The organism is Nocardioides sp. AE5 (assembly GCF_031844485.1).
Taxonomy (GTDB): Bacteria; Actinomycetota; Actinomycetes; order Propionibacteriales; family Nocardioidaceae; genus Nocardioides.
The window spans coordinates 1-53,158 of sequence record NZ_JAUZVI010000009.1 but is presented as its reverse complement, the minus strand read 5'-3'; the positions used below and the strand labels follow the sequence as shown (position 1 = coordinate 53,158).

The following is a 53,158-nucleotide window of genomic DNA, read 5'->3' as shown; positions in this document are numbered from 1 at the left end:
CACGGCCAGCAGGTCCGACGAGGAGCCACTGACCAGGAGGGTGCCGGTGAACTCCTGGACGAAGGCCATGTTGGCCCGGATCACGCCGAGCTCTTCCTCGAGGCGGGCATGCCATTGCTCGACCACCTGGTCCCGGGCGAACTGGATCTCGGCGTAGCTCGTGGAGAGTTCGTCGATCCGTGCACCAGCCCCGTTGTTGATGTAGTCCAGGATCGGCGAGCGGACCTTCTCGCCATCGAGGACCAGGTCCTTGCTGACCGCCTCGGCCCGGATCTCGGCCATCCGGTCCTGGAAACCGGCGAGCGCCGCGCCGAGGGCAGCAACCCGGCCACCCATCTCCAGTGCGAGCTTGCCCAACTGGTCACCGGCCATCGCCAGTTCACCGGCGGCGTCCCGGAAGGCGGCACCGGACTCCCCCTGCCACCCCTCCTCCAGTGTCGCCCGGTGGAGGACAGCTGCGTCGGCCAGGGCCTGGAGCTCCGGGGCGAGCGCATCGGCAAGGAACGTGGCCGCGGAGTCGAAGTGGGCTGGCGTGCCCGCCAGGTGGGTGTCGATCTCGTAGCTCACGTCTCCTCCAGCCGGTAGTAGGAGACCGCCTGTCCCGCGTCGGTGAGTTCAGCGTCGCGTTGGCACAGTCCGATCGCGGCCGCCAGCCAGCCGGCCTCGCCAGCCAGGATCGACCCGGCCTCGAGTTGGGCAGCCATGATCACGCCCACCACTGCCTCCGCGGCGCCGAAGTCACCACCGGTAGGCGCCCCGGTGGCCACCGCATCAAGTGCATCCCCGGCGGTGTAGAGCCCGACCCGGGCCCGGTTCATCAGTTCGTAGTCGATCACCGTCACGCTCATGGCGGGTTCCTTCCGGCTCGGCATCGGTCACCCGATCGTTCCCCGCCACCGACCCCGCCACAACCGGCCCTGCGCCGACCTGTGGATAACTCCGCCAGGACCGTGGTCGGTCACCGCCTCAGCGGAGCATCTGCTCCAGCAGCGGCCCGGCGGTGCGCGACCCGGACTCCCCGGTCTCCACGAAGACGGCCACGGCCAGGTCGTCGGTGGTGCCGATCATCCACGCGTGGGTGGGCAGTGATCCGTCCTCGGCGGTGCCGTACTCGGCGGTGCCGGTCTTGGCCTCCACCTCGCCCGGCACGTCGCCCAGGAAGGAGCCCGGTCCCTCGGTGACCACGGCGCGCATCAGCGTTCGCAACTGGCGCGCCTCGTCGGTGGTCAGCGGTTGGTTCGGTGCGACCTGCTCCACGTCGTACCCGCGGATCAGCTTCGGCACCACCGTGTGCCCCGAACGCACCGAGGCCGCCACTGCTGCCATTGCCATCGGCGAGGCGAGCACCTTGCCCTGGCCGATCTGGTCGGCAGCCTTCTCGGTCTCGCCGGCCGCCGGCGGCACCTGCCCGAAGTACGCCGGGAAGCCGAGGTCGTGGTCGACCCCGAGGCCCAGCGCTGCGGCTGCGTCGGCCAGGTCGTCGGTGCCGAGTTCGCCGCGCTCGTTGATGAAGGCGGTGTTGCACGACTGCGCGAACGCCTCACGCAGGGTGACCTCCCCGAGGCTGCCCGACGGATAGTCGTCGTAGTTCTTGAAGGTCTTGCCGTCCACGACGACCGTGGCCGGGCACTCCACCATGGATTCCGGCGTGAGCCCGGAGCGGAGCAGCGCCAGCGCGGTGACCACCTTGAAGGTGGATCCGGGCGCATACCGGGCCGCGGTGGCCGTGGTCTGTCCACCCGATCCGGGGCCGCTGGCGGCGGCCAGGATCTCCCCGGTCTCCGGGTCGAGGACCACGATGGCGCTGGCCGGTTCCACGTCGGCGAGCACGGTCTCGGCCTTGGTCTGCAGTGCGGTGTCCAGGGTCAGCTGCAGCGGCGTGCCGTCGACGGGTTCGGTGGCGAAGAGTTCGCGTTCGCCGTCCTCGCCGCCGACCGCCTCGACCTGGATCCCGCGGGTGCCGGCAAGTTGTACGTCGTACCGGGCCTGCAGGCCACCCAGTCCGGTCTGGTCACCGGCAGCCAGGCGGCCCTCGGAATTGTCGATCAGTTCCTTGGTCGCAGGCCCGACCCGGCCCAGCAACGGAGCGGCAAAGGTGCTGGTGGGAGCGAGCGGCATCTGCGCGCCGATCGAGACCGCGCCGGGGACATCGCCGTACGCCGGGTCGATGGTGCGGGCTTCCTCCTCGCGGAGCACGATCGCCTCGACGAACGCCTTCGGCCCCGACGCCTCGGCCCGCTTCACGTAGGCCTCCACGTCGACGTCGAGGAGTTCGGCGATCGCGGTGGCACTGTCGGTGACCTGGTCGGCCTCGATCTTCGTCTTGTCCAGGCCCAGGCGGCGTACGTCGCGGTTCGTCACGATCGGGTCGCCATTGCGGTCCAGGATGTCGCCGCGGCGCGGGGTGAGCAGGTCCACCTCGAGGCGCTCCCCGGCGACCAGTGACGGCTCGACGATGCCCGGGTCCCACGCCACCTGCCAGGTCTCCTCCACCCGGACCAGGTCGGCCGTTGACTGGTAGGTCCACTGCGCGCCGTGGACGTGCCACGTCCAGGTCAGCGTGGTGGTCGCCTTGTCGCCCTCGGGGTCCGCGGTGGCAGCAGTGACCACGACCTCCGCGTCGGCAAGGTCGGCGACGATCGCGTCGTACGCCGTTGCCGGGGTCTCGTCATCGACCTCGCCCGCAGCGCCGGTGAACGGTACGTCGGCCAGGTCGCGCGCGGTGAGCGCCTCGGCGAGTTGGGTGCCCACCGCCCCGGGGTCGCCGTCGTCGCCAAAGAGGCCGCACGCCCCCAGCGGCGCGAGCAGGGCAAGGACGGCGGGGAGGACCAGTGACCTGCGCATGGTCCCGATCATGTCAGGCGCGGACGACCATCCGCAGTCCCGCGATGATGGTCGCGATGCCCACGGCCAGCAGGACGACTCCCAACCCGACTGCTGCTCCGGGGGTCTCCGGCGAGCGGGCACCGGTGCCGGTCATGGCCCCGGGTGCCACCAGGCAGGCCAGGCCCACCGCAACGAAGGCGAGCCCGACCGCGGTCAGCCCGATGCCACCGGCGCGACGGCTGGGGCTGGCCAGCGCCCAACCGAGCACAGCCATGACCAGGCCCAGCCCGAACAGCACCACCCACTCCACGACCGGGGTCGCGTAACCATTGCGCACCTTGGCGAGTGGCGCGATCCAGACCAGCACGGCCGTCCCGAGGAAGATGCCGCCCATGATCCGGTCGATGAGGGTCACGGGCTGCCGGGTCACCCGCCCAGCCTACGGCGGCCTAATGTCGTGACCATGACCGAGACGCCGACCCGCCTCGCCGACCTGGACATGTGGCCGCTGCGCACCGAGCGCCTGGTGCTGCGCCCCGCCACACACGCGGATCTCCCGGCGCTGTGGCACGTACGGCGTACTCCCGAGGCGGGCGAATGGGGCGGCAGCAGGCCAGCGACGTACGACGAATTCGCGGAGAGCTTCACCGACGACGGGCTGGCCGACCAGTTGCTGATCGAGCGCGACGGCGAGGTGATCGGCGACCTGCTCCTGCAGGTCGGTCCGGGCTGGGCACAGCGCGAGGTCAGCGACGCCGCTGTTGGCACCCTGGGCACGCTGGGGTGGGTGCTGCATCCCGATCACTGGGGCCACGGCCACGCCACCGAGGCGGTGCGGGCACTGATCGACGTCGCCTTTGGCCCGTTGGGGCTGCACCGGGTGATCGCCGAGTGCTTCGCCGACAACGAGCCCTCCTGGCGGTTGATGGAGCGGATCGGGATGCGCCGCGAGGCGCACAACGTCAAGGACTCCCTGCACCGCGACCGCGGCTGGATCAACGGGTATGTCTACGCGCTGCTGGCCGAGGAGTGGCCCACCTGAGTGATCAGTCCACCCGCGGCGCATACATGATCACGGCCACCCCGACCAGGCAGATCAACGCCCCGGCGACGTCGTACCGATCGGGCTTGAACCCGTCCACCACCATCCCCCAGGCCAGCGAACCGGCCACGAAGACCCCGCCGTACGCCGCCAGGATGCGCCCGAAGTTCGCGTCCGGCTGCAGCGTCGCGACGAAGCCGTAGGCGCCCAGCGCCAGCACGCCGGCGCCGATCCACAGCCAGCCCCGGTGCTCGCGCACTCCCTGCCAGATCAGCCAGGCGCCGCCGATCTCGGCAAGCGCGGCCAGGCCGAAGAGGATCAGCGAGCGGGTCAGGGTCACAACGGCATGGTGCCAGAGTGGCGCGCCGCGCCGTGGAGCCGTTCCATCTGCTCATCCAGGCTGGCCGCGGTGTCGGCCGCTTCCTTGAGTTCGCGGAGCAGTTCGGCCGGGACGTCGGTGCGGTACTTGTAATAGATCTTGTGCTCGAGGCTGGCCCAGAAGTCCATCGCGACGGTGCGCAGTTGCAACTCGACGATCACCGGCACCACGCGGTCGGAGAGGTGGACCGGAGTCTCCACCAGGGCGTGCAGGCTGCGGTAGCCGTTCTCCTTCGGCGCCGCGATGTAGTCCTCGACCTGGATCACCTCGATGTCCGGCTGCCCGGAGAGCAGGTCGAAGACCCGGTAGACGTCGGAGGTGAAGCTGCAGGTCACCCGGACGCCGGCGATGTCGGTGATCTCGGCCCGGATCGCCTCGATGTCACTCGCCACGCCCCGGCGCTGCATCTTGTCGAAGATGCTCTCCGGCGACTTGACCCGGCTGAGCACGTGCTCGATCGGGTTGTAGTCGTGCAGGTGGGCGAACTCCTCCTGCAGGATCGAGATCTTGGTGGTGATCTCGTCGATGCCGAACTTGTATTCCATCAGGAACCGGGTCAGCTGGCCGCTCAGCGCATGGAATTCCTCGATGCGCGCGATCTCGCCGAGCGCACTGCTGGGCGGGCTGCTGGTGGTCACTTCTCGATCATAGGCACGGACACCGAACCCTGCCCCGGCTTTGCCGAAGACGCGACTGCGTAGGCTCCCCTGCATGGCTGAGATGAACCGATCGATGCGCCAGCGGATGGTGGCCGGTGACGACTACCTCGCCGACGACCCCGAACTCGTCGAGATGCTGGCGACCAGCTTCGCCTTCATGGACCGCTACAACGCCACTGCGACCTCTGACGTCGAGGGCCAGCGCGAGATCCTCTCCGCGTGGTTGGGCAGTGTCGGTGAGGAGGTGACGATCCGACCGCCGTTCCGGGTCGACTACGGCGTCAACCTCTATGTGGGCGACCGGGTCTTCGCGAACTTCGGGCTCACCGCGCTCGACGTCTGCGAGATCACCATCGGCGACGATGCCCAGATCGGCCCGAACGTCTCGATCCTCACGCCGCTGCACCCGATCGACGCCGAGCGCCGCCGGGAGAAGTGGGAGTACGGCGCCCCGGTCGCCATCGGGTCGAACGTGTGGATCGGTGGCGGCGCGAAGATCCTGCCCGGGGTCAGCATCGGCGACAACACCGTGATCGGTGCCGGCTCGGTGGTCGCCCGCGACATCGGCGACAACGTGGTCGCGGTCGGCAACCCGGCCCGGGTGGTCCGCCACCTGGACGAGGAGTGACCCGGCACCTGCACTGCAGGACGGCACCACTCAGGCTGCCTGGCTGATCGGTCCGAGCCAGGGCTCGAGCCCGTCCCAGGGTTCCACCCAGTCGGTGCCCCGGACGGCCACTTCCTCGTCGGTGAGCAGGCAGCGCCGGAACGCCGCCTCGATCGCTGCCCGGTCGGCAAGCGCATCGTCGATCAAATGGGAACGATTCTCATTCTAGACGCGTGGGGTTCCGTCGGGCAGGATGGGGGCATGCGCGCGTCAACCTGGACCTTCGAGCAGAGCACCGAGGTGCCCGCTCCACCGGACGCGGTGTGGACCCGCGTCGTCACCCCGGAGGGGATCAACCACGAGATGCGCCCATGGATGTCGATGTCGCTGCCACGTGGTGCCGAGGGGCTCACCATCGACACCATCGAGCTCGGCGTCCCGGTGGGACGCGCCTGGATCCGGCTCTTCGGCCTGATCCCCTTCGACTATGACCACCTGTCCGTGGTCGACCTCGAACCGGGACGGCGATTCCGCGAGGAGTCGACCATGCTCAGCATGCGTCGCTGGGTCCACGACCGCACCGTCGAGGCCTCCACCGACGGCGATGCCACTGTGGTCACCGACCGGATCGAGTTCTCACCGCGCTGGTGGACCCGGCTCGCGGCACCGCTGCTGGCGCGGGTGCTCCGGGCGTTCTTCGGGCACCGGCATCGCCGACTGGTCGCGTTCTTCGCCCCCGCCGACACCAACAAGCGCTGACGCGACGCCTTCCCACCGCTGCAACAGCGGGGGTTTTCCACAGGCGGGCGGGAGGCACTTTCGCTACCCCGGCGAGCGCCGTAGTTTCGCTGGCACGGAAAAGTCCCGTCGGGCAGAATGGAGACGTGTACGTGTCGGCCGAAGTGATCGCGATCATCATCGCCACAGCCACCCTGCTGGTGACGCTGGGCGGCGGCGCGCTCGCGGGCTTCGCCTGGATCGTCAACCGGATGGACCGGATCGCTGAGAACGCCAGCGCCGAGACCCGGGCCCTGGCCGCGAAGACCGAGCAAGCCCTCGCCGAAACCCGTGCCCTCGCCCAACGCACCGACGAAGGCTTCGCCCAGGTTCGCGCCGACACCCAGGCCCTCGCAGCGCGGACCGACCAAGGGTTCGCCCAGATGCGCTCCGAACTTCAGGGCGTGCGCAGCAGGCTCGACCTGGTCTACGTGGAACTCAAGGCGGACGTTGTCGAGATGAAGGTTGCGGTGGCCCGCATGGAGGGCCCCAAGCGGACCCTCATCGTCCCGCGCTGACCTGCGGCCCGCCGCCCGGCTCAGATCCGCTCGATGATCGGCGCCAGGTCCAGACCAGTTGGCAGCGTCCCGAACGCCCCGCCCCAGTCGCGGCCCAGCCGGGTGGCGCAGAAGGCATCCGCGACGGCCGTCGGTGAATGGCGCAGCAGCAGCGATCCCTGGAAGACCAGGGCGATCTGCTCCACGATCCGCCGTGCCCGGACCTCGAGGTCGTCGAAGTCGGTGAGTTCCTTCTTGAGCCGGGTCAGGGCGTCGTCGAAGCGGGAGTCCGCCCCAGCGGCCTGCTCGACCTCACCGAAGAACGCATCCAGGGTGTGCGGCTCGCGCCCCATCGCCCGCAACGCGTCGAGGGCAGCCACGTTGCCCGACCCCTCCCAGATGGAGAGCAGCGGCATCTCGCGATAGATCCGCGGCATGTCGGAATCCTCGATGAAGCCGTTGCCACCCAGGCACTCCAGCGCCTCACCGGCGACCAGCGGAGCACGCTTGCAGACGTAGTACTTGGTCACCGCCAGTGCGATCCGGCGCAGCGCGGCCTCGCCCTCGTCGCCGCGGATGGCGCGGTCGTTGGCGCCGGCCAGGCGCAACATGGCGGACGTGGCGGCCTCGGTCTCGACCTGCAGGTCGGCGAGCACGTTGCGCATCAGCGGCTGATCGATCAGGTCCTTGCCGAAGGCGCTGCGGTGCCGCGCATGGTGGGCAGCCCGGACCAGGGCGTTGCGCATGCCGGAGGTCGACCCGATCACGCAGTCCAGGCGGGTCATGTTGACCATCTCCACGATGGTCCGCACCCCGCGCCCCTCCTCGCCGACCAGCCAGCCCAACGCGCCGTCGTACTCGATCTCGGAGGAGGCGTTCGACTTGTTGCCGAGCTTCTCCTTGAGTCGCATCAGGCTCATCGCGTTCCGCTCGCCCCCGGGCAGGACCCGCGGCACCAGGAAGCAGGAGAGCCCGCCCTCGGCCTGGGCCAGGGTCAGGAACATGTCCGACATCGGCGCAGAGGTGAACCACTTGTGCCCGACCAGGCGATAGCTGCCGTCGGACTGCGACGTCGCCGTGGTCGTGTTGGCCCGTACGTCGGATCCGCCCTGCTTCTCGGTCATCGACATGCCGGCGATCAGCCCGGCCTTGGTCTCCGGGTCACGCAGGCCGAAGTCATAGGTGCGGTTGGTGAGCAGCGGCTCGAACTTCGCGGCCAGATCAGGGTTGGCACGCAGCGCCGGGACCACGGCGTACGTCATGGAGATGGGGCAGCCATGGCCGGCGTCGACGTTCCAGACCGCGAACCCGGCGGCGCGGGCGACGTGGGCACCGGGGCGCTCGTCGGCCCACGGTGCGGCGTGGAGGCCGTGCTCGACGGCGATGCGCATCAACTGGTGGTAGGTCGGGGAGTACTCCACCTCGTCGACACGATGCCCGTAGCGGTCATGGGTGTGCAGGACCGGCTGGTGCCGCTCGGCGAGGCGACCCCACTGCTGCGCCTCTGCTGAGCCGGCGAGGCGCCCGAGTTCATGGATCTCCTCCAGCGCCCAGCCGGCGCCCTCGCGCTCAATGCCCTCCAGCAGCGCCGGGTCGGCGGCCGTGTCGTGCCCTTCGAGGGGCGGGACCTGATTGAAGACTTCATGCGTCGCGGTCATGCATCGATGTTACGCATTGATCGACAATTGTGTCCAGAGTTGTAGCGTGCCAGAGTGTGCGCCATGCCCACTCCGCTTCCCGCCCGATCCGTGGCCCTGAGCCTGCTGCTCGGGTCGCACCCGGCACGGATGAGCCCGGCAACCCTGGTCCGCGCCGGCGAGCACTTCGACATCCCGGCCGCCACGATGCGCGTCGCGCTGACCCGGGCAGTGGCCGCCGGTGACCTGCGCCGCGACGGCGCCGACTATGCGCTCGCCGAGCGCCACGCACTGCGCCAGCAGCGCCAGGACGAGGCGGTGGCTGCGTCGGGCAACGGCTGGGACGGGAGTTGGGAGATGGCGATCGTCGTGGTCGCTGGTCGCTCCGGGAAGGAGCGGGCTGCCCTGCGGGAGCGGCTCACCGCGGCCCGGCTGGCCGAACTGCGCGAAGGCGTCTGGACCCGCCCGGCCAACCTGCGCCGGCCCACGTCGTACGCCGGGGACCCGGTGCTCTCGGCCTGGAATGCGCGCCCTGCCGAGGCGTTGGCGGCACAAGCGGAGCTCGCCGCACGCCTGTGGCAACTTGATGACTGGGCGCACGAAGGGCGCCGGCTGATGGCGGAACTGCAGTCGACCAGCGAGCCCGCGCCCCGGCTGGCGGTGGCCGCACACCTGGTCCGCCACCTGACCACCGACCCGCTGCTGCCAGCCGAACTCCTGCCTCCCGACTGGCCCGGGGCGGCGCTACGCGATGCCTACGCCGCCTACCAGTCCGAACTCCGGGACCTGACTGCCGCAGTCGCCTGAGTGGTTCTCCCCAGGGTTGCCTCGGGCACTCCCGGCGGTGACCCGAAAGTCGTACGCTTGACGCATGGTGAATCCCGCACTCCAGTCCGCCATCGAAGCGATGAGCGTCGCTGAGCGCTTGGAGTTGGTCGATTTCATCGAGAGCACCGTCGAGAACGTCGCCATCACGATTGACGAGGACCACAAGTCGATGATCAGGTCGCGAGCGGCCGAACTCGAGGCCGATCCGACTATCGGCCTGACGTGGGCCGAACTCCAATCTCGGCTTGCGCGCCGAGCGTGACGAGTCGGACTGTCCTCTTCCACCCAGCCTGAGGCTCCGGCCACCTGACAGACTGGCCATCATGAAGTTCACCGAGCGCGAGATGACGATCGCCGTCGATGTCGTCGGCAAGACGCTGTTCGCCGCGAAGAAGGCGCCCTGGCGTCGGGCGAATGTGGACGCCGACTGGGAGAAGCTCAAGCCGATCGAGAAGTACCACCACCGCGCTGCCGCCGGCGAGATGATCCTCGGCCCCCTGGTCGCCCTGCCGGAGCGACCCACCATCGGAGCGACGCCGCAGTTCACCGACGAGGAACTCATCGAGGCGGCCACCGAGAGCACCCGCAAGCTGATGGAGCATCGCGACCCCGACGCGTGGGAGAAGCTCGGCGAGAAGAAGCGCAAGCTGCTGGTGAAGAGCACGATGGCCTTCGTGCGGATCGGCATCGACGCGATGCCGATCCGCCAGGACCCGGATGCGCTCGTGGTGCCCGACCACCTGTGACTCAGCGTCCCTGACCACTTGTGATCGGCGGCCCGGGCACCGGGGCCGTTACAGCGGCGCCTCCAGCGTCGCAGTGTCGATCACGAAGCGATAGCGCACGTCACCGGCGACGACCCGCTCGTACGCCGCGTCCACCTCGCTGGCGCTGATCGTCTCGATGCTCGCGCCGACGCCGTTGGCGGCACAGAAGTCCAGCATCTCCTGGGTGGCCGCGATGCCGCCGATGTTGGAGCCGGCCACCACCTTGGAGCCGGAGACCACGAAGCCGGGCCGGATCGAGAAGTTCGACGGCGGGAGGCCGACGTTGGCCAGCACGCCGAGCGGCTTGAGCGCGCCGAGGTAGAGGTTCATGTCCAGGTCCGCGCTGACCGTGTTGAGGATGAAGTCGAACGTGCCACGCAGGGCCTTGACCGCCTTCGGGTCGGCGGTGGCGACGTGTGCGCTGGCGCCGAGGGCGAGCGAGTCCTGCGCCTTCGCGTCCGAGCGGGAGAGCACCGTGACATCGGCACCCAGGGCGGCCGCGAACTTGACCCCCATGTGGCCGAGTCCGCCCAGCCCGATCACGGCCACCTTCGATCCCGGACCGACGCCCCAGCGCCGGATCGGCGACCAGGTGGTGATCCCGGCGCAGAGCAGCGGCGCGGCCACGTCGAGGTCGATGCCCTCGGGGATCGAGCAGACGAACCGCTCGGTGACCGCGATCTGGCGCGCATAGCCACCCCGGGTCGGCTCGCCGTCATAGCCGCGGCCGTTGTAGGTCATCACCGCACCGCCGGCGCAGAACTGCTCCTGCCCGTCCTTGCAGAACTCGCACTCGCCGCACGAGTCGACCATGCAGCCGACCCCGACCCGGTCGCCGACCTTGTGACGGGTGACGCCGGGGCCGACCGCGGCAACCACGCCGGCGATCTCGTGGCCCGGCACCATCGGGAAGATCGCCTTGCCCCACTCCTCGCGGACCTGGTGGATGTCGGAGTGGCAGATGCCGGCGTACTTGATGTCGATCAGCACGTCGTCGTCGCGCAGGTCGCGCAGCGGGACCTGGGTGACCTCGAACGGGGCGCCGGCGGATGCGGCCTGCAGGGCGGTGGTGGTGGTCATGGTCCCGAGGTTAGCCCCCGCACGGTCGGTCAGCCACGCACCAGCAACAGCACGCCCAGCCCCAGCATCACCACGGCGACGAAGCCGTCCAGGATCCGCCACGAGGACGGGCGCGCCATGAACCGCCGCAGCAAGCGGGCGCCGTACCCCAGCGCGGCGAACCAGACCAGGCTGGCCAGGACGGCGCCGAGCGCGAACGGCCAGCGGCCGTCGGTGCCCTGCGCGTTGCCCAGCGAACCGAGCAGCACCACGGTGTCCAGGTAGACGTGCGGGTTGAGCCAGGTCAGCGCCAGGCACGTGGTGATCGCGGCGGAGAGCCGGGCGCCAGCGCCGTTGCCGGCCGCTTCCAGTCCGCCCGTGGGCCGCACGGTACGCCGCAGCGCGAGGAGGCCGTAGCCGATCAGGAAGGCCGCGCCGAACCAGGTCAGCACGCGCAGCATGCCCGGGTGCTGCTGGACCAGGGCGCCGAGACCGGCGATCCCGGCCACGATCAGCACCGCGTCGGAGAGCGCACAAACCGCGACGACCGCACCGACGTGCTCGCGGCGCAGGCCCTGGCGCAGCACGAAGGCGTTCTGCGCACCGATCGCGATGATCAGCGAGAGCCCGGAGGCGAAGCCGAGCGCGGCGGGAGTGATCACAGGGAGGAACCTAGGCGCCGGGCTCGATGAAGACCAGCGCGGATTCCTGAAGGTTCCTTAGAGTTGCTTCATGAATGAGCTCGAGGTCGACACGCTCCACCTGAAGACCCTGGCCGCGATCGTGGACGGCGGATCCCTGGAGCGGGCTGCCTCCGCGCTGGGGATCACGCCCTCTGCGGTGAGCCAGCGGCTCCGGACGATGGAGCAGCGCCTGGGCCGGGTGCTGGTGCAACGCTCCCGGCCCGCGCAAGCGACCGAGGCCGGCCAGGCCCTGCTCCGCCTCGCCCGGCAGGTGCGCCACCTCGAACACGAGGCAGCAACGGCGCTGGGCGTCGGCGCGACCGGCCCGGTCGAGGTCCCGCTGGTGGTCAACGCCGATTCGCTGGCCACCTGGGCCCTGCCCGCACTCGCTCCCCTGGCCGCCAGCGGTTGCATCGTCCTGGACATCCGGCGCGAGGACGAGGCGCATTCGACCGACCTGCTGCGCGCCGGCGCCGTGATGGCGGCGGTCACCTCCACCCCCGAACCGGTGCAGGGGTGCACCGTGGACCGCCTCGGCGCGATGCGCTACCGGGCACTGGCGACGCCCGAGTTCGCGGCGCGGTGGTTCCCCGGGGGCGCCACCGCAGCGACCATCGCCATCGCCCCGACGATGGACTTCGACCGCCTCGACGACCTGCAGGACAGGTTCATCCGCCGCATCACCCGGCGTACGGTCGCCCCGCCGCGCCACCACGTGCCCGGCTCGGACCAGTTCGCCGACGCCGTACGCCGTGGCATGGGGTGGGCGATGCTGCCCGACCTGCAGACCGAAGCGGACCGCGCCGCGGGCAACCTGGTCGAGATCGGCACCCGGCCGGTGATCGACGTGCCGCTCTTCTGGCAGCGGTGGCGCCTGGACTCACCCGCCCTGGCCGAGGTGACCGCGGCGCTCCGGGCCGGGGCGGCAACCGCCCTCAGGTGAGCGGGTCCTCCCCCTGGAGCGGCACGCTGGTGGGGACCGGGGCCGGTTCGGCACCCGGGCCGACCCCGTTCACCTCGGGGGTGATCTGCCGCTCCAACCGGAGCGCGAACACCGCGAGCGCCACGCAACCGGCGAGCAGCACGGCGATGAAACTGGCGTGCAGGTGGTGGCGGAGCATGAAACCGGCGACCAGGGGTGCCAGCACCGCGCCCAACTGGAAGGACCCGGAGGAGAGGGCGTTGTAGCGCCCGCGCAGGTGGGCCGGGGCAAGGTCATTGGTGATCGCGGGCAGGGTCGGCTGCAGCAGGGTCTCGCCGCTGGCGAAGAGGGCATGGAAGACCAGCACCATGGTGGCCGCGGTGAGGGTGCCGGCGAAGGCGCCGGTGGCGCCGAGGGTCAGCCACGAGGCCGCCCAGATCGCGGCCATCACCATCACCACCCGGGTCCGGCGGTGGCCGTGGATCCGGCGCAGCACCCAGAACTGGAACCCGACGATGACGGCCGTGTTCACCGCGAAGGCCCATCCGATCACCCGGGTGGACACCTCGCTCACCTCGCGGGCGAACGCCGGGAACCCGGCCTCCATCTGGCCATAGCCGATGAAGGCGAAGACCAGCCCGATGCCGAAGAGGTGGAGCACCCCGGGGCGGCGCAGCAGCACCGGATAGCTGACCTTGACGCCGACCTCCTCAGCGGGCGTCTCGCTGCGGCCGTGCACGTGGCGCAGCGGGCCCATCATCAACACGATCGGGATCAGCATGCAGACCGCGTCGACCAGGAAGATGGTGGTGAACGTCTCCGGCCGTTGTACGTCGACATAGAAGCCGCCGACCACGCCACCGAGCCCGATCCCGAGGTTGACCAGGGCGAAGTTGATCCCGAAGTACTGCACCCGCACCGGCCCGTCGACGAGCGAGGAGATGAGCACGTTGAAGGCCGACCAGCCGCCGGCGTTGCAGATGCCGATGAAGAACATCGCCACCGCCACGGTGGGCACGTCGGTGGCAAACGCCAGGATGGCCACGCCGATGGCCTGGGCGCCGCTGCCGATGATCACCATGATCCGGGCGCCGAGGCGGTCGGTGAGGTTGCCGGCCAGCGGCGTCAGCACCAGCGCGATCGCGAACGCCAGCGCCATCATCGAACCGGCCACGTCCAGGGTCAGGTCGCGCACCTCGTGCAGGTAGATCACCGTGAACGGCAGCGTCAGCCCGCGGCCGAGCACCTGGAAGACCGTCGAGCAGAGGAGCCACCGGGCCGGCGTCGGCAGGGAGGCCCAGAACGACGAGAGGGTCATGGCATGCGCGTTGGGTCCCGAGGTCACCGGGACATTCTGCTCGCCCCCGCCAACGACGGCGAATGGTTATCGCCTCAGCGCATCACGTCCAGGTCGACCGGGCCGGTGATGCCGTCCACCCGGCCCCGGTCGCTGCGCTGCCACAGGTGCCACTCACCCGGCGGCGGTTCCTCGCCCACACGGCGTACCCACAGCGGCCGTTCCAGCGCCTCGACCATCGCATAGTGGTCCTCGAAGTCCGGGTGGAAGTAGACCACCACCTCTTCCCCGGTCGCGGCTTCCACCTCTTCGATGAAGGCCTCCACCTGGGCCAGCAGGGTCGCCTTCTCCGGCGGCGGGTCGCAGTTGCCGATCAGTTCCAGGTCGACCACCGGCGCCAGGTCCAGGTCGGCCTCGCCGAGGACCGCGACGAAGTGCTCTGCCTGCGGCAGCGGCGGCGCGCAGAGGGTGTAGTAGTGGTAGCCGCCGACATCGATCCCGGCGGCTCGGGCCTGGTGGGCGTTGGTCGCGAACCGGGGATCGGTGAAACCGCGCCCCTCGGTCGCCTTGAGGTAGGCGAACTCGATCCCGTCCGCGGCCACCCGCTCCCAGTCGATCACGCCTTGGTGGTGGGAGACGTCGATGCCGTGGCGTTCCTCCGCAGGTTCGGACCCAGACGGTTCGGACGCAGACGGTGACGGTCCCGACGACGCCGGGGGCGGCGCACTCGTGGCGCTCGGGCTGGGCGACGGCGACCCGGAGGACGGATCACCGGGCTGGCCCGCCTGGCCACAACCGGCCACCACCACGCACGCCACCACCAGCCCGGCGACACGGCGTACGACGGTCACCCGGGGCCGATCCCGCCGGCGTCCAGTGCGGCAATCATCCGCTTCGGCGCGGTCAGCCGGTACGACGCGTCGACCAGTTCGGCGACCTCGTCCCAGTCGGTGCCCGGGGCGGCCAGGTCGAGCGCCCGCCAACCGAACGCGCCCAGATAGGCAGGCACGAAGAACCGCTCGTCCTCGTCGAGGGCGGCCTGCTCGGCCTCCTCCACCTTGACCATCAGCGCACTGTCCACCTGGCGGTGCTCACCCGGCCCGAGCCGCTCCGATCCCCCGAAGACCACGAAGTTCTTCTTCACCCGGAAGTTCGGCCGCCCGTGCGAGACGTACTCCTCGGCGCCGGGATAGGCGAGCACCAGCGCGCGCAGGCGGACCAGGTGCGGGTTGTCGTCGTCGTACATCACCGGATGGGCCATGCCCGCGAGTCAACCACGTCACCGGGCCGCGCCGTACCCTTCACACCATGTTCCGACTCCGACCCGCGACCCCTGCCGACGCCGCGTCGATCGCGCTGGTGTGGGGCGCGGGCTGGGCGGACGGGCACCTGGGCAACGTGCCGCCCGCCCTGGTCGACGTCCGTACGCCGCACTGGTTCAGCCAGGCCGCGACCGAGCGGATCGCCAACGCCACCGTCGCCGAGATCGGCACCGGGACCGGCACCGACGGCGCGGCGGGCGTGGTTGCCGGCTTCGTGGTGGTCATCGACGACTGCGTCGACCAGGTGTACGTCGCCGCGCGGCACCGCGGGTCGGGCGTGGCGGCGGCGCTCCTCGACGCCGCCGAGCAGCAGGTGGCGGCCAACGGCCACGACCAGGCATGGCTGGCCGTGGTGCCCGGCAACGACCGGGCGATCGCCTTCTACCGCCGCCGCGGCTGGGTGGACCAGGGCCTCTTCGACCATGCCGCGCCCGGCCCCGACGGGCCGATCCCGACCCAGTGCCACCGCTACACGAAGGCGCTCACCGGCCACCGATGAGATCGGCCAGCACCGCGGCCTGGCTGTGGTCCACGTCCTTGGTCGCGGTGACCAGGGTGAGCCGCTTGCCGCGGACCACCCCTCGCAGCCGGTCCAGCGCCTCGGCGCCGTCGACCGTGTCGAGTTCGTCGCGATAGCGGCGGGTGAACTCCTCGAACTTCTCCGGGTCGTGGCCGTACCACGTGCGCAGCGCCGTGGACGGGGCGACGTCCTTGTTCCAGTCGTCGAGGCGCAGGTCGTCCTTCTTGACCCCGCGGGGCCAGATCCGGTCCACCAGGACCCGGGTGCCGTCGTTGCGCGCGGGGGCGTCGTACGCCCGCTTGATCCGCACGTCGATGTCGTCCTTGCCGGCCATGGCTCCCACCATGCCGCGCGCAACGGCGCCCGTCCACACCCCCCGGGTCAGCTCCGGGCCGGCTCGCGCACCTCGCGGCGCAGGATCTTGCCGGTCGGGCCCTTGGGCAGCTCGTCCATGATCCACACCTGGCGGGGGTACTTGTAGGCCGCGACCCGCTCCTTGACGAACGCGATCACTTCCTCGGCGGTGGCGCTGGCACCGGCGTGCAGGGCCACCGCTGCGGCGACGTCCTCACCCAGTTACGGGTGCTCGATGCCCACCACGGCCTATGCCGAGGCCAACCTCAACGCCAAGGTCGCCGCCGAACACCTGCACGTGCACGTGAACACGTGCCATTGCCGCCTCGACCACATCGCCCAGCGAACCGGACTCGACGTGCGCAACTTCGCTGACATGCAGGAAGTGCTGGTCGCGATCCGGCCCCAGACCCCAGCGGAGAGGCCGTATTCGGAGTCGTTGGCGGGGTCTGGTCACCAGCGTGACGCCGGTCATGTGGCCGGGGCTTGGGAGCGGTTCACGGTGTTCGTCCCGGCCGGCTGTGGACTGACCACAAAGACCCGTAGCGTGTGCGCATGCGTTCACCGATCCCCGACTACCTCGACGAGGTCCTCACCGCCTGCTCGTACGACGTGGGTCGCGATGCCGGGCAGGTGGCCGACTACATCCCCGAGCTGGCGGCCGCGAACCCGGACCGGTTCGGGGTCTGCCTGGCCACCGTGGACGGTGCGTTCTACAGCGCCGGTGACGCGGACGCCGAGTTCACCATCCAGTCGATGTCCAAGCCGTTCGTCTATGCCCTGGCCATCGCGGACCGTGGCCTGGACGGCGTCCTGGCCAAGGTCGACGTGGAGCCGTCCGGTGAGGCGTTCAACGTGATCTCGCTGGAGGAGGAGTCCGGGCGCCCGGAGAACCCGATGATCAACGCGGGCGCGATCCTGACCCACTCACTGCTGGACGGGGCCGACGACCGCGAGCGCGCCGAGCGGATCCGTGACCTGTTCAGCCGCTCCGCCGGGCGCCAGCTCGAGATGGACGAGGACGTGTTCACCTCGGAGTGGAACACCTCGCACCGCAACCTGGCGATGGGCCACATGCTCAAGGCGGTCGGCGTCCTGGACGGCGACCCGGTCGAGGCGGTGCGCGGCTATGTGCGCCAGTGCGCCATCAAGGTGACCTGCGCGGACCTGGCGATGATGGCGGGGACCCTGGCCAGTGGCGGCGTACAACCGGTCACCGGCGAGCAGGTCTTCTCCCGCGAGCAGACCCGGCAGGCGCTGAGCGTGATGACCACGTGCGGCATGTACGACGCGGCCGGCGACTGGGTGACCACGGTCGGGATCCCGGCCAAGAGCGGCGTCAGTGGCGGCATCCTGGGTGCATTGCCCGGGCAGGTCGGGATCGCCGCCTTCTCCCCCCGCCTGGACGAGCACGGCCACAGCGTCCGCGGCGTGGAGGTCTTCGAACGACTCTCCCGCGACATGGGGCTGCACATGATGGACGTGGCCGCGCACCACGCCGCGACACTGCGCCAGCACTACGTCACCCGCGACGGGGCCAGCGCCGTCTTCCGGCTCCAGGGCAGCCTCCGCTTCGCCGGCACCGAGACGGTGGTGCGCGAGGTCAGTTCGACCGACTTCGACGAGGTCACCTCGCAGGTGGTGTTGGACTTCACCCGGGTCGAGGACGTGGACGACGTGTCGCGCCGGATGCTGCTGGAGGTGCTCCGTCGGCTCGCCCTGGACGGACTGGAGGTGCAGGTGGTCGACCCCGAGGGCATGTTGCCGGATCCCGATGCCGGCAGTGGAGTGCGGCCGGTGGTCCTGGACGCGGTGCCCGCCCGCGACTGACGCTGGTTGCGGTGTCGGCTGCTGTCATGTGGTGACGGCAACCGACACCACAACTCCTCACAGCAAGGTGAAGTCGACCCCGGTGTTCTCATAGGTGCTCCGGGCACGTCGGTCCCGGGTCAGCAGGTGGTGGCCGTGGTGCCGGGCCGTGGCCGCGACGAGCGCGTCCTGGATGGCGCCACCGCGCACCTGGGTCGGCGCCAACCGCTGGACGAGCGCGGCGTACGACGTGGCGGGCAGGCCCAGGGGCTTCAGGCCGGTATGCGCAAGGAGCGAGGCGGCGTCCGGCGCGGCCAACCGGTGTGGGGCCGGCAACCGGGTGAGGAGGCTGTAGCACTCCAGCAGGACGTGGGCCGGGACCGCGTCCACCCGGTCGCGCACGGTCGCGTGGGCGGATGAGTGCTCCGGGTCACTGGTCGCGCCCGGCGCTGACTTCCGGCAGGGAGCGGCCCAGGCCGGCACCGACCAGGCCGAGCAGGGCCAGGAAGACCAGTGCCGCCTCGTTGCCCCAGACAGAGAGCAGGCCGGTCACCGCTCCGGCGGCCAGGAGCAGCACGCCCATCGCCGTGTTGGCCACCGCGACGTACTCCGTACGCCGATCGCCCTCGGCCATGTCCACGACGTACGTCTTGCGGGCCAGCCGGGTGCCGAGGTGGACGATCGCCAACAGCAGGTACGTCGTGGGGTGCAGCCAGGCGGACTCGCGCAGCGTCGGCGACAACAGCGCCAGCAGGTAGCCGGCCGTCACCGCCGAGGCGCCCACCGCGCACCACACCATCAGCAACCGCGAGGAGGAGTCGGCCAGACGCCCGAAGAGACGTCCGCCGATCAGGTTGGCGACGCCCTGGGCCATCACGAAGAGGCCGAGCCCGGTGAGCGCATCGCCCTGGTGGGCCACCCCGATGGCGACCACGAACGGCGGGCTGAGCGCGGAGACCAGCAGCAACGCGCGGACCACGACGAAGCGCCGGAAGGGCGCGTCATCACGGAGCAGTCGCCAGGAACGGACAGCCCACCCGTCCTCGGCGGCCACGTCGGCAGGCTCGGTCTCCGGTTCCTTGACGGTGGCATAGAGCAGGAGGCCGACCACCCACATCGCGGCCGCGGCGAGCAGGAGCGCCCCCAACAACGGCGCATCGACGTCCCCGCCCCACACCTGCAGGGCGAGGCCGAGGGTGAGTGCCACCACTCCCGACAGCACGGTGACGACGCCGTTGATCTGGCCGCGCTCCCCCTTGGGGATGGTCCGCCCGAGCACGTCCTTGCTGCCCAGGGAGCAGAGCGCGCGCCCGAGCGCGAAGACCGCCAGTGCCACCGGCACCGCGATCCCTGCGGCCCACCCGGTCAGGGTGAACGCCACCAGTGCCATCGCCGCAGCGCCCGCTCCCTGGGCGAGGGCGCCGGCGACCCAGGCCCACTTGCGTGCCTGCAGCCGGCGCAGCCACGGCGTCAGCGCCGCCTGGGGCAGCATCGACCCGGACTCGCGGATCGGCACCAGCATGGCCAGGAAGACGCCGGGCGCGCCGAGCGTGGCGAGCAGCCACGGCAGCACCGTCTTCGCGTTGACGACCTGGTCGCCGATCCCCTGGCAGGCCTGGGCCCCGATCTGGCGTAGTCCGTTGCTGGCGATGTGCGGTTGGGCCGCCTCGGCCACCCCGCCGTCCGCCTCGTCCTGGTCCGGTGCTTCCTGGGGCTTGACCAAGCGGTGGAAGAGCCACGTCGTCGCGGACATGCTCCAGTCTCTCACCCGGGCGGCCGTACGGGGTGCGGTTTGCCGGGAACGTTCTGGGCGCCGGCGGTGTTGACCGGGCATGAAGAAGATCGGCTTCCTCTCCTTCGGCCACTGGACCCCCTCACCGCAGTCGCAGGTGCGCACCGCCTCCGATGCCCTGCTGCAGTCGATCGACCTCGCGGTCGCGGCGGAGGAACTGGGCGCGGATGGCGCCTATTACCGGGTGCACCACTTCGCCCGGCAACTTGCCTCGCCGTTCCCGCTGCTGGCGGCGATCGGGGCCCGGACCGAGCGGATCGAGATCGGCACCGGCGTGATCGACATGCGCTATGAGAACCCGCTCTACATGACCGAGGATGCCGGCGCGGCGGACCTGATCTCCGGCGGACGGCTCCAGCTCGGGATCAGCCGTGGGTCACCGGAGCAGGTGATCGACGGGTTCCGCTACTTCGGCTATGCGCCTGCCGACGACGACCATGCCGCGATGGCGCGCGAGCACACCCGGATCTTCCTGGACCAGCTCGAGGGCAAGGGGTTCGCCCAGCCCAACCCGCGCCCGATGTTCCCCAACCCGCCCGGCCTGCTCCGTCTCGAGCCGCACTCCGAGGGACTGCGTGACCGGATCTGGTGGGGCGCCGGGTCGCGGGCCACCGCCGAGTGGACCGCCGAGCAGGGGATGAACCTGATGAGCTCCACCCTGCTCACCGAGGACACCGGGGTCCCGTTCCACCAGTTGCAGGCCGAACAGATCGAGATGTTCCGCGACGCCTGGCGGGAGGCCGGCCACGAGCGTGAGCCGCGGGTATCGGTCAGCCGCAGCATCTTCCCGATCACCAACGACCTGGACCGTGCCTACTTCGGCGGTTCGGAGAGCGCCGACCAGGTCGGCCACATCGACGGCGGCGTGGCCCGGTTCGGCAAGACGTACGCCGGCGAGGTCGAGGAACTGGTCGCCGACCTGGCCCAGGACGAGGCGATCGCTGCCGCGGACACGTTGCTGCTCACCGTGCCGAACCAGCTGGGCGTGGACTACAACGCCCACGTGATCGACAACATCGTGCGCTACGTGGCCCCGGAACTGGGCTGGCGCTGACGACATAGCGGTAGCGTCGACACGTGGCATCCGAGGAAGAACAGATCCGCGACGTAGAGCGCAGTCTCGACGCTGGTGCGACGCGCCACCATCTGCGCGCGCGTCGCGCATGGGGCTTGGTCGGCACGCACACGAACCGTGACGATCGAGTGCAGGCAGAGCTGGCCCTGTGGCTGTGCGCTTGTTACAACGATGGCCCCTCGCCGACGTGGCTGATCTTCGGCAACGACGACGATCTCGCGTGGTGTTCGATGCCCGCTGGCATGGATGTCGACGATGTCGTCCATGCTGATGTCATAGCGGGTAGTCACACCTCGTCTGGAGAGGTTCTGGACTTCTTGGCGGGCACTACGTTGCTGCCTGGGGATTACTACGGTGAGAGCACAGTCGCTCGCCGCATCGCGAAGCGTCTGCTCGCGTCACCGTAGTGAGGAAGGAGTTTCCTGCCCTGCCGAGGCGGTAGATTTGAGACGTGGTCAGCATGGAACTTCGCGCCTCGGTCGACGCACTCAGTGACGCCGAGCGGATTGAGTTGCTCGCCTACATCGAGGGCACGCTTGACCTAGGCACCACACCGAGCGAGAAGCAGCATGCCTTGGCTGCGCAACGGCTCGATGCCTTGAAGACTGACGCGTCGTTGGGTCTGTCAATCGACCAGGCGATCGCTGCCGCCCGCCACATGACCGCATGAGCCACTGCCCATCCGGTTAGTGCACCGGAAAACTTGCACCAGGTGACTGCGATCCGGTGCACTAACCGTTCTCAGCCAGATGGTTTGTGACGCGCTTGTCGTGGAGAGCCTGCTGGCATGAGCTACGACCTCCTGGTGTTGACACCTGACGGACCTGGCGGACCGCGCGTGTTCGAACGCGTGCGCACGGTGCTGGACTCGATGAGGTCGGCCCTCGTCGATCCGCCGGCGGAGCCCGACGCCCGGATCGCTGCCTTCCACGACGAGATCACCGGCTTGTTCCCCGACGCTGGCGACGACGACGCTGACGCTGACGGCGGGGAGCAGGCCGAGGTGCCGTGGTCGATCTCGCCGCAGATCCAGGCACCGGACTGGCTCTACCTGTGCATCACCTGGTCCAGGGCCGAGGAACTGCACCACGCCGTCGACCGCCTCGCGGCCACCCACGGGCTCGCCGTCTTCAACCCCCAATCCGGGGTCGTCGTCCAGCTCCGGAGCACGCCCACGCTCCGTGCCTCGACCGAGAATGGCGACACGATCGACGATCCGTCCTCAGACGCGCTCCTCATGCTCTTCGAGGGCATCGAGGAGGGCACGAGTTCCTACCTGATCGTGGACGATCTCGCCGACGCGACGGGGCACACCTATGCGCAGACCTCACGCAACAAGGACGGGTCCTGGGTCGTGGAGCACCGCGACGGATCGCCGGATCGCCACTTCGGGACGACCGCTCCCGACATGGCATCGGCCCACGCGTTGATCGCCGGGTGGGCCCAGCAGGCGCCCGGTTGGCGCGAGTCGGCCACGTGGGAGCAGGTCTCCTTCTAGCGACTGGTCAGGCCCCGGACCGCTCGGCCAATCGCACCGCGGCGTGCCGCACGATGGGAGCCTCCTCCGGGTCGGCGGCGGCCTGCTCGGGGACCTGGCCGCCGAGCAGGGCAGCGGGCTGCGTCAGCCATCCCCACACGTGCCACGGATCCATCCCGGAGGCGAGCAGCGGCAGCAACACCGGCTCCAGTTCGGGACGGGGCTCGGCCGCTGCGTCGAACTGGAAGGCCGGGACCAGCCGCTGCTCGTCGCGGGGCACCACCAGCAGCCGGTTCTCGCTGGCCGCCTTGTGCACCAGGAAGCGGATCGCGTTGACCGATTCGCCGCGCACCCGTGCCAGTGCCTCGTAGTCGAACCAGTCACTGGCCAGCAACCCTGCCCGCACCTGCGCCCGACGGCGCAGCTGCAGCAGGTCCACCGGCACGGCGTACGTCGGATCCGAGCCGTCGCTGTGCAGCAGCGCGTTGAGCTCGGCGAGCTGGGTGGCGGTCAACGGGTCGCCCGTGTTGGGGTCGTGCCAGTGCGGCGTACCGTCCGGGTCGCGGGTGAATCCCGGCAGCCGGGCCTCGGCGAGCTGGTCGACCAGGTCGAGGTCGGTGAGCCAGTCGGCCAGAGCGGCCGCGAGCCGGGGGTCGGGCAGGTCCTCGCCCGCCGGCTGGCCGCAGTTGGAGCACCCGCATGACGTCACGGACCGATCTTCCCATCCGGGCGCGGGCAACCGGTCACCGGACGAAGATCGGCGCGACACGCCGAGGTTGCGGCGTGTCGCGCCGGTTTCCTCCGCCCCACGGGTTGCTGCGGGTCAGGAGAGCGTGAGTTCCACGATCGTGGCGACGTCCATGGTCGGGGTGGAGGCAACCACCGAGCCGCCAGCTCTCAGCGTGAACTCGGTGACCAGGTCGTTGTAGTTGTAGCCAGGATCATTCTTCGGCGCCAGCTCCATGTCGGAGCGGAGCTCGACGACGCCGTCCTCGATGGAGAGCACTTCGAAGGTGGCGACGCCGGTGAGAACGTCTATGCCGAAGGTGTCACCCTCGGTGACCTCGAACGTTTCGGTTTCCGGGACCGGGTCGTCGTCGGGGTCCCACCCGTTCCACGTGGTGGCGACGGCGGTGATGGTCACGGTTTCCGGTTCCTGTCCCGGATCCCCGGCCTGGCCGCCGGGGCCGTCGCCGCTGGTGTCGCAAGCGGTCAGGGAGGTGCCGAGCAGGAGCACGACGAGGACGAGGAGGGAGCGCAACAAGGAGTTCATGCCTGGTCCGACGGAGCGCCCGGCGATCCGGTTCCCGTGGGTCAGTCAGGCAGCAACTTGGTGCGGAAGAGCCCGAGTACGTCGTCCAGTGCGGCGCGGGTGCGGCTGCCGGGGGCGTCCACGTAGTGCTCGGTCAGCACCGAGTGCGGCGCGATCAGGGCATCAGGGTTGGCGTCCTCGTCGTCCAGCTCGACCGCCACGAACGCGTCGCCGAGTTGTTCGCGCAGCCACGCGAACCGTTCGCCGGGCACCAGGACGTCGCTCTTGAACCGGAGCCCCATCACCTGCAGGTCGCCGGCGGCGCACCGCTGCTTGACCACGGCCAGGTCGGAGTCGGAGATGTCGGTGCCGCGCTTGCGACCGGGCAGGACGGCCAACGGCAGGGACGGCTGGGAGAGCACCGGTGCCAGCATCCGCTCGTCGGTGGCCATCGCCAGCGCGAACCCCCCGGTCAGGCACATCCCGACCGCGCCGACGCCGGGTCCGCCGCACCGCTCGTGCTCGTGTGCGGCCAGGGCGCGCAGCCAGGTGACGACCGGGGAGGTCTTGCCGGTGGCGAAGAGGCTGAACTCGCGGCTGACGCAGATCTTGCCCAGCGAGCGCCCCATCGTGCCGAGCGTGCCGAGCCGTCCGTGCGCGGCGATGTCGGGGTCGCGCCCCGGCATACCGAACAGGTGCGGCATCGCGACGCTGAAGCCGGCATCGCGCACGGTGCGGGCAAAGTCGGCCACCCTGGGCGTGATCCCCGGGATCTCGGCGATCACGATCACGGCCGGTCCGGTGCCTGCCCGATAGACCGGCCGGGTGGACCCGTCGGCGGTGAAGTCGCTGCGCTCGAAATCGAGGAGTGGATCGTCTGCCATGAGGGAAGCCTAGGGCCATGACCCGATTGAGTGACTCACTTCCTGACCACATCACCCTCCCCGACGAACTCGAGGCCGCCTGGGCCTGGATGGAGGCACAGGGCTGGGGCGGCACCGGTGCCGACGGCAGTCCGTTCCTGACGCCATACGCCGGGGACGTCCAGCTCGGTGTCGTCTTCGCCACCGGGTCACTGGCTGGCTGGTTCGAACCGGACAGCCCGGCAGCGGCCCGGTTGCTGCCGATCGCCGAGATCACCGGCAGCGGATCGATCGGCGCACTCTGGGTGGACGACGACGGGAAGACCCGGGTGGTGGCCCTGGACTCGGAGGGGTCGGCGTACGTGCTGGCCGAGACGGCGCTGGACTTCCTGCGCCTGGTCGCCATCGGCCACGCCGAGCTGCACGAATGGGACCTCAGCCTGGAGCCGGAGGACGAGGAGTCCGTGGAGGCGCACGCGGAGTTCCGGGCCTGGCTGGAACAGGAGTACGCCGTCCAGGTGCCGGAAGTGTGGGAGGCGGCCGACTCCGAGGACGACTTCGCCCAGTGGGTCGCCGTGCAGCGCGGCGAGGTTGCCCCTGAGCCGGACCCTGTCCCCGAGGGACTGCCGGCCGACGCGGTCGATGGTGACGTCGCCGTGATGCTCGGCCTGCTCGGCCAGCCCGACGCGGGGACGGCTCTGGCCGAACTGGTCGGCATGCCGGGCGCGAAGCCGGCCCAGTTGCGCAAGGCCGGGGTGGAGTTCGAGACCCGCCGCAAGGCGCTGGACACGGTCTGGGTGGACCCGGCGGCCTATCCGCATCCCGAGCGGCTGATCAGCGAGCCGCCAGCCGGGGAGCCGGAACTGGTCGGCAGCGGCTGGGTCCGGTACGTCGTGGGCGGACGCTACCTGCACCTGACCTGCGAGCCCGGCGGGCCGATCACGCAGTTGACCCTGATGGTCGAGGGGCCTTGAGCCGGTTCACTGCAGGGTGAGGGTGATGAAGGTGGCGGCGTCCTCGCTGGGCGTGGAGAGTTCCAGCGGGACGCCCCGGTCCAGCACGTGCAGCCGGGGCAGGTCAGGGCGATAGGTGCCGTGCTTGCCGACGGCCAGCAACGGTCCCTGGCCCAGGTCCAGGGTGGCGGTTTCCGCGCCGACCGCGGTCAGGGTGAAGGTCGCGGTGCCGCCGATCACGTCGATCTGGAAGTCTTCGCCGATGGCCAGTTCGACGGTCTGCACCTCGGGCTCAGGGAGTTCCTCGGGGGCCACCCAGCCGCTCCACCGCTCGACGACCACGTCGATGGTGACGCGTTGTTCCTCGTCACCTCCGACAGCGCTGTTCGCGGAGCCACAGGCCGCGAAGAGCGGGGCGATGAGCAGCAACAGGAGTGCGGTGAGCGGGGTGATGGTTCGCGTGTTCATGCAGGTGGGACGGGGAGTCCGCGATTCTGGTTCCGCATTCGCGAAGAGGGTTGTGGATAACTCCTGCAGCGTCGGCGCGATCCCGTCAGGATGGCCGACATGACTTTTCAAGACCTGCCCCGCGGCTGGGGTGACGGACCACTGGACCACGACCTGCTGCCCGACGTGGTGGACCTCCTCGTCAGCGAGAGGGAACGCTTCGGTGGCTGCCTTATGCTGCTCATCGTGCGGGGTGACGGACGGCTCCACCGCGAGCCGATCCTGATCAGCGAGTTGCCGCTGCACACCGGGCCCGACGGCTCGGAAGCGGTGTTCCACCACATCCTCGAGACGATCGCCCCCGACGGCGGCACCCTGGTGGTTGCCCGGGGACGCCGCGGCCCGGCCGAGGTCACCGCCGATGACGCCGGCTGGAGTGCGTTCCTCCGCCGTCACCTGGGCGATGCGCTGGTCGGCTTCTTCCTCGCGACACCCGGCTCGGTGATCGAGGTGCGCGACGGAGCGGCTGCCGCTTGAGCGGGTGTTCTCGACGCCGGACATCCGTGTCCCCACGGTCCTTTTTGGCGGGACGGATGAATGGCCGGGAGTAGCATGCGAGTCATGAGCGATGAAGATCTTGCTCGAGCGATCATCGATCACGCTGCCGTGGCCTCTTCTCCGGTGATCGAGCTCTTGACGCAAGGTCACGAGTGGCGCCAAGCCGGCATCAGCGCGCTCAGCCTTGGCCTCAAGGCCGACGTCACCTTCCCGTCCGAGTTGCTTCGTGCCGCACTGGAACGGTGGCAGCCGGACATGGGCCCGGTCCTGGCAGATCGCTTCGCCAAGGCACTGGCACGCGCTGCCGCTTGAGCGCCGTGGTCAGCGCCGTGCCCAGTCCTCCGTGGCGACTGGGCACGGGCCACCGGCCCTCACGCCTCCGCGAGGGAGCGGCGCGAGGTCTCCGGCGCCTTCCAGCCGGCGGTGATCGTGATCAGGCCGAGTGCCATCACATAGAGCGCCACCGGCCACCAGGCCCCGCCGGCCAGGGTGGACAGCGCCACCGCCAGGAACGGACCGAAGCCACCGAAGACCACCGCAGCCACCTCACGGCTGACCGCGGCGCCGCTGTAACGGGACTCGGTGCTGAACAGTTCGGCCAGCAGCACGCCCTGGACACCGAAGGCGATGCCGACACTGCCACCCTGGGCGAGCGCCAGGGCGACCATCGCCAGCACCGGACGGTCGGTGTTGACCAGCCAGAAGAACGGGAACGCGAAGCAGATCACGAAGGCAGCACCGGTCATCAGCACCGGACGGCGACCAACGCGGTCCGAGGCCAGGCCGGCGATCGGGGCGACGATCATCACCACGACGCCGGCAATGACCAGGCCCAGGGTGCCCACGGAGCCGTCGTACCCGCGGTCCTTGAGGTAGGAGAGCGCATAGACCTGGTAGAGGTGGCTCAGCGCCAGGGGTGCAGCGACGAGCCCGCCGACCAGCACCATGGAGCGCCACTGGGTGCGGAAGAGGGTGCGCAGCGGCGCCTTCTCCGCGACCTCGGCCTCCGTCTCGGCCTCGGTCTCACGCTGGAACTCGGGGGTCTCCTCGATGTGCAGGCGGATCCACAGGCCGAGCAGCACCAGGACCAGGCTGGCCAGGAACGGCACGCGCCAGCCCCATGACTCGAACTGGGCGTCAGTGGTGATCGCAGTCATCAGCAGGACCGCACCCGAGGAGAGGACCAGTCCGAGGTAGACGCCGGCCGCGGAGAGCGAGCCATAGAGCCCGCGGCGGTTGTCGGGGGCGTATTCGACGGCGAAGACCGAGGCGCCGCTGTATTCGGCGCCCGATCCCATCCCCTGGAGCAGCCGGGTGATCACCAGCAGGATCGGCGCCCAGACACCGATCATCGCGTGGGTGGGCAGCAACGCCATCGCGAAGGTGGCCAGCCCCATCAGCAGCAGGGTGGCGATCAGGGCCGGGCGTCGGCCGTACTTGTCACCGATGTGGCCGAAGACCATCGCTCCGAAGGGCCGGGCCACGAAGCCTGCACCGAAGGTGGCCATGGCCAGCAGCAGCGAGACCGACGGGTCGGAGTTGGGGAAGAAGACCACCGAGAAGACCAGCGCGGAGGCGGCGCCATAGAGGAAGTAGTCGTACCACTCCAGGGCGGAGCCCATCAGGACGGCGCCGGCAACGCGGCGCAGGGTGCCCCGATCGACGCCACTCGTGGGCGGCTCGATGGGGTCCGGCACGGGGATGGCCGGTGCTTCATGGGTCATGGTCATGACGTCTCCAGATCGGATGGTGTGGACGGAGCGAAGGGGGCGGTTCAGGGGGCGGTGGGAGTGTCGGCCCGGCGCTCCAGCGTCCGGGCGTCGGCGGCAGCGACGGCCGCGGCATAGTCGAAGCGGCCGGATTCCCAGCCGTCCTCGAGGGGGGACCAGAAGAAGAAGGAGACCTTCCGCTCCACGAAGCGCCAGCGGCCGTCGTCGCAGCGGCGCATCTTGTCGGCGTACCGCCCGGCGGCGATGTGGGCACGGCCCTCGACCACGCAGGGCTGGTCGAGCCAGGTCTGGCCGGTGGCCTCATCGCCGGCGAGCTCGATGGTCTCGTTGCTGCTGAAGTGCCACCAGGCCTCGAGTGCGCCTTCCTGCAGGCCGGGGAAGAAGGCGCGGAGGTTGTCGCGACCGCGCACCTCGGAGAGGCCGATGAAGGCACCCTCGGGGGTGAAGAGCTCGACCAGGTCGTCCCAGTGGCCGTCATCGAGGAGCTGGCAATAGCGGGCGCGCAGCTGCCCGATCTCGTGCAGGTCCTCCAACCTGCGGACCCGTGCCTCGAGGCTCATCCCGATGTCCTTCGTCCGTGGTGTCGTGTGCCCCGTGGTGCGCTGGGTCACATCTTCTGTTCACTCGACGGTAAGAGCCCGGGACTCATAGTGGAAGTATCTATTTACCTATCCACTTAGAGGCTGTCAGTATTAGTGGATGGAACTGCGCCACCTCCGCTACTTCGTCGCGGTCGCCGAGGAGCTCAACTTCAGCCGGGCTGCCGAGCGGTTGCACATGGCCCAGCCGCCCTTGTCCCAGCAGATCAGGCAACTCGAGGACGAACTCGGCTCCCGCTCTTCCTGCGCACCACCCGTCGCGTCGAGCTGACCACGGCCGGAGAGGCCTATCTGACCCGGACCCGCGAGATCCTCGACGCCGTCGATGACGCCGGCGAACATGCCTCCCGGGTCGCGGCAGGGCGCGTCGGCAAGCTGACCGTCGGGTGCGTCGGCTCCGCGACGTACAGCCTGCTGCCCACGCTCGCCCGCAGCCTGCGCGCCGAACTGGCCGACGTGCAGTTCGGCTTCCGCGGCGAGATGCTCTCCCCCGACCAGATCGCCGCGCTCCACGGCGGCTCGCTCGACATCGGACTGATGCGTACGCCGCCGGACAGCGCCGGCCTGGCGATCCACCCAGTCCGCCGCGACCGGTTGATCGCCGCCGTCCCCCAGGGCCACCGGCTCGCCGACGCGGCCGAGATCCGGATCAACGACCTGGCCGGCGAGGAGCTGGTGATCCACGCCGGCGGCGGCCGCTCGGTGATGAACGACGTGGTCCAGCGGACCTGCCGGGCGGCGGGGTTCGAGGCGACCGTGGCCCATGAGGTCGCCGAGACCTCGACCCTGGTCACCTTCATCGCGGCGGGCCTTGGCATTGCCGTGGTGCCCGAGCCCACCTCGGTGCTCGCCGTACCCGGGGTGGCCTTCGTGCCGCTGGCCGAGGCGCCGTACGTCGACCTGGTTGCCGTGGTCCGCGCCGACGACGAGGCGCCGGTGCTGGCCCGGGCGCTGCAGGTGTTGCGTCGCCTCAGGGGCGCAGAACCGGCCGCTCAGGAAGGCTCGGAGGGCGACGCGTCGGACGCCCCGTAGGTCGCCACGAACCGCTCGATGACCGCGGGATCTGGTCGCTCCCCGTCCGGGAGCATCTCCATCGCGCCGAGGAAGAACGAGGTGAAGCCCAGCGCGGGCAGGGTCCAGGCGCGGGCCCATCCGGTGTCGAAGGGGTCCAGGTCCAGGCGTACGTCGACCAGCACGTCGGGCAGCATCCGTGCCTCCAGTGCCGTGCCCTGGATGAAGGATCCTCCGATCACGGCGATGTCGTCGAAGGTGATCCCCGGGCGGGGACGGCACCCGAAGACGGCAGCGACGTCGCGATAGAAGGTGCTCAACCGTTCCACGAAGGCGACCTCGGTCCGGGCCAGGATCGCCTCGGCGAGGTCGCGGTGCTCGGGCTCGACCGAACCGAGGGAGGCAACGATGCCGAGCACGGTCTGGAAGCCAGCCGAGGCATGCAGGTCGGTGAAGTTGCGGCTGGCGCCGACCCGGCAGATCTCCACCAGCAGGGCACGTCGCCCGTCGGCAGTGGCCAGCAGGTCAGCGCTCGCGGCGACCGCAGCAGCCAGCGATCCGCTGGCGCCGGAGGAGAAGACGTGCTGGGTCTGCGACGCCTCCTCCACGACGGCCAGGTAGAGGTCGGCCAGGAACGCGTCGCGGTCCTTCCAGGCCCGATAGGCCGCGGTCCGCGAGACGTCAGCGGCCTTGATCACGTCCTCGAATCCGACCCCGCCGATGCCGACGGTCAGCCCGGTCTCCCGGAAGGCCCGCAGGCCCGCCTCGAGGATGCGGCGGCGTGCCTCCTCGGCCGGGATCCGGGCCCGGCGTTCGGCGGGAGGCGACGCGTTCACGCGCCCAGTTTAGGCGTGTCGGCGTGCGCCCGGGCGTGCTCCGTGATTCCTCAGGCCCGGGCGTGCACGGCGTACCAGTCCAGGAGCTCGGGCGCATCCACGCTGCCGGGGTCCAGGGCCCCGCTGAGGTCCTTGCCGGCGAGCACCTTCTTCACCGGCACCTCGAGCTTCTTGCCGGTGCGGGTGTGCGGGATGCCGGGAGCGGCGATCACGTCGTCGGGGACGTGGCGCGGCGAGGCATGCGAGCGGATCGCTTCCTTGATCCGGGTGGTGAGGTCGTCGTCGAGTTCGACGCCGTCGGCGAGCACCACGAAGAGCGGCATCCAGTAGCCGCCACCTTCCAGTTCCAGGCCGATCACCAGCGCCTCGCGCACCTCGGGCATCGCCTCGACCGGCTCGTAGATGTCGGCGCTGCCCATCCGGATCCCGTTCCGGTTCAGGGTCGCGTCCGAGCGGCCGTGGATCGCCACCGATCCGTGGTCGGTGATGGTGATCCAGTCGCCGTGGCGCCAGATCCCCGGATAGGTGTCGAAGTAGGTGTCGGTGTAGCGCGCGTCGCCGGGGTCGTCCCAGAACTTCACCGGCATCGACGGCATCGGACGGGTCACCACCAGTTCACCGACCTCGCCGCGGACCGGCTCCCCGGCCGGGTCGAAGGCGTCCAGCGCCACCCCGAGGCACGGCCGGGACAACTCCCCGGCCCAGACCGGGGTGGTCGGCGCCGTAGCGACGAATGCGCTCACCACGTCGGTGCCGCCGCTGATCGAGGCGATCTGGACCACGTCGGGCAGTTCGTCGGCCAGCGCAAGGTGGCTCAGCGCCGGGAACGTGGCCCCCGAGATGCCGACCCGGCGCAACCGGGACAGGTCGTGGTCGCGCGGACCGACCCCGGCCTTCTGGCACGCCGCGACGTACCCCGGGCTCATCCCGGTCGACGTCGTGCCGGTGGCTGCGGTGATCGCCCATACCTGGTCGGTCGCCGGGTACGCCGCGGAGCCGTCGTACGTGACGATCGAGGCGCCGGTGAGCAGGCCGCTGACCACGAAGTTCCACATCATCCACGACGGCGTCGTGTACCAGAAGACCCGCTCGCCGGGGCCCGCGTTGAAGTGGAGCGCGGCGAGCTTCGCCTGCTCCAGCCAGGCGCCGCCGTGGCCGTGCACGATGCCCTTCGGCTTGCCGGTGGTGCCCGAGGAGAAGAGCACCCACAGCGGATGGTCGAACTCCACCTCCACCGGCGCGAACTCCTCCCCGGACCCCAGCGCCTGCTGCCACGCGGGCCCGGCGACGTCGAAGCTGCCGACCAGTGAGCCCAGCGCGCCCTTCAGTTCGGCGACCACCTCGCTGCGGTCACGTTCCTTGCCGCCGTGGACGTAGGAGTTGGCGTGGACCAGCACCTTGGGTTCGAGTTGGCCGAAGCGGGCCAGCGCGGCCGAGGCGGCGTAGTCCATCCCGCACACTGACCAGATCGCCCCGATGCTCGCCGCGGCCAGCAGCGCCACCACCGCATCGGCACTGTTGGGCAGGTAGCCAACCACCCGGTCGCCCTTCTCGACGCCCAGGGCACGGTACGCCGCAGCGACACCGGCGACCTGCGAGCGCAACTGGTCCCAGGTCAGCTCGAACGTGGCGTCCGGGTCCTCGGTCATCGAGACGATCGCGACCTCGTCGCCGGGGCGCCCCTCGAGCGCGGCCGCGGCATAGTTGACCCGCGCCTGCGGGAACCAGGTCGCACCCGGCATCTGCTCCCGGGCGAGCACCGGCCCGGGCAGCGGACGGCCCAGGAACTCCGCGACCAGCGACCAGAAACCGGCCAGGTCCTCGACCGACCAGCGCCACAGTGCGTCGTACCCGGCGGTGCCGGAGGCGGAGAAGTCGCGCCCGGTCCGCTCGCCGGCCAGCCGGGCGAACTCCTCGATACGGAACGGGGCTTCGGCAGGCGTGGGGGTCCAGTCGGGGTCAGTCATGCTCCGACACTAGGGGTTACCGGCGAGTCATTCATCCGATCGCGAGCGTCTGTGTCGCGGCGGCGCGGCGCCGCGCTGTGGAACGATCAGCGCATGATCGACTCCCAGACCCTGCTCAATCTCGGACTCGTCGTGGTCTTCGTGCTCGTGGGCGGGGTCTTCGCGGCCACCGAACTGGCGCTGGTCTCGCTGCGGGAGACCCAGGTCAACCAGCTCGAGGAGCGCGGCGGGCGCGGCGCCCGGGTGGCCTCGATCGCCCGCGACCCCAACCGGTTCCTCTCCGCGGTGCAGATTGGCGTCACCGTGGCCGGGTTCTTCTCCGCGGCGTACGGCGGATCCACCCTCGCGCCGGACATCGCGCCGTACCTGGTCGACCTGGGCCTGGGCACCGACGCGGCCGACACCGCCGCACTGGTCGCGATGACGCTGCTGATCGCCTACCTCTCGCTGGTCTTGGGCGAACTGGTCCCCAAGCGGATCGCGCTGCAGCAGCCGAGCCGGATCGCGACCATCACCGGGCCGCCGCTGGCCCGGTTCGCCACCGCGATGCGGCCGGTGATCTGGCTGCTCTCGGTCTCCACCAACGCCATGGTGCGCCTGCTCGGCGGTGACCCCAACGCCACCTCCGACGAGGTCAGCACCGAGGAACTGCGCGAGATCGTGACCAGCCACGAGGGCCTGGCCGACGAAGAGCGGCAGATCCTCAGCGACGTCTTCGCCGCGACCCACAGCACGCTGAAGGAAGTGATGCAGCCGCGCGGCGACGTGACCTTCGTCGAGGGCACCATGCCGCTGGTCGAGGCGGTCGCCTGGGCCCGCGACCAGGCCTATTCGCGCTATCCGGTGACCGGGCGCAACTTCGACGACGTCACCGGCTTCCTGCACGTGCGCGACCTGGTCGCCGTCGACGCGGGCGACACCCGCACCGTGGCCGACGTACAGCGGCGGGTGCTGCACCTGCCCGGCACCAACCGGGTGCTGCCCAGCGTGGTCACCCTGCGCGAGGAGCGCACCCACCTGGCCATCGTGGTCGACGAGTTCGGCGGCACCGACGGGATCGTCACCCTGGAGGACCTGGTCGAGGAGGTGGTCGGCGAGATCGCCGACGAATACGACACCGAGCCGACCCCGACCCACGACGACCGGGCACCGGGCGAGCCGATCGAGGTTGCCGGACACCTGAGCATCGAGGACTTTGCCGAGGAGACCGGGTGCGAACTGCCCGACGGTGACTACGAGACCGTGGCCGGTTTCGTCATCGCGCAACTGGGGCGCCTGGCCGTCGTGGGCGACGAGGCGGACGCAGCGACCATGGTGCTGCGCGTGGTCGGGGTGGACGGCAATCGGATCACCCGGATCCTGGCCGTCCCGAAACCGGATGCGGCGGTTGACGACCAGGCGTAGGATCCCTCCGTGCTGGGCATCACCGACCTCTCGACGTACCTCATCGGTCTCGTCCTGATCATCCTGCTGCCCGGGCCGAACTCGCTCTACGTCCTGTCCGTCGCGGCACGCAAGGGCGTCGGGGACGGCTACCGGGCGGCCGCTGGCGTCTGGGCCGGCGACACCGTGCTGATGGTGCTCTCCGCCGCGGGCGTCGCGTCGCTGCTGCAGGCCAACGAGTTCGCCTTCGGCGTGGTGAAGTATCTCGGCGCCGGCTACCTGGGCTGGCTGGCGATCTCGATGATGCGCTCGGCCTGGTCGATGTGGCGCACCCGGCGCGACCTGGTCGCCGAGGGAGCCCCGCAACTGAGCCCGCGCCGCGAGCGGCCGTTCCGCCGCGCCCTGGTGATCAGCCTGCTCAACCCCAAGGCGATCCTCTTCTTCGTCGCCTTCTTCGTGCAGTTCGTGGACCCGGCGTACGCCTCGCCGGCGCTCTCGTTCCTCTTCCTGGGCATCCTCGCCCAGATCGCCAGCGCCACCTATCTGAGCGTGCTGATCTTCGGCGGCACCCGGCTCTCGGAGGCGTTCCGCAAGCGGCGCGGCGTCTCCGCCGGCGCCACCTCGGCGGTCGGGGCAGTCTTCCTCGGCTTCGCGGTAAAGCTGTCCCTGACCTCGAGCTGACGCCGGCGTACGCCGTGGCTCAGGCCTGCTCGAGCTCGCCCACGGTCACCTTCGGGTTCGGGATGCTGCCGCCGGAGAAGAAGAACCCACCGCCACCGAAGTAGTAGCCGCCACCGCCGCCACCGCGCCCGGCCGGCGGCTCCGGCCGCTTGTCGAGGCCCTCACCACAGAGCTGGCCCTCGAGCTGGCCGTTGATGTAGACGTCGTGGCACTGCTCTTCTGCGGGCTTGGACGGCTTGGAAGGCTTGGTCGGCCTGTTGCGGAGGTCGTTGATGTCGCCGCATCGGGAGTCCTGCGAGTAGTGGTTCACCCCGTCGACCTGGCTGACGTAGACGCCCGGGGCCGCTTCGTGGCATCCGCGCGGCGCTGCCGAGGCAGTGGTGGCCGTGGCGATAGCCAGGCCGGAGAAGGCGGTCGCGATCGTGGCGACGAGGACAAGTGTTCGCTTCATGGTGGAACCTTTCCGAGAGTGGTTGCTTGCCTGTGGTCAGACGCCAATCAACCAGTCCCGGTTCCGTGCGCACCAGCGGAATGTTCCGCCGCTCCCCCGATCAGTCGCGGCAGCTAGCCGCCGAGGGCCGCGGTGAGCCGCTTGCGGGGCTCGTCGGAGGTGAGCAGCACCTGCTGCTCGCGCGATTCGGCCAGGAGTACGTCGGCCGCCGGCGCGCAGTCGTCCAGGGCGAGGGAGAAGATCCGCTTCGCAGCGACCAGGGAGGCGCGGGAACTGCCCAGGATCTCCCGGGCCAGGCGCATCGCCTCGGCGTGCGGGTCCTCGGCCGTGCGGGTGACCAGGCCGATCTCGGCGGCCTCGGCGCCGCTGACCTGGCGCCCGGTGTAGACCAGTTCGCGGGCCACGTCACCGCGCACGCATCCGCGCAGCAACGGATAGCCGGCCATGTCCGGCACCAGGCCCCAGCGGGCCTCCATCACGGCAAGCTTCGTGGCCGGCTCAGCGATCCGGATGTCGGCGCCGAGCGCGATCTGCAGGCCGCCACCGAAGACGACGCCGTGCAGCGCCGCGATCACCGGTACGTCGATCGTGCGCCAGCCCCATGCGACCTGCTGGAACATGTTGGCATCGCCGTGCGTGCGCACGTTGAGGTCACCCAGGTTCGCCGGGTCGCCGAGGTAGGCCAGGTCGATGCCGGCGCAGAAGGAGCGCCCGGCACCGGAGAGGACCACGACGTGTACGTCGTCGCGTCCACCGATCTCGTCGATGGCACCGAGGATGCCTTCGAACATGGCCGCATCGAGGGCATTCATCTTGTCGGGGCGGTTCAGCACCACCTCGGCGATGCCGTCGTTGACCTCGATCGTGACCCTGGGCTCGCTCTGCGTCATGGCGTCAGCCTACGACGTACGCTGGCGACGGACGACGGACATGACCGCACCGATGAAGGGAGCCCGTCGTGGAGCACCGAACCACACTGCGCCGCACCGGACAGCGCCGGAGCATGCGCGCCCTTGCCGTGGCGGCCACTGCTGGCCTGGTCCTGGCCCTGCCCGCCTGCTCGAGTGACGACGAGGCCGGGCCGTCCGGCTCGACTCCGACTGCCCCGGGCAGCAGCGCCGCCGCCGACCCGACGGGCGCTTCCCCGACTGATCCCGGCTCGACCGGCTCTGACGACACGACCGCCGGCGAGCTCGCCGAGGAACCCGCCGCGGACGCGACCGCGCTCGTCACTGCGGGCCGCACCGCCGAGGCAGCGGTCGACGGCAGCACCCTGTCCTCGATCGAGGCGGAGCGCGACGGCACCTGGGAGATCGACGTGGTCGACGCCGACGGCACCCGGTTCGAGGTGATCGTCTCCGCCGACGGCACCACGGTGGTCAGCGGTCCGCGGGAGGAGCGAGACTCTGCTGACGACAAGGCCGAGCACCGCGCCGAGGTCCAGGGCGCCACCGTAGACTTCGAGGCGGCAGCGAGCGCCCTGCTCGAGGAGTTCCCGGGCGGCCAGGTCACCGAGCTCAGCCTCGACACCGAGGACGGCCGGGTCATCTGGGAGGCGGACGTGATCGACAGCTCCGGCCAGCGGCACGAGGTCGACCTGGACGCCGGCACCGGCAAGGTGCTCTCCAGCGAACTCGACGACTGAGGGCCGACGAGCGCCATCCGCTGCCGCTGGCTGTTACTGCTGCCGCTGGTCCGGCCCTGACCGCGGCAGACTGATCAACGATGTCGGTTGCAGTCACGTGGTGCCAGCAGACGACACGACAACTCGTGTTGATGCCGCACGCCAGCCCGGCCCACTCCTCAAGCGCGACCGGTGCTGAATCAGGCCCACCCTGCGGGGCTCGCCTCCGCCACACCTCGTCCCTCGGCGTACCTCCGGCTCACTCCTCAGGCGCGGCCGGTGAGCACCTTGAGCGCAGCGCGGGCCAGGCGCACGAACCGCGGCAGCGCACGGACGTCGAGCGCCAGGGAGAACACCGTGTCGGTGCCGACGGAGGCCGGGGCGCCGTCGAAGCGTTGCTCCAGCCAGGCAATCATCCGCGGCAGGCCCAGCACCATCAGGGTGATGTGCTCGCTGGCTTGGTCGCGCAGGTAGCGCACCTGCGCCCCGCCGTCGACGTACTTGGCTACCTGGGCATCCACGTCGGCGACGTCGATGATCTGGTCGTGCACCCCCTGCACCACCAGCAACGGGCAGGTCGGGATCCGGGAGCCGAGGCGGATGTCGTCGAAGACGTGGAGCACCTCGGGCTTGGCCAGCATGTCGGCCAGCGGGATGTCGAGGTAGTCGTCGAAGTCGTTGAACGCGTGGGTCACCACGGCCGTTACGGTGCTCTGCTCCTTGAGGTCGTCCAGGCGACGCTGGCCGTCGAGGGAGGCATGGCGCCGGATCAGCCGGGCCAGGCCGGGATAGGCATGGCGCAGCCCGGAGACGACCAGTGCGGGCAGTCCGGCGTTGAGGCCGCGATTCAGCTTCAGGAACGCCTCGCCGGGATCGCCCACGGGCGAGCCGAGCACGGCGCCGACGATCTCCAGTTCGGGCGCATGGGTCGGCGCCATCTCGGCCGCCCACGAGGTCGCCATCCCGCCACCGGAATAGCCGAACATCCCCGTCGGGGTGTCCGGCGCCAGGCCGAGTTCGTCGAAGGCGAGGGTCGCCCGTACGCCGTCGAGCACGCGGTGGCCCGGCTCCCGCGGCGCACCGAAGTGGCCGTGGATCCCTTCGTGGTCGGCCAGGGTGAGCACGAACCCGCGGTCCAGCAGGGCCGCGATGATCATCAACTCGAACTGGGGCAGTGATCCCCACGCGCGGGCGCCGGGGCGCAGCGCATAGGAGGGGAAGCAGCGGTCGGAGACGGCGTCGATCGCGCACTGGTAGGCGATCAGCCGGGCGGGATCCCCGGCCTCGAATCCGTCCGGCACCACGACCGTGGTCACCGCCACCTCGGCGACACCGTGCAGGTCGCTGCTGCGGTAGGCGAGTTGCCAGGCGCGGGCGCGCTGGCCGATCAGGCCGAGGAAGCCGAGCCGGACCTGCCGGGCGCGGATCAGGGTGCCGGGTGCCAGGTCGGCCAGGTGTGCGGGGGCGTCGCGGAACGGGTCCTCACGCGGACGCAGTGGCGCCTGGTCGCGCACGTCGGTGACGTCGATGGGCCCCAGGTCATCATGCGGGCTCGTAGTCATCGGCACGGAACCTCACTCCCTTGCGATATTCGGTGCTCAACCCCGGCCAGTTGGTGGGGATCCGTCCGTCAGCCTGGCGATACCAGGAGTTGCACTGGCTCCACACGGAGCCCCCGAGGGCCGCCTGCACCGTGGCATCGTGGGCTGCCTCGACCTCACGGCGTACGACGTGGGGCCGGCCGGTGCGCGCCACGTGCTCGACGTAGTCCGCGACGTGCTTCGCCTGCTGCTCGAGGAAGTAGATCACGGAGCCGCCACCGGTGTTGGTGTTGGGGCCGTACATGATCTGCAGGTTGGGGAAGCCGGGCACGGCCATCCCGTAGTAGGCGTGCGCGCCGCCGCTCCACTCGTCGGCCAGCCGGTGGCCGTCGCTGCGGGCGATCTCGAGCGGGGCGAGGATCTCGGTGGCCTTGAACCCGGTGCCCCAGATGAGTACGTCGACCGGGTGCTCGACGCCGTCGGTGGTGACCACGCCGCCCGGGGTGATCCGCTCGATGGCGGTGGTGTGCACGTCGACGTTGTCGCGGGCCAGGGCCGGCACGTAGTCGTTGGAGAAGAGGATCCGCTTGCAGCCGATCGGATAGTCGGGCCACACCTTCTCGAAGAGGCCGGGCTTCGCCTTCGCCTGTCGCTTCATGTGGGCACGGGAGGCGGCGCGCAGGACCGCGGCATAGCGCCGCGAATACAGCCAGGCGACACTGAGGCTCTCGGTGGCGGTCGCCCAGGTGATCCGTTCGACCCACTGGGTGAGCGGTAGCTTCTCGAAGACCCGGCCGTGCGCTCCCGAATAGGTGGTGTCGGGGCGCGGCAGCAGGTAGGGGGCGCTGCGCTGGAAGAGGTCGAGGTGGCCGGCCCGCTCGGCGACCTCGGGCACGAACTGGACGGCGCTGGCGCCGGTGCCGATCACGGCCACCCGCTGTCCGGACGGGTCGACGTCGTGGTCCCACTCGGCGGAGTGGAAGCTGGGCCCGGCGAACTCGTCCCGGCCGGGGATCGCGGCGTACGCCGGGCGGGAGAGTTGTCCGACGGCGGGGACGAGGACGTCGACGACGAGCGGTTCGGCGCCCGTGACGTCGATGCGCCAGGTGCCGGCCTCGGTGTCATAGGTGGCGCCGGTGACCTCGGAGCCGAAGCGGATGTGGCGGCGCAGGTCGTACTTGTCGACGACGTCTCGGATGTAGTCGAGGATCGCGGGCTGGCGGGAGAAGCGGTGCGGCCAGTGCGGGTTCGGCTCGAACGAGTAGGAGTAGAACGGCGACGGCACGTCGCAGGCAGCGCCGGGGTAGGTGTTCTCGCGCCACACGCCGCCGACGTCGTCGGCCTTCTCCAGGATGACGATGTCGTCGAAGCCGCGCTGGCGCAGTTCGATGGCGGCGGCCAGGCCACCGAAGCCGGTGCCGATGATGGCGATGCGGGTCATTTCTTCGGCCCTCCCTGGGCGAGCAGTCGGCGCTGGGTACGTCGTCCCTGGGCCACCACGAGCGGTGCGGCGCGCAGGCCGAGTGGCGGCACCAGGTCGGCCAGCCGGGAGACCACGCCGCGCCAGCCGGGCAGGGTGGTGACCAGGCGGGGACGGTCCAGCACCGAGGCGACGGCGGCGACGACCTCGTCGGGCTGGAGCAGCTTGCCGGAGAAGGAGAGCGCCGAGGCGGGGTCGTCGAGCTTGTCGTGCAGCATCGGGGTCCAGATCCCGTCGGGGCAGATGCAGGAGATCGTGACGTCGTCGATCCCGGCCAGGCGCAGGTCGGCCATGGTGGAGAGGCTGAACCCGATCGCGGCGTGTTTCGAGGCGGCGTACACGGCCTCGCCGGGCACGGCGGTGAGGCCGGCCAGGGAGACGATGTTGACGATGTGGCCGCCGCGCTCGCGCATCGCCTCGATCGCGGCGACGGTGCCGTTGACCGTGCCGAGTCCGTTGACCTCGAGCATCAGCCGGTGGGTGTCGGCCGACTGCTCCCAGGCGGGCCCGGTGACCAGGACGCCTGCGTTGTTGACCCAGGTGTCGAGGCTGCCGGCCTGCTCCACGACCAGGTCGCGGGCGGCGTCGACCTGGTCGCGGTCGCGCACGTCCACGGCGTACGACGTGGCTCCGTGGCCGATCTCGGCTGCGGTCTCGGCGGCCAGGTCGGCGTCGACGTCGGTGACCAGGACGTGGTGGCCGCGGTGGGCCAGGAGTCGGGCGATCTCCTTGCCGAGTCCGCGGCCGGCGCCGGTGACGACGGCGCCTCCGGGTGGGGTCTGCTGGGTCATGCTGCTCCTCGTTGCTGCGCGTGCCCGCCCATTCTGCGACGACCCCGGACCCAGAAACTTGTTTCAGGACGACAGGGTTGCGCGGCCGCGCAGCTCCCGCGGCGTCATTGCGAACCAGCGCCGACAGGCATGGCTCAGCGTGGACTGCTCGGTGAAGGCGAGCAGTCCCGCGACCTGACCGAGCGGCAGGTCGGTCGTGGTCAGCAGCCGCTCGGCCTCGCGGCGGCGTACGTCGTCCAGGATCTCCTCGAAGCTGGTCTGCTCGGCGGCCAGTCGGCGTTGCAGGGTGCGCGGGTGCACGGAGAAGAGGCGTGCGGTGCCGGGCAGGCTGGGCGGGGCCACCGCGAGCGACTCGACCAGTGCGCGCTCCACCTGGGTGGCCATCCGGGCGCCGGGGTCGGCGTAATGGGTGGCGAGGTGATCGAGGGCGAGCAGCCGGATCGCCTCGTTGGCGGTCGCGAACGCTTCGTCGAGCACGCGCCGCTCCACGCGCAGGGCGGGGAACGGCTTGCCGAAGCGTACGTCGGCGCCGAAGTGGTCGACGTACCCCTGGACCGCCGACAGGGGCTGGTGCGGCAGGTGCACCGAGCGCAGGCCGGTGTCCTGGCCGATCATCGCGACGGAGATCCGGTGGACCAGGGCGACGCCGAGTTCGATGGCCTGCGCCGGGTACGCCGGGGCGTGGAGGTCCTTGCGATAGGTCACCGCAACCACGCCGCGTACGCCGTCCGGATCGGGCTCGACGCCGACGCTGAGGCCGGGGCTGTGCACGAAGAGGAACTTCGAGGCGACCTCTATGGCCTGCGCAACCGTCGAGCATGCCTGGATGGCGACCGCGAGTGGTCCGAGGATGGTCAGGTCCTGGCGCTGGGAGAGGCGCAACCCGAGATCGGGGCAGCCGAGTTCGTCGGCGACCCCGTCGAGCATCCGGTCGTGGGCAGCAAGGTCGATCAGGCTGTCGTCGGAGTCGAGGGCCGCCGGGTCGATCCCGAAGCGGGCCAGCAGTGCCGCCGGGTCGCCGCCGAGTTCGCGCACCAGCGGCACGAAGCCCCGCAGGCTGGCGGCGCGGATCATCGGGCCCATCAGGTCAGGTCCTCGACCCGGAGGTCGAAGGCGCTGGCCAGGGCTCGGGCCAGCGCCGGCTCCTGGGATTCATGGAGCAACCCGATCGTCCGCCCCAACTGCGAGGTCGGGATGGTCTGCAGGTTGTCGCACGAGATGACACAGCTGTGGTCGAGTCCGTTCGCAGGTCCGACCGGGACCTCGGTGAAGAGGCCCTTGACCGTGGAGGTGATCGGGGCAACGGTCACCCACGACATCGCGTCGAGCGCCCGTTCCCGGGTGAGCACGAGCACCGGCCGGGTCTTCTCCATCCGGGCCAGCCGGATCGGCCTCATCAGTCGATCTCGGGGAAGGTGCGGGACTGGCCGGCCCACTCCTCGAGGTCCGGATAGCCTCCCTGGTCGCGGTAGACCGCAGCGTCATGCTCCGCTTCGAGTTGGCGGCGATAGCGGCGCAGCGCCTTCGCCGTCACGGCTGCCCGTGAACCAGCCCCGGAACGGACCAGGTCATCGATCCATTCGACGAGGTCGTCCGGCAGCCGCACTGCGATCTGGGTGCTCACGGTCATGATGGTACCAATCTGGGATGCACGGAGGGTTGCATTGCCGTCGCCGAATCGTGCCGCGCAGTCGCCACCTCCTACAGTTGCTTCTCGTGTGCTTCTCCCCCGAGATGGATATCGCAGCCGGGCTGCTGGTCACGGGCATCGGCATCGAGGGGCTGCGCCACGTCACCTCGCGCCGGCAACTGCCGCTGGCCTCGCTGCCGATCGTCTTCGGCGTGCACCAACTCACCGAGGTGCCGGTGTGGTGGCACCTGCAGGGCAAGGTCGGCCAGTGCACCGGCGACACCGCGGCGTACGTCTATGCCCTGATCGCCGTCATCCTGGTGCCGATCCTGGTGCCGGTCGCGTTCGCAGCGCTGCGCCTGGGCCGCTCCCGCGGCCTGGACCTGGCCTTCGTCGTCGCCGGACTGGCCGCGGCGTGGATGCTCTTCGGGATCCTCGGCACCGAAGCACCGGGACGACGCATCGACGGGCACCAGATCACCTGGTTCGCCGGGCAACACATCGGCGACCACATCCTGCCGGTCTATGCCATCGCCTGCCTCGGCCCCGCCCTGCTCGCGCGGTCCAGACCGCTGCAACTCTTCGGCGTGCTCAACCTGGTCGTGGTGGCCGCTCTGGCCGCGCTCAACCAGGGCGGCGTGGTCTCGCTGTGGTGCGTGTGGGCGGCGATCACCAGCGTGCTGGTCAACCTGCACCTGCGCGGCGTACGGTTCGGCGGACCGGGCGGTCCACCGGCTTCCGACGACTCACTCCATGTTGGCCAGGAGCAGTTTGGCGAGCGGGACGATCTCGCTCGCGGTGGTCGCTGAGGCCAGCGCGACGGCGTACGTCAGCGCCCCCGCGCGTGCCCGATCGCCTCTTCCTCCTCCGGGGAGAGTTGCTGCTCGCAGGCCCAGCCGGCGATCGACTTGGCATAGGTGCGCGCCTCGCTGCGGCCGTGGATCGAGGTGAGCACGATCCCGTTGCCGGCGTCGTCGAGGATCGCCACCGACCAGCTCAGGTGCCCGCCCATGTCACCGAACGCGTCGTACCGGACCACGGCCAGGTGCTTGAGCGCATCGCGGGCCTCGGCACGGAGCGCGGCCACTTCCTGGCGCAGGCCGACCACGTCCTCGGGCAGCGCCTCGACGCCCGATCCGTCCGGCTCGGGACGCTTGCGCGCGACGAGGACGGAGTGGATCAACGCGGCCGCGGCAAGCACGATCGCCAAGCAGGCAAGGGCAATGTCCATGCCGCAGAGAGTACGGCGTGACCTCAGCGCCCGTTGCGCAGGCGCGCGAGCCAGGCCTCGGCCTCGGCGAAGTCGGCGTCGCCGGTGCCCTTCTCCACCTCCGGGCGGACCCCGTCGGCGCGCGGGTAGGACCCCAGGAACCGTACGTCGTCACACATCCGGTGCAGCCCCATCAGCGCCTCCCCCACCCGGGCCTCGGCGATGTGGCCCTCGCAGTCGATGGAGAAGCAGTAGTGGCCCAGTCCGGCGCCGGTCGGCCGCGACTCGATCCGCGACAGGTTCACCCCGCGCAGCGCGAACTCCTCCAGCAACTCCAGCAGCAGGCCGGGCCGGTCGTGCTCGATGAAGGCGACCAGCGAACTCTTGTCCGCCCCCGTCGGCGCCGGCGGGGCATCGGGACGGGTGACCAGGACGAACCGGGTCTCGGCGCCGGCGTTGTCGGCGACCCCGGTGGCCAGGGTGGCCAGCCGGTAGTGGTCGGCGGCCAGGGGCGCGGTGATCGCGGCATCCCAGGTCGCGCTGTGGTCGGCCAGCCCAGCGGCAGCGGCCGCCGTCGAGTTCGTGTGTACGACGGTCGCCCCGGGCAGGTGCGCGGCCACCCACTTCCGGGTCTGCGCGGCGCCGTGCGGGTGGGTCCCGACGACCCTGATGTCCTCGATCGCGGTGCCGGGCCGGGCCAGCAGGGAGAACTCGATCGGCACCGTCACTTCGGCGGTGATGATCAACTCGCGCCCGGTCGCCAGTTCGTCGAGGGTGACCGGGACCGACCCCTCCACCGAGTTCTCGATCGGCACCACGGCACCGTCGGCGTCGCCGGAGCGGACCCGGTCCAGGGCCACGGTCACCGTGGTCACCGGCTCGAGGGTCGCAGCCGGACCCGTCGCCGAGCCACCAGTCGCCGGGCCGCCTGCGGCCAGGGCGCGCGCCGCCTGCTCGGTGAAGGTGCCCTCGGGGCCCAGGTAGGCATAGCGGACCGGGCCGGGAACCGTGGAGTCAGGGTCTGGGGTGTGCGGCGCGTCGGGCATGGTGCTCAGGATAGGGCTCCCCCTACAGTGGCGTGCATGGCCGATCATGGGGCAGACAGTGAAGTCGGGACGCTGCGCACGGTGATGCTGCACCGGCCCGGGGCCGAGTTGGCGCGGCTGACCCCGCGCAACAACGACCGCCTGCTCTTCGACGGGGTCCCCTGGGTCTCCCGTGCCCAGGAGGAGCACGACGCCTTCGCCGAGACCCTGCGCAACCGCGGTGTCGAGGTGCTCCACCTGACCCAGATGCTCACCGAGACGCTGGCCGAGGAGACCGCGCGCCACCGTGCCATCACCACCACCCTCTCGGGCCTGCACCTGGGTGACACGCTGCGTGACTACCTGGCCCGCGCCCTGGCCGACTGCCCTCCCAAGGAGTTGACCGGCTATCTGACCGCCGGCATCCGCAACGACGAGGTCCGCGGCGGCCACGGGCTGGTCACCTCACTGCTGCCCAGTGACGAGTTCCTCGTGGATCCGCTGCCCAACCTGCTCTTCACCCGCGACTCCAGCGTCTGGATCCGCGACCGGGTCGCGATCACCTCCCTGGCGATGCCGGCCCGGCGCCGCGAGACGCAACTGACCGAGCTGATCTACACCTCGCACCCCCGCTTCCGCGACGCACCGGGCGGGACCCGCACCCTGCACGGGTGGCACAGCGAACACGTCGAGGGGGGCGACGTACTCCTGCTCGCGCCCGGCGTGATCGCCGTCGGCGTCGGGGAGCGGACCACCCCTGCCGGCGTGGAGCGGCTCGCCCGCCAGGTGTTCCATGCCGGCCTGGCGCACACCATGCTCGCAGTGCCGATCGCCCAGGAGCGCGCCACCATGCACCTGGACACGATCTGCACCATGGTCGACGTCGACAAGATCGTGATGTATCCGAACGTCGCCGACTCGCTGCAGGCGTTCGCGGTGACCGCGCCCGACGCGGACCCGAACGGTTCCGACTCGAGCACCTTCCGCCTCGAGGTCGCCGAGCCCGAGCCGTTCCTGCTCGCCGCGGCCAAGGCGATGCAGATCGACACCCTGCACCAGATCGACACCGGCCTGGACCCGGTCACCGCCGAGCGGGAGCAGTGGGACGACGGCAACAACACCCTGGCCATCGCGCCGCGGGTGGCGATCGCCTACGTCCGCAACGACGAAACCAATGCACGGCTGGAGGATGCCGGCATCGAGGTGATCCGGATCGAGGGTTCCGAACTCGGCTCGGGCCGCGGTGGGCCGCGGTGCATGTCGTGCCCGATCGCGCGGGACCCACTCCCCGCCTGAGCCGGCTGCACCAGGCCGGCCACCCAGCCGCCGGCCCACGCCCGGCCGCCCCATCGAGTGGTCACTCGGAGAGGCGAAACAGCCTCCGGAACCTCTCCCAGTGACCACTCGATCGACGCGTCCGGAAATGCAAGGACCCGGTCGTTGTTGACGGGGGATACAACAACGACCGGGCTGGGGAAAACCTACGTCAAAACCCGCCGATTCACAACAGCACTTGGACCGCCCAAGTGATCAGCGGATGGTGACCTGTCGACCGGCCAGCGACGACTTCGCGGAACGCTCCGCCGAGGTCAGGTCGGAGTCATCCCTGAGCGCCTCGGCAAGGGCGGTGGCGAACGCCTTGGCCGGCTCCTCGAGCACCTCGGCACCGGTGCCCACGGGCAGGTCCCAGACCGGCACCAGGATGCCGTGCGCACGGAACATCCCGACCAGGCGGGCGCCCTCGACGAGCACGTCATCGCCGCGCACGTGCAGGCGCGCCAGCGCAGTCAGCAGCACGTCCTCGTCCTCGGGCATCGCCCAGCGCAGGTGCTCCTTGCTGCCCACGTTGGTCCAGTACGCCGACTCCACGCCGGCCAGCTTCACGGTCGGGTGGATCGCCCCGCTGGCCTGCTCCAGGGCGGCGTCCATCTCCGGCGTACGGTCCTCGACGTCGTCGAGCCAGAAGCCGAAGTCGTCGTGGACGGTCACCTCGAGCGGGCCGTCGACGACCAGGTCGGTGAAGCGAGGGCCGTCCCCCGGCGCCTCGGGCAGGCCGACGCTCCCGGACTCGCCCGCCTCGGCATGCCCGAGGGCACGCTCCAGCACCGCGGCCAGGTCACGCGACGGGTCGCCATAGTTGTGCTGCACCTGCAGGCCGAGCCAGATCGCGCCGTTCTCGCGGACCATGCCGGGGGTGGCGCCGGGCAGCAGGGTGCACAGCCGCACCTCGCGGTCGGAGTCCTTCAGCCGCAGCGGCGCGGTCGCGGCTGGGACCAGTTCACGCAGCGCGACCAGGTCGGTCTCACCGGCGAACCCGGCGAACGGGCGGGCGACGTACGCCGGGGGCGGACCCCCTGCCGCGCCGTGGCAGGCCTTGTAACGCCGACCCGAGCCACACGGGCACGGTTGCCGGGGGCCGACGGCACCCGCGGCTTCGGTCGATTCGTTCGTCGCGGCAGCCGCGCGGTTCTTGGTGCGTGAGCGCTTTCCCATGGCGGGCAGGCTACCCGCGAACCTTCTCAAGCATGTACGCCGGCCGGTCGGTGATGATCATCTCGACCCCCAGGTCCTGGCAGAGGGCGAGTTGCTCGTCGGTGTTCACCGTCCACACGTGGACCCGGCGGCCGGCCTCGCGCAGCCGTCGCCCCAGGCCCGGGTGGTCGGTCAGTTCCCCGATCCCGGGGCCGATGATCCAGTCCTTGCCGATCAGCCGGCGCAGCACCGGCCAGTGGTGGGCCTTCTCGATCAGGATCACCCGGGCCAGGTCGGGGGCGAGCGCCTCGATCCGCTGCATCGCGGTCAGCGAGAAGCTCATCACCCGCACGGGCGCGTCCGCGCCCGTCCAGCCGAACTCGTCGAGCAGTTGCACCAGGCGGCGCTCGACCAGGCCGCCATAGCGGGTCGGGTGCTTGGTCTCGATCGCCAACTCCACCCGGCGCCCGCAGTCGGCGACGGTCTCCAGCAACTTGCGCAGGGTGAGCACCTTCGACAGCTCGGGATCCCGGTCCGGCGCCTCGTCGTCGAGGTCGTGCCACGGGTTCTTCCACGAGCCGAAGTCCAGGGCGTCCAGTTCGTCGAGGTCCATCGTGGAGACCACGCCGCGGTTGCTCGCCGTACGCCGCAGGTCCCGGTCGTGGACGCAGACCAGATGGCCGTCGGCGGTGAGCCGGACGTCGCACTCGAGCCCGTCGGCCCCGATCCGGATCGCCTCCAGATAGGCGCCCAAGGTGTGCTCGGCGATCTCATGGCTGGCCCCACGGTGGGCAACGACCTGCATGGGTCCACGCTACTGGTCGCGGGCGCCCGGATGCAGCAACGCACTCCGGGCGCCCCGGCGCACCGATAGCCTGCGCTCCATGTCCACGCCATCCGGGCCGTCCGGGCCATCTGCGCCGCCCGGCGCAGCGACCGTCAGCATCGGCTGGGCCGTCCTGGCCGGCGTGGTGACCGGGCTGGTCGGCTTCACCAGTTCGTTCGCGGTGGTGCTGACCGGCCTGAGGGCGGTCGGCGCCTCGACCGACCAGGCTGCCTCGGGCCTGCTCGTGCTCTGCGTGACGATGGGCCTGGGCTGTGTCGTCTTCTCGTGGCGCACCCGTACGCCGATAACGCTGGCGTGGTCCACGCCCGGTGCGGCCCTGCTCGCCACGGCCGCCGTGCCGCACGGAGGGTTCCCGGCAGCGGTGGGCGCCTTCATGGCGTGTGGGGTGCTGCTCGCGCTCTGTGGGTTGGTGCGCCCACTGGGCCGGGTGGTGGCGATGATCCCGGCGCCGCTGGCCAACGGGATGCTCGCCGGGGTGCTGCTGGTCCTCTGTGCGGCACCGTTCCTGGCCGTCGCCGAGGAACCGGCCGCGATCGCACCGGTGATCCTGGCCTGGCTGGTGTTGATGGCGGTGGCCCGGCGCTGGGCGGTGCCGGGTGCGCTGGTCGCTGCGATCGTGGTGCTGATCGTCTCCGGCACGTTCGGTGAACTCGCCGGCGCCAGTCTCGTCCCGGTCGTCGAGTTCGTGGCGCCGCAGTGGGACGCCGGGGCCCTGCTGGCGATCGCGGTGCCGCTCTTCATCGTCACGATGACCTCGCAGAACATCCCCGGCATCGCCGTGCTGGCCGGGTTCGGCTATCGCCCCGACATGCGGGCGCCGCTCACCTATGCCGGGACCGCGTCGGTGGCCGGGGCGCTGGGCGGTGGGCACGCGATCAACCTTGCCGCCATCTCCGCAGCCCTGGCCGCCGGGCCGGAGGCGCACCCGGACCCCGACCGGCGCTGGGTCGCAGGCGTCTCGTGCGGGTTCACCTATCTCGCCTTCGGGCCGCTCTCCGCACTGGTCACCGCGGTGGCGGTGGCGGCCCCGGCCGGCCTGGTCGAGACGATCGCCGGTCTGGCCCTGCTCGCCACCCTGGCCGGCGCAGCCGCGGCCGCACTCGGGGACACCGAGCACCGCGAGGCCGCCGCGATCACGATCGTGGTCTCCGCCTCGGGACTGGTCGTCGCCGGCATCGGCGCTGCCTTCTGGGGGCTGGTCGCGGGTGCGGCGTACCTGCTCCTGATCCGCCTTGCCGCGCGAGGTGCCATCCCGATCCGCCGTCGTTAGGATGGGCGCAGGGCCGCAGCAGGCCCCCGGACGAGGGCTACCAGTACCCGGTGACGCGACAAGACTGGCAGCGGAGGTTGCTCGTCATGTCATGGTTCGTGCTCATCGTCTCCGGAGCGTTCGAGGCCGTCTGGGCCACCGCCCTGGGCAAGTCCGAAGGATTCACCCGGCTCGGCCCCACCGTCGTCTTCGGCCTGGCCCTGGTGGTCAGCATGGGCGGGCTGGCCTATGCGATGAAGGAGTTGCCCACCGGCACGTCGTACGCCGTGTGGGTCAGCATCGGCGCCGTGCTCACGGTGGTCTATGCGATGGCGACCGGTGAGGAACCGGTCTCGGCCCTGCGGGTCCTGCTGCTGCTGGGCATCATCGGCTGCGTGGTCGGCCTGAAGGTGCTGCACTGAGGCACCGGGAAGCGACAACGGGTGGATTCCCAGTCACCAGGTGACGAGGAATCCACCCGTTGTCCCTCACTCGGCGGGATCCTTGCGCAGGTCGGGGCTGAGCCCGCGGAAGAGCAGGCGCTGGGCGGCGTCGATCCCCTCAGCGGGGACGTGCACCATCAGCGCCGGGTCGTGCAGGTCGATGGCCTGGGCGATCCTGGCCGCGGCGTACTCCTCCCACGGCTCCTCGGTCTCGTCCCAGCCGGACCGCTCCCACTCCTCGGGCGAGATGAGCAGTTCGGTGGCCCAGCCATAGCGGCGCGGTGCGTCCAGTCGCGGATGCGTCATCACGAAGATCGGCCGGAACGCCGCAGTGAGCACCTGGAGGCGGGCGATCTCGTCGATCACCTCGTCCACCTGCTCGGCGGGGGTCGCGAGCAGCGAGACCATCGCGACCGGGAGGTGGTCCAGGCCGGTCCCGGCCAGCAGGTTCCCGGCCGGCGGATAACGCCGCGGCGGGCCGCTGTGGCGGTGGCGCGAGCCGGCGAAGATCCGGTTCACCACCTCGCGGGCGTTGTCGCTGGAGCGGATCTTGGTGAGCACCTTGCCGGCGGCCTTCTGGACCCGGGGGCTGCGCCGTGCCCGTCGCAGGGCCCGGTGTGGCAGGGATTTGCTGTAACCACTCATCGTGAGGTCCGTTCGGCGAGGGACAGGATCAGGCGCGCCGCTTCGACGGCACCGTTGCCCGGGTCCGCGGCCTGGGCACCGGCCACCATCTGCGGGCCGTCGGTGAGCAACTTCTCCAGCAGCGGGGTGGCGCCGTCAACGGTGACCTTGTCGACACTGAACGCCCAACCCTGGTCGGCCGCATAGCGGGCCCGTGCCTCGGTGTCGTCCAGCGCGGTGGCGGTGTTGGGCACCAGCAGGCTGGGCACGCCCATCCGCATCAGTTCGTGAAAGGAGTTGTATCCGGTCGCGCTGACCACGACGTCGAAGGCGGCATAGCGGCGCGAGAGCGGGTAGTCCTTGACCAGGTGCACCTGGGCAGTGCTGACCGGCGTGCTGGCGATCGCGGTCTGGGTGAGGCAGACCCCGACCCCCAGTGAGCCGAGTGCCGCGGTGGCGGCGCCGATGTCGCCGCTGGTGTCGTTGATGTTGCCGGCGCCGAGTGACAGCAGGGCCAGTGGTCCGTCGGCAGGCAGCCCCAGTGCGCTGCGGGCTTCTGCCCGCGGGTCGAGGTCGGCGGGGTCGAGCAAGGTCACCGGCCCGACCCGGTGGGCAGGTTCGTTGCGCGCGGCACCACGGTCGTACGGCGCAGCGAGGTCCCCCGGCTCGAGGACCTCGTCGAACCAGCCCGTCTTGGCCAGTTGTTCGCCGTTCGCGTCCGCGCGCCACATCCCGCGGCGCGACCAGATCCAGCGGGCCTGCGGGTGCTGCGCGCGGATGTCGGGGGTGCCGTTGTAGGGCCAGGTGCCGTCGAAGACCACGACGTCGGGCCGGAACCGACCGATCGCGTCCGAGACCCGGGTGACATAGACGTCCTGCCACAGGCCGGGCGGCATGGCGAGGCCCTGCGAGGAGGCGACGTACTCGAAGTCAAAGCCGAACTGGCCGACCAGCGGCACCGCCTGGGAGAGGGAGAGGAACCGGATCTCGGCGTCGTCGCCCATCGCGCGGGCATAGGCGAGCAGGCGGGTCAGGTGGCCCATGCCGGCGCCGTTGCTGGACATCAGCAGCACCTTGGGGCGGGCGTTCCGGCCCAGCAGGGTGGCCGCGTCGCGGGCCGCCGGGGGCTCCTGTGCCGCCAGGTCGGGGGTGGCGTCCTGGCCCAGCAGGGCACGGATCCGTGATGCGTGCTGCTCGTGGCCGAACCGGGCGCGGATCTCCTGGCGGGCGGTCTCGACCTGGGCGTCGTACCGGGCCCGGTCGGCCCGGAAGGCGGCAACGGTGGCCGCGACTCCGTCGGGGGTGGTGTAGACGGCCGAGGGCCCGAAGAGTTCCTCGAAGTGCGGCGGCAGGATCGCTACGGCGCCGCTCGCGATCGCTTCCAGGATGGTGCGGCCGAAGGCTTCCACCAGGCCGGGGTCGTGGAAGTAGACGAAGAAGTCGAGCCCGGCCAGGAACTCGCGTGGTCCCACTGCTCCGAAGGGGAGCACCGTCCAGCTCGACGGCAGTGTCCCCAGCAGGTCCTCGGCCGGTTCGGCGCCGCCGAGCACGCGGACGGTGACCGACCCGTCGGTGGGATAGGCCAGGCGCAGGGTGGTCACGTCGCGGGGCCACTTCTGTGGGTGCGGGCGGCTGTGTCGGCCGATCACCGGCCGGTCCGCGGTCCATTCGGGCCGCTCCACCGCCCAGGCGTCGACGTCGATGATGTTGACCCAGTCGTCGAGCAACTGGACCGGATCCACGGCAGGGGCGATCTCCTTGCGGACCGCGGGCCCGATCCCGGTCCACTTCGGCACGTGTCCGAGGCGTTCGGTCACCTCGCGGGTCACCGTCGCCACGTCATAGATGACCGTGCCGCGGGCGTCGACCGGACCGGCGTTGGCGACCACGATCACCTGTTCCACCTCGAGCGGTGGGAGTTGCGCCAGCGCATGCTGGGCGACGGCGGGATGCCGGATCACCAGGACCCGGGCGCGGACCCGACGCTGCCCGACGAGCAGGTCGGCCTCGCCGGACTCGATCGCGCGGCGAAGTTTCGGGTTCACCGGGTGCAGGCCGCGCACCAGCGGACCGTTGAGGTGGATCAGACCGGTCCGCAGGCCGGCGCGCGCCTGGGCAGTGACCTCCTCGGCGATGCTGTGCGAGGTGCCGCCGGGGAAGCGCAGGTCGGAGGCGATCAGGACGTCGTACTCGAGAGCGGTGCTCGTCACGTGGGGATGGCTCCTGGGGCGCTTGGCGGGACGGCTGCGATGCTACTACGCAGCTCAGTCCCTGCCGGTCTCCTCGACGATCGGCACCAGTTGCCCGGCCAGCCTGGGCGCCAGTGACCGGACGTAGGTGTCGGTCAGGTGGGAGGTCTGGCGATAGATGAGCACGTTGCCGATGACGGGCACGCACTGCTCCTCGGGGCAGATCCATGCGTTGAGGTCGATCACGGGTACGTCGTCCATCTCCGCTGCCGCCGCGGCGAGCGCCGGGGCGCCGCTGTAGGCCAGCCCCTTCTTGCGGTCGAAGGTGCACGCGGCGAGGTCGTCCGGGTTCTCGGCGACGCACTCATAGATCGAGGACTGTGGGTTCGGGTTGTCCAGGATCACCGCGACCGGGATGCCAGCGTCCTCGAGTTCCTGCCAGCGCTCCACGAGCGCGTCGACCAGGACCTGGCGCTTGGCGGAGCGGACATTGTCGGGGTCGGCCAGTGCGGTGTTCTTCACATGCGAGGTGAGCACCAGGTCGGGCTTGAGGTCGAGGACGTCGGCGAGTGCCCGTTCGTTCCACTCCGCGCAGGCGGTGTACGGCGCCCCGTCGGCCACCACCATCGCTCCCTGGAAGGCGCACGCCGACTTGTAGAAGGTGACCACCCGCCAGCCGTTGTCGTCGGCCACCTGCCGGATCGCCGACTCCCACTGCATGATCTTCGAGTCACCGACCAGGGCCAGCACGGTGTCGGCGTTCGGGTCGCCGAAGTCGCACCGCCGTACGTCGGAGTTGGCCACCGTCGTCGCGCACTTCTCCGCATATCCGGCCGGCAGGTCCTCGGTGGCGTCGATCGCCGCGGGGGTGAACCAGGTGACATCGTCGAGGCCCTCGACGGTGCCGGGCGTCGGGCCGCCGATGGCGGCAGCGCCCGGGGGTTCCGAACTGTTCGCTCCTCCCCCGGTCGCC

66 protein-coding genes, 1 pseudogene and 1 riboswitch (1 of these 68 cut by a window edge) are annotated in these 53,158 nt (G+C 70.5%); of the genes and pseudogenes, 27 read left to right on the top strand and 40 right to left on the bottom strand.

The annotated features are described in order from the left end of the window. The 4 genes from Q9R27_RS13610 to Q9R27_RS13595 all read right to left on the bottom strand — a co-directional run. On the bottom strand, positions 1–567 hold the 5' portion of the coding sequence (locus tag Q9R27_RS13610; RefSeq protein ID WP_311252931.1) for a hypothetical protein. 501 nt of this gene lie to the left of the window's left edge; the window shows 567 of its 1,068 coding nt (coding positions 1–567); its start codon is at positions 565–567; the stop codon falls past the left edge of the window. Continuing rightward, a complete protein-coding gene (locus Q9R27_RS13605; RefSeq protein WP_311252930.1) occupies positions 564–848 on the bottom strand; it encodes a hypothetical protein in 285 nt (94 codons plus the stop codon). The genes Q9R27_RS13610 and Q9R27_RS13605 overlap by 4 nt, the downstream gene beginning before the upstream one ends. A gap of 118 nt (positions 849–966) precedes the next feature. Then, positions 967–2,844, bottom strand: a complete 1,878-nt coding sequence (locus Q9R27_RS13600) for a penicillin-binding transpeptidase domain-containing protein (RefSeq protein ID WP_311252929.1) — start codon at positions 2,842–2,844, stop codon at positions 967–969. A 13-nt stretch (positions 2,845–2,857) separates the two neighbouring features. Continuing rightward, positions 2,858–3,256 carry a hypothetical protein gene (locus tag Q9R27_RS13595; protein WP_311252928.1) on the bottom strand — a complete coding sequence of 133 codons (399 nt, stop codon included), beginning with the start codon at positions 3,254–3,256 and terminating at the stop codon, positions 2,858–2,860. Positions 3,257–3,289: 33 nt separating this feature from the next. On the opposite strand from Q9R27_RS13595, the gene Q9R27_RS13590 reads away from it, so the two are divergent. After that, positions 3,290–3,868 (top strand): GNAT family N-acetyltransferase, encoded by a 579-nt coding sequence (locus Q9R27_RS13590; protein WP_311252927.1) that lies wholly within the window; start codon positions 3,290–3,292, stop codon positions 3,866–3,868. A 4-nt stretch (positions 3,869–3,872) separates the two neighbouring features. On the opposite strand, the gene Q9R27_RS13585 is transcribed toward Q9R27_RS13590, so the two are convergent. Together Q9R27_RS13585 and Q9R27_RS13580 are read right to left on the bottom strand one after the other, a co-directional pair. Further along, positions 3,873–4,208, bottom strand: coding sequence for a YnfA family protein (locus Q9R27_RS13585; RefSeq protein WP_311252926.1), 336 nt, complete (start codon positions 4,206–4,208; stop codon positions 3,873–3,875). Further along, a complete protein-coding gene (locus Q9R27_RS13580; RefSeq protein ID WP_311252925.1) occupies positions 4,205–4,885 on the bottom strand; it encodes a GTP pyrophosphokinase family protein in 681 nt (226 codons plus the stop codon). The genes Q9R27_RS13585 and Q9R27_RS13580 overlap by 4 nt, the downstream gene beginning before the upstream one ends. Before the next feature lie 73 nt (positions 4,886–4,958). Here Q9R27_RS13580 and Q9R27_RS13575 point away from each other — a divergent pair, with 73 nt between their 5' ends. Further along, entirely contained in the window at positions 4,959–5,534 is a 576-nt protein-coding gene (locus tag Q9R27_RS13575) for a sugar O-acetyltransferase (protein ID WP_311252924.1), read from the top strand. A gap of 30 nt (positions 5,535–5,564) precedes the next feature. Here the strand turns inward: Q9R27_RS13575 and Q9R27_RS13570 are convergent, their stop codons facing one another. Next, entirely contained in the window at positions 5,565–5,720 is a 156-nt protein-coding gene (locus tag Q9R27_RS13570) for a hypothetical protein (protein WP_311252923.1), read from the bottom strand. Positions 5,721–5,774: 54 nt separating this feature from the next. Between Q9R27_RS13570 and Q9R27_RS13565 the strand changes: the two genes are divergently transcribed. Both Q9R27_RS13565 and Q9R27_RS13560 read left to right on the top strand, forming a co-directional pair. After that, positions 5,775–6,272, top strand: coding sequence for a hypothetical protein (locus Q9R27_RS13565; RefSeq protein ID WP_311252922.1), 498 nt, complete (start codon positions 5,775–5,777; stop codon positions 6,270–6,272). Positions 6,273–6,397: 125 nt separating this feature from the next. Continuing rightward, positions 6,398–6,808, top strand: a complete 411-nt coding sequence (locus Q9R27_RS13560) for a hypothetical protein (protein WP_311252921.1) — start codon at positions 6,398–6,400, stop codon at positions 6,806–6,808. Between the two features lie 20 nt (positions 6,809–6,828). Here Q9R27_RS13560 and Q9R27_RS13555 read toward each other — a convergent pair whose 3' ends face one another. Beyond that, positions 6,829–8,445, bottom strand: a complete 1,617-nt coding sequence (locus Q9R27_RS13555) for an acyl-CoA dehydrogenase family protein (RefSeq protein ID WP_311252920.1) — start codon at positions 8,443–8,445, stop codon at positions 6,829–6,831. 63 nt (positions 8,446–8,508) lie between these two features. Here Q9R27_RS13555 and Q9R27_RS13550 point away from each other — a divergent pair, with 63 nt between their 5' ends. The 3 genes from Q9R27_RS13550 to Q9R27_RS13540 all read left to right on the top strand — a co-directional run bounded on the left by Q9R27_RS13550 (position 8,509) and on the right by Q9R27_RS13540 (position 9,998). Beyond that, positions 8,509–9,231 (top strand): PaaX family transcriptional regulator C-terminal domain-containing protein, encoded by a 723-nt coding sequence (locus tag Q9R27_RS13550; protein WP_311252919.1) that lies wholly within the window; start codon positions 8,509–8,511, stop codon positions 9,229–9,231. A gap of 64 nt (positions 9,232–9,295) precedes the next feature. Next, positions 9,296–9,514, top strand: a complete 219-nt coding sequence (locus Q9R27_RS13545) for an addiction module protein (protein ID WP_311252918.1) — start codon at positions 9,296–9,298, stop codon at positions 9,512–9,514. A gap of 61 nt (positions 9,515–9,575) precedes the next feature. Then, positions 9,576–9,998, top strand: a complete 423-nt coding sequence (locus tag Q9R27_RS13540; RefSeq protein ID WP_311252917.1) for a hypothetical protein — start codon at positions 9,576–9,578, stop codon at positions 9,996–9,998. Positions 9,999–10,046: 48 nt separating this feature from the next. Here the strand turns inward: Q9R27_RS13540 and Q9R27_RS13535 are convergent, their stop codons facing one another. Both Q9R27_RS13535 and Q9R27_RS13530 read right to left on the bottom strand, forming a co-directional pair. Beyond that, positions 10,047–11,099 carry an NAD(P)-dependent alcohol dehydrogenase gene (locus Q9R27_RS13535; RefSeq protein WP_311252916.1) on the bottom strand — a complete coding sequence of 351 codons (1,053 nt, stop codon included), beginning with the start codon at positions 11,097–11,099 and terminating at the stop codon, positions 10,047–10,049. Between the two features lie 29 nt (positions 11,100–11,128). Then, complete coding sequence (locus Q9R27_RS13530) at positions 11,129–11,740, bottom strand: LysE/ArgO family amino acid transporter (RefSeq protein WP_311252915.1); 612 nt, start codon at positions 11,738–11,740, stop codon at positions 11,129–11,131. A gap of 70 nt (positions 11,741–11,810) precedes the next feature. Here Q9R27_RS13530 and Q9R27_RS13525 point away from each other — a divergent pair, with 70 nt between their 5' ends. Next, positions 11,811–12,704 (top strand): LysR family transcriptional regulator ArgP, encoded by an 894-nt coding sequence (locus Q9R27_RS13525; protein WP_311252914.1) that lies wholly within the window; start codon positions 11,811–11,813, stop codon positions 12,702–12,704. On the opposite strand, the gene Q9R27_RS13520 is transcribed toward Q9R27_RS13525, so the two are convergent. The 3 genes from Q9R27_RS13520 to Q9R27_RS13510 are packed head-to-tail and all read right to left on the bottom strand — an operon-like array spanning position 12,697 to position 15,241. After that, positions 12,697–14,028: an MFS transporter gene (locus Q9R27_RS13520; RefSeq protein WP_311252913.1), complete on the bottom strand. Its 1,332-nt coding sequence runs from the start codon at positions 14,026–14,028 to the stop codon at positions 12,697–12,699. The two genes, Q9R27_RS13525 and Q9R27_RS13520, sit on opposite strands and share 8 nt — an antisense overlap. Positions 14,029–14,075: 47 nt before the next feature. After that, the gene (locus Q9R27_RS13515) at positions 14,076–14,831 is read right to left on the bottom strand and encodes a GH25 family lysozyme (protein WP_311252912.1); all 756 of its coding nucleotides are present in this window, start codon (positions 14,829–14,831) and stop codon (positions 14,076–14,078) included. Then, a complete protein-coding gene (locus tag Q9R27_RS13510) occupies positions 14,828–15,241 on the bottom strand; it encodes an MmcQ/YjbR family DNA-binding protein (protein WP_311252911.1) in 414 nt (137 codons plus the stop codon). Before Q9R27_RS13510 ends, Q9R27_RS13515 begins: the two co-directional genes overlap by 4 nt. A gap of 47 nt (positions 15,242–15,288) precedes the next feature. Between Q9R27_RS13510 and Q9R27_RS13505 the strand changes: the two genes are divergently transcribed. Further along, positions 15,289–15,801, top strand: coding sequence for a GNAT family N-acetyltransferase (locus Q9R27_RS13505; protein WP_311252910.1), 513 nt, complete (start codon positions 15,289–15,291; stop codon positions 15,799–15,801). Here the strand turns inward: Q9R27_RS13505 and Q9R27_RS13500 are convergent. Both Q9R27_RS13500 and Q9R27_RS13495 read right to left on the bottom strand, forming a co-directional pair. Next, positions 15,785–16,156, bottom strand: coding sequence for a DUF488 family protein (locus tag Q9R27_RS13500; RefSeq protein WP_311252909.1), 372 nt, complete (start codon positions 16,154–16,156; stop codon positions 15,785–15,787). The two genes, Q9R27_RS13505 and Q9R27_RS13500, sit on opposite strands and share 17 nt — an antisense overlap. Positions 16,157–16,203: 47 nt before the next feature. Further along, positions 16,204–16,398 carry an AMP-binding enzyme gene (locus Q9R27_RS13495; RefSeq protein ID WP_311253044.1) on the bottom strand — a complete coding sequence of 65 codons (195 nt, stop codon included), beginning with the start codon at positions 16,396–16,398 and terminating at the stop codon, positions 16,204–16,206. A 13-nt stretch (positions 16,399–16,411) separates the two neighbouring features. Here Q9R27_RS13495 and Q9R27_RS13490 point away from each other — a divergent pair. Next, positions 16,412–16,567: pseudogene (locus Q9R27_RS13490) on the top strand (helix-turn-helix domain-containing protein); the annotation flags it as partial. A 164-nt stretch (positions 16,568–16,731) separates the two neighbouring features. Further along, on the top strand, positions 16,732–18,006 hold the full coding sequence (locus Q9R27_RS13485) for a glutaminase (RefSeq protein ID WP_311252908.1): 1,275 nt from the start codon (positions 16,732–16,734) through the stop codon (positions 18,004–18,006). A 57-nt stretch (positions 18,007–18,063) separates the two neighbouring features. On the opposite strand, the gene Q9R27_RS13480 is transcribed toward Q9R27_RS13485, so the two are convergent. Further along, positions 18,064–18,387 (bottom strand): PIN domain-containing protein, encoded by a 324-nt coding sequence (locus Q9R27_RS13480; protein ID WP_311252907.1) that lies wholly within the window; start codon positions 18,385–18,387, stop codon positions 18,064–18,066. 28 nt (positions 18,388–18,415) lie between these two features. Next, positions 18,416–19,738: an MFS transporter gene (locus Q9R27_RS13475; RefSeq protein WP_311252906.1), complete on the bottom strand. Its 1,323-nt coding sequence runs from the start codon at positions 19,736–19,738 to the stop codon at positions 18,416–18,418. Between the two features lie 79 nt (positions 19,739–19,817). Here Q9R27_RS13475 and Q9R27_RS13470 point away from each other — a divergent pair, with 79 nt between their 5' ends. From Q9R27_RS13470 to Q9R27_RS13455, 4 genes are all read left to right on the top strand, one after another. Then, entirely contained in the window at positions 19,818–20,831 is a 1,014-nt protein-coding gene (locus Q9R27_RS13470) for an LLM class flavin-dependent oxidoreductase (protein WP_311252905.1), read from the top strand. A gap of 23 nt (positions 20,832–20,854) precedes the next feature. Further along, positions 20,855–21,259, top strand: a complete 405-nt coding sequence (locus Q9R27_RS13465; protein WP_311252904.1) for a hypothetical protein — start codon at positions 20,855–20,857, stop codon at positions 21,257–21,259. Positions 21,260–21,303: 44 nt separating this feature from the next. Further along, positions 21,304–21,522, top strand: a complete 219-nt coding sequence (locus tag Q9R27_RS13460; RefSeq protein WP_311252903.1) for a hypothetical protein — start codon at positions 21,304–21,306, stop codon at positions 21,520–21,522. Between the two features lie 117 nt (positions 21,523–21,639). Continuing rightward, entirely contained in the window at positions 21,640–22,350 is a 711-nt protein-coding gene (locus Q9R27_RS13455) for a hypothetical protein (protein WP_311252902.1), read from the top strand. Positions 22,351–22,357: 7 nt separating this feature from the next. Here the strand turns inward: Q9R27_RS13455 and Q9R27_RS13450 are convergent, their stop codons facing one another. From Q9R27_RS13450 to Q9R27_RS13440, 3 genes are all read right to left on the bottom strand, one after another. Beyond that, positions 22,358–23,038, bottom strand: coding sequence for a hypothetical protein (locus Q9R27_RS13450; protein WP_311252901.1), 681 nt, complete (start codon positions 23,036–23,038; stop codon positions 22,358–22,360). Positions 23,039–23,152: 114 nt separating this feature from the next. Next, complete coding sequence (locus Q9R27_RS13445) at positions 23,153–23,602, bottom strand: hypothetical protein (RefSeq protein ID WP_311252900.1); 450 nt, start codon at positions 23,600–23,602, stop codon at positions 23,153–23,155. Between the two features lie 41 nt (positions 23,603–23,643). After that, positions 23,644–24,465, bottom strand: a complete 822-nt coding sequence (locus tag Q9R27_RS13440) for a dienelactone hydrolase family protein (protein WP_311252899.1) — start codon at positions 24,463–24,465, stop codon at positions 23,644–23,646. Between the two features lie 17 nt (positions 24,466–24,482). Between Q9R27_RS13440 and Q9R27_RS13435 the strand changes: the two genes are divergently transcribed. Then, entirely contained in the window at positions 24,483–25,418 is a 936-nt protein-coding gene (locus Q9R27_RS13435) for a hypothetical protein (protein ID WP_311252898.1), read from the top strand. A gap of 6 nt (positions 25,419–25,424) precedes the next feature. Here the strand turns inward: Q9R27_RS13435 and Q9R27_RS13430 are convergent, their stop codons facing one another. After that, entirely contained in the window at positions 25,425–25,865 is a 441-nt protein-coding gene (locus Q9R27_RS13430; protein WP_311252897.1) for a hypothetical protein, read from the bottom strand. A gap of 99 nt (positions 25,866–25,964) precedes the next feature. Here Q9R27_RS13430 and Q9R27_RS13425 point away from each other — a divergent pair, with 99 nt between their 5' ends. Continuing rightward, the gene (locus Q9R27_RS13425) at positions 25,965–26,381 is read left to right on the top strand and encodes a hypothetical protein (protein WP_311252896.1); all 417 of its coding nucleotides are present in this window, start codon (positions 25,965–25,967) and stop codon (positions 26,379–26,381) included. An 84-nt stretch (positions 26,382–26,465) separates the two neighbouring features. After that, positions 26,466–26,714 carry a hypothetical protein gene (locus Q9R27_RS13420; RefSeq protein ID WP_311252895.1) on the top strand — a complete coding sequence of 83 codons (249 nt, stop codon included), beginning with the start codon at positions 26,466–26,468 and terminating at the stop codon, positions 26,712–26,714. A 59-nt stretch (positions 26,715–26,773) separates the two neighbouring features. On the opposite strand, the gene Q9R27_RS13415 is transcribed toward Q9R27_RS13420, so the two are convergent. Together Q9R27_RS13415 and Q9R27_RS13410 are read right to left on the bottom strand one after the other, a co-directional pair. Then, on the bottom strand, positions 26,774–28,132 hold the full coding sequence (locus tag Q9R27_RS13415; protein WP_311252894.1) for an MFS transporter: 1,359 nt from the start codon (positions 28,130–28,132) through the stop codon (positions 26,774–26,776). A gap of 44 nt (positions 28,133–28,176) precedes the next feature. Continuing rightward, complete coding sequence (locus tag Q9R27_RS13410) at positions 28,177–28,692, bottom strand: nuclear transport factor 2 family protein (protein ID WP_311252893.1); 516 nt, start codon at positions 28,690–28,692, stop codon at positions 28,177–28,179. A gap of 139 nt (positions 28,693–28,831) precedes the next feature. Here Q9R27_RS13410 and Q9R27_RS13405 point away from each other — a divergent pair, with 139 nt between their 5' ends. Then, a complete protein-coding gene (locus Q9R27_RS13405) occupies positions 28,832–29,002 on the top strand; it encodes a LysR family transcriptional regulator (RefSeq protein WP_311253043.1) in 171 nt (56 codons plus the stop codon). Continuing rightward, a complete protein-coding gene (locus Q9R27_RS13400) occupies positions 28,975–29,763 on the top strand; it encodes a LysR substrate-binding domain-containing protein (protein WP_311253042.1) in 789 nt (262 codons plus the stop codon). The genes Q9R27_RS13405 and Q9R27_RS13400 overlap by 28 nt, the downstream gene beginning before the upstream one ends. On the opposite strand, the gene Q9R27_RS13395 is transcribed toward Q9R27_RS13400, so the two are convergent. Continuing rightward, on the bottom strand, positions 29,724–30,578 hold the full coding sequence (locus tag Q9R27_RS13395; protein WP_311252892.1) for a TetR/AcrR family transcriptional regulator: 855 nt from the start codon (positions 30,576–30,578) through the stop codon (positions 29,724–29,726). The genes Q9R27_RS13400 and Q9R27_RS13395 overlap by 40 nt on opposite strands. Positions 30,579–30,628: 50 nt before the next feature. Then, positions 30,629–32,545 (bottom strand): acetoacetate--CoA ligase, encoded by a 1,917-nt coding sequence (locus tag Q9R27_RS13390; RefSeq protein ID WP_311252891.1) that lies wholly within the window; start codon positions 32,543–32,545, stop codon positions 30,629–30,631. A gap of 93 nt (positions 32,546–32,638) precedes the next feature. On the opposite strand from Q9R27_RS13390, the gene Q9R27_RS13385 reads away from it, so the two are divergent. Beyond that, entirely contained in the window at positions 32,639–33,949 is a 1,311-nt protein-coding gene (locus Q9R27_RS13385; protein ID WP_311252890.1) for a hemolysin family protein, read from the top strand. A gap of 9 nt (positions 33,950–33,958) precedes the next feature. Continuing rightward, positions 33,959–34,609, top strand: coding sequence for a leucine efflux protein LeuE (gene leuE / locus Q9R27_RS13380; protein ID WP_311252889.1), 651 nt, complete (start codon positions 33,959–33,961; stop codon positions 34,607–34,609). 19 nt (positions 34,610–34,628) lie between these two features. Here leuE and Q9R27_RS13375 read toward each other — a convergent pair whose 3' ends face one another. Beyond that, the gene (locus Q9R27_RS13375) at positions 34,629–35,060 is read right to left on the bottom strand and encodes a hypothetical protein (RefSeq protein ID WP_311252888.1); all 432 of its coding nucleotides are present in this window, start codon (positions 35,058–35,060) and stop codon (positions 34,629–34,631) included. A gap of 113 nt (positions 35,061–35,173) precedes the next feature. Beyond that, positions 35,174–35,950, bottom strand: coding sequence for a crotonase/enoyl-CoA hydratase family protein (locus Q9R27_RS13370; RefSeq protein WP_311252887.1), 777 nt, complete (start codon positions 35,948–35,950; stop codon positions 35,174–35,176). Positions 35,951–36,018: 68 nt separating this feature from the next. On the opposite strand from Q9R27_RS13370, the gene Q9R27_RS13365 reads away from it, so the two are divergent. After that, entirely contained in the window at positions 36,019–36,705 is a 687-nt protein-coding gene (locus Q9R27_RS13365; protein WP_311252886.1) for a PepSY domain-containing protein, read from the top strand. Positions 36,706–36,950: 245 nt separating this feature from the next. Here Q9R27_RS13365 and Q9R27_RS13360 read toward each other — a convergent pair whose 3' ends face one another. The 6 genes from Q9R27_RS13360 to Q9R27_RS13335 all read right to left on the bottom strand — a co-directional run bounded on the left by Q9R27_RS13360 (position 36,951) and on the right by Q9R27_RS13335 (position 42,120). Then, positions 36,951–38,246, bottom strand: a complete 1,296-nt coding sequence (locus Q9R27_RS13360) for a lipase family protein (protein ID WP_311252885.1) — start codon at positions 38,244–38,246, stop codon at positions 36,951–36,953. After that, complete coding sequence (locus Q9R27_RS13355) at positions 38,227–39,666, bottom strand: NAD(P)/FAD-dependent oxidoreductase (RefSeq protein ID WP_311252884.1); 1,440 nt, start codon at positions 39,664–39,666, stop codon at positions 38,227–38,229. The genes Q9R27_RS13360 and Q9R27_RS13355 overlap by 20 nt, the downstream gene beginning before the upstream one ends. After that, on the bottom strand, positions 39,663–40,496 hold the full coding sequence (locus Q9R27_RS13350) for an SDR family NAD(P)-dependent oxidoreductase (RefSeq protein WP_311252883.1): 834 nt from the start codon (positions 40,494–40,496) through the stop codon (positions 39,663–39,665). Before Q9R27_RS13350 ends, Q9R27_RS13355 begins: the two co-directional genes overlap by 4 nt. 63 nt (positions 40,497–40,559) lie before the next feature. Next, a complete protein-coding gene (locus Q9R27_RS13345; RefSeq protein WP_311252882.1) occupies positions 40,560–41,579 on the bottom strand; it encodes an AraC family transcriptional regulator in 1,020 nt (339 codons plus the stop codon). Then, complete coding sequence (locus Q9R27_RS13340) at positions 41,579–41,893, bottom strand: type II toxin-antitoxin system PemK/MazF family toxin (RefSeq protein WP_311252881.1); 315 nt, start codon at positions 41,891–41,893, stop codon at positions 41,579–41,581. The genes Q9R27_RS13345 and Q9R27_RS13340 overlap by 1 nt, the downstream gene beginning before the upstream one ends. After that, entirely contained in the window at positions 41,893–42,120 is a 228-nt protein-coding gene (locus Q9R27_RS13335) for a ribbon-helix-helix domain-containing protein (protein WP_311252880.1), read from the bottom strand. The genes Q9R27_RS13340 and Q9R27_RS13335 overlap by 1 nt, the downstream gene beginning before the upstream one ends. Positions 42,121–42,212: 92 nt before the next feature. Here Q9R27_RS13335 and Q9R27_RS13330 point away from each other — a divergent pair, with 92 nt between their 5' ends. After that, positions 42,213–42,935 carry a DUF6629 family protein gene (locus tag Q9R27_RS13330; RefSeq protein ID WP_311252879.1) on the top strand — a complete coding sequence of 241 codons (723 nt, stop codon included), beginning with the start codon at positions 42,213–42,215 and terminating at the stop codon, positions 42,933–42,935. Positions 42,936–42,955: 20 nt separating this feature from the next. Here Q9R27_RS13330 and Q9R27_RS13325 read toward each other — a convergent pair whose 3' ends face one another. Together Q9R27_RS13325 and pheA are read right to left on the bottom strand one after the other, a co-directional pair. Next, the gene (locus Q9R27_RS13325; protein WP_311252878.1) at positions 42,956–43,357 is read right to left on the bottom strand and encodes a DUF4446 family protein; all 402 of its coding nucleotides are present in this window, start codon (positions 43,355–43,357) and stop codon (positions 42,956–42,958) included. 23 nt (positions 43,358–43,380) lie between these two features. After that, on the bottom strand, positions 43,381–44,382 hold the full coding sequence (gene pheA, locus Q9R27_RS13320; protein WP_311252877.1) for a prephenate dehydratase: 1,002 nt from the start codon (positions 44,380–44,382) through the stop codon (positions 43,381–43,383). A gap of 36 nt (positions 44,383–44,418) precedes the next feature. Here pheA and Q9R27_RS13315 point away from each other — a divergent pair, with 36 nt between their 5' ends. Then, entirely contained in the window at positions 44,419–45,657 is a 1,239-nt protein-coding gene (locus tag Q9R27_RS13315) for an arginine deiminase (RefSeq protein ID WP_311252876.1), read from the top strand. Between the two features lie 234 nt (positions 45,658–45,891). Here Q9R27_RS13315 and Q9R27_RS13310 read toward each other — a convergent pair whose 3' ends face one another. Beyond that, positions 45,892–46,854: a DUF5926 family protein gene (locus tag Q9R27_RS13310; RefSeq protein ID WP_311252875.1), complete on the bottom strand. Its 963-nt coding sequence runs from the start codon at positions 46,852–46,854 to the stop codon at positions 45,892–45,894. A 10-nt stretch (positions 46,855–46,864) separates the two neighbouring features. Beyond that, positions 46,865–47,638 carry a glycerophosphodiester phosphodiesterase family protein gene (locus tag Q9R27_RS13305; protein WP_311252874.1) on the bottom strand — a complete coding sequence of 258 codons (774 nt, stop codon included), beginning with the start codon at positions 47,636–47,638 and terminating at the stop codon, positions 46,865–46,867. 79 nt (positions 47,639–47,717) lie between these two features. On the opposite strand from Q9R27_RS13305, the gene Q9R27_RS13300 reads away from it, so the two are divergent. Together Q9R27_RS13300 and Q9R27_RS13295 are read left to right on the top strand one after the other, a co-directional pair. Then, the gene (locus Q9R27_RS13300; protein WP_311252873.1) at positions 47,718–48,950 is read left to right on the top strand and encodes a benzoate/H(+) symporter BenE family transporter; all 1,233 of its coding nucleotides are present in this window, start codon (positions 47,718–47,720) and stop codon (positions 48,948–48,950) included. A 7-nt stretch (positions 48,951–48,957) separates the two neighbouring features. Beyond that, positions 48,958–49,022, top strand: a riboswitch (guanidine-III (ykkC-III) riboswitch). Between the two features lie 14 nt (positions 49,023–49,036). Continuing rightward, positions 49,037–49,351 carry a multidrug efflux SMR transporter gene (locus tag Q9R27_RS13295; RefSeq protein ID WP_311252872.1) on the top strand — a complete coding sequence of 105 codons (315 nt, stop codon included), beginning with the start codon at positions 49,037–49,039 and terminating at the stop codon, positions 49,349–49,351. Between the two features lie 66 nt (positions 49,352–49,417). Here Q9R27_RS13295 and Q9R27_RS13290 read toward each other — a convergent pair whose 3' ends face one another. From Q9R27_RS13290 to Q9R27_RS13280, 3 genes are all read right to left on the bottom strand, one after another. Continuing rightward, positions 49,418–50,017, bottom strand: coding sequence for a hypothetical protein (locus Q9R27_RS13290; protein ID WP_311252871.1), 600 nt, complete (start codon positions 50,015–50,017; stop codon positions 49,418–49,420). Beyond that, the gene (locus Q9R27_RS13285) at positions 50,014–52,206 is read right to left on the bottom strand and encodes a glycosyltransferase (protein WP_311252870.1); all 2,193 of its coding nucleotides are present in this window, start codon (positions 52,204–52,206) and stop codon (positions 50,014–50,016) included. Before Q9R27_RS13285 ends, Q9R27_RS13290 begins: the two co-directional genes overlap by 4 nt. A 54-nt stretch (positions 52,207–52,260) precedes the next feature. Continuing rightward, on the bottom strand, positions 52,261–53,158 hold an 898-nt coding region (locus Q9R27_RS13280; RefSeq protein WP_311252869.1), incomplete at its 5' end, for an SGNH hydrolase domain-containing protein.

Bases quoted from the DNA above. Each gene is read 5' to 3' on its own strand.
- Q9R27_RS13605 (WP_311252930.1), bottom strand. From the start codon at position 848: ATGAGCGTGACGGTGATCGACTACGAACTGATGAACCGGGCCCGGGTC.
- Q9R27_RS13600 (WP_311252929.1), bottom strand. From the start codon at position 2,844: ATGCGCAGGTCACTGGTCCTCCCCGCCGTCCTTGCCCTGCTCGCGCCG.
- Q9R27_RS13590 (WP_311252927.1), top strand. From the start codon at position 3,290: ATGACCGAGACGCCGACCCGCCTCGCCGACCTGGACATGTGGCCGCTG.
- Q9R27_RS13575 (WP_311252924.1), top strand. From the start codon at position 4,959: ATGGCTGAGATGAACCGATCGATGCGCCAGCGGATGGTGGCCGGTGAC.
- Q9R27_RS13565 (WP_311252922.1), top strand. From the start codon at position 5,775: ATGCGCGCGTCAACCTGGACCTTCGAGCAGAGCACCGAGGTGCCCGCT.
- Q9R27_RS13555 (WP_311252920.1), bottom strand. From the start codon at position 8,445: ATGACCGCGACGCATGAAGTCTTCAATCAGGTCCCGCCCCTCGAAGGG.
- Q9R27_RS13550 (WP_311252919.1), top strand. From the start codon at position 8,509: ATGCCCACTCCGCTTCCCGCCCGATCCGTGGCCCTGAGCCTGCTGCTC.
- Q9R27_RS13545 (WP_311252918.1), top strand. From the start codon at position 9,296: ATGGTGAATCCCGCACTCCAGTCCGCCATCGAAGCGATGAGCGTCGCT.
- Q9R27_RS13540 (WP_311252917.1), top strand. From the start codon at position 9,576: ATGAAGTTCACCGAGCGCGAGATGACGATCGCCGTCGATGTCGTCGGC.
- Q9R27_RS13535 (WP_311252916.1), bottom strand. From the start codon at position 11,099: ATGACCACCACCACCGCCCTGCAGGCCGCATCCGCCGGCGCCCCGTTC.
- Q9R27_RS13525 (WP_311252914.1), top strand. From the start codon at position 11,811: ATGAATGAGCTCGAGGTCGACACGCTCCACCTGAAGACCCTGGCCGCG.
- Q9R27_RS13510 (WP_311252911.1), bottom strand. From the start codon at position 15,241: ATGGCCCATCCGGTGATGTACGACGACGACAACCCGCACCTGGTCCGC.
- Q9R27_RS13505 (WP_311252910.1), top strand. From the start codon at position 15,289: ATGTTCCGACTCCGACCCGCGACCCCTGCCGACGCCGCGTCGATCGCG.
- Q9R27_RS13500 (WP_311252909.1), bottom strand. From the start codon at position 16,156: ATGGCCGGCAAGGACGACATCGACGTGCGGATCAAGCGGGCGTACGAC.
- Q9R27_RS13485 (WP_311252908.1), top strand. From the start codon at position 16,732: ATGCGTTCACCGATCCCCGACTACCTCGACGAGGTCCTCACCGCCTGC.
- Q9R27_RS13475 (WP_311252906.1), bottom strand. From the start codon at position 19,738: ATGTCCGCGACGACGTGGCTCTTCCACCGCTTGGTCAAGCCCCAGGAA.
- Q9R27_RS13470 (WP_311252905.1), top strand. From the start codon at position 19,818: ATGAAGAAGATCGGCTTCCTCTCCTTCGGCCACTGGACCCCCTCACCG.
- Q9R27_RS13455 (WP_311252902.1), top strand. From the start codon at position 21,640: ATGAGCTACGACCTCCTGGTGTTGACACCTGACGGACCTGGCGGACCG.
- Q9R27_RS13445 (WP_311252900.1), bottom strand. From the start codon at position 23,602: ATGAACTCCTTGTTGCGCTCCCTCCTCGTCCTCGTCGTGCTCCTGCTC.
- Q9R27_RS13440 (WP_311252899.1), bottom strand. From the start codon at position 24,465: ATGGCAGACGATCCACTCCTCGATTTCGAGCGCAGCGACTTCACCGCC.
- Q9R27_RS13435 (WP_311252898.1), top strand. From the start codon at position 24,483: ATGACCCGATTGAGTGACTCACTTCCTGACCACATCACCCTCCCCGAC.
- Q9R27_RS13430 (WP_311252897.1), bottom strand. From the start codon at position 25,865: ATGAACACGCGAACCATCACCCCGCTCACCGCACTCCTGTTGCTGCTC.
- Q9R27_RS13425 (WP_311252896.1), top strand. From the start codon at position 25,965: ATGACTTTTCAAGACCTGCCCCGCGGCTGGGGTGACGGACCACTGGAC.
- Q9R27_RS13420 (WP_311252895.1), top strand. From the start codon at position 26,466: ATGAGCGATGAAGATCTTGCTCGAGCGATCATCGATCACGCTGCCGTG.
- Q9R27_RS13415 (WP_311252894.1), bottom strand. From the start codon at position 28,132: ATGACCATGACCCATGAAGCACCGGCCATCCCCGTGCCGGACCCCATC.
- Q9R27_RS13410 (WP_311252893.1), bottom strand. From the start codon at position 28,692: ATGAGCCTCGAGGCACGGGTCCGCAGGTTGGAGGACCTGCACGAGATC.
- Q9R27_RS13405 (WP_311253043.1), top strand. From the start codon at position 28,832: ATGGAACTGCGCCACCTCCGCTACTTCGTCGCGGTCGCCGAGGAGCTC.
- Q9R27_RS13390 (WP_311252891.1), bottom strand. From the start codon at position 32,545: ATGACTGACCCCGACTGGACCCCCACGCCTGCCGAAGCCCCGTTCCGT.
- Q9R27_RS13385 (WP_311252890.1), top strand. From the start codon at position 32,639: ATGATCGACTCCCAGACCCTGCTCAATCTCGGACTCGTCGTGGTCTTC.
- Q9R27_RS13375 (WP_311252888.1), bottom strand. From the start codon at position 35,060: ATGAAGCGAACACTTGTCCTCGTCGCCACGATCGCGACCGCCTTCTCC.
- Q9R27_RS13370 (WP_311252887.1), bottom strand. From the start codon at position 35,950: ATGACGCAGAGCGAGCCCAGGGTCACGATCGAGGTCAACGACGGCATC.
- Q9R27_RS13360 (WP_311252885.1), bottom strand. From the start codon at position 38,246: ATGACTACGAGCCCGCATGATGACCTGGGGCCCATCGACGTCACCGAC.
- Q9R27_RS13355 (WP_311252884.1), bottom strand. From the start codon at position 39,666: ATGACCCGCATCGCCATCATCGGCACCGGCTTCGGTGGCCTGGCCGCC.
- Q9R27_RS13350 (WP_311252883.1), bottom strand. From the start codon at position 40,496: ATGACCCAGCAGACCCCACCCGGAGGCGCCGTCGTCACCGGCGCCGGC.
- Q9R27_RS13345 (WP_311252882.1), bottom strand. From the start codon at position 41,579: ATGGGCCCGATGATCCGCGCCGCCAGCCTGCGGGGCTTCGTGCCGCTG.
- Q9R27_RS13340 (WP_311252881.1), bottom strand. From the start codon at position 41,893: ATGAGGCCGATCCGGCTGGCCCGGATGGAGAAGACCCGGCCGGTGCTC.
- Q9R27_RS13325 (WP_311252878.1), bottom strand. From the start codon at position 43,357: ATGGACATTGCCCTTGCCTGCTTGGCGATCGTGCTTGCCGCGGCCGCG.
- pheA (WP_311252877.1), bottom strand. From the start codon at position 44,382: ATGCCCGACGCGCCGCACACCCCAGACCCTGACTCCACGGTTCCCGGC.
- Q9R27_RS13315 (WP_311252876.1), top strand. From the start codon at position 44,419: ATGGCCGATCATGGGGCAGACAGTGAAGTCGGGACGCTGCGCACGGTG.
- Q9R27_RS13310 (WP_311252875.1), bottom strand. From the start codon at position 46,854: ATGGGAAAGCGCTCACGCACCAAGAACCGCGCGGCTGCCGCGACGAAC.
- Q9R27_RS13305 (WP_311252874.1), bottom strand. From the start codon at position 47,638: ATGCAGGTCGTTGCCCACCGTGGGGCCAGCCATGAGATCGCCGAGCAC.
- Q9R27_RS13300 (WP_311252873.1), top strand. From the start codon at position 47,718: ATGTCCACGCCATCCGGGCCGTCCGGGCCATCTGCGCCGCCCGGCGCA.
- Q9R27_RS13295 (WP_311252872.1), top strand. From the start codon at position 49,037: ATGTCATGGTTCGTGCTCATCGTCTCCGGAGCGTTCGAGGCCGTCTGG.
- Q9R27_RS13290 (WP_311252871.1), bottom strand. From the start codon at position 50,017: ATGAGTGGTTACAGCAAATCCCTGCCACACCGGGCCCTGCGACGGGCA.